At 42.7% G+C, this 57671-nt stretch carries 61 protein-coding genes (1 of these 61 running past the window's edge); 36 read left to right on the forward strand and 25 right to left on the reverse strand.

Features of this window, described 5'->3' with window-relative positions; all coding sequences use genetic code 11:
* Window positions 1-774 carry the 5' portion of a 3-deoxy-7-phosphoheptulonate synthase gene (locus tag PGW99_RS04995; protein WP_273779091.1) on the reverse strand. 318 nt of this gene lie to the left of the window's left edge, so 774 of the gene's 1092 nt are visible here — the first part of the coding sequence; its start codon is at window positions 772-774; its stop codon lies beyond the left edge, outside the window.
* 126 nt (window positions 775-900) lie between these two features.
* On the reverse strand, window positions 901-1782 hold the full coding sequence (locus PGW99_RS05000) for a sulfite exporter TauE/SafE family protein (protein ID WP_273779092.1): 882 nt from the start codon (window positions 1780-1782) through the stop codon (window positions 901-903).
* 239 nt (window positions 1783-2021) lie between these two features.
* On the opposite strand from PGW99_RS05000, the gene lpxB reads away from it, so the two are divergent.
* Window positions 2022-3194: a lipid-A-disaccharide synthase gene (lpxB, locus tag PGW99_RS05005; RefSeq protein WP_273779093.1), complete on the forward strand. Its 1173-nt coding sequence runs from the start codon at window positions 2022-2024 to the stop codon at window positions 3192-3194.
* A gap of 68 nt (window positions 3195-3262) precedes the next feature.
* On the opposite strand, the gene PGW99_RS05010 is transcribed toward lpxB, so the two are convergent.
* Complete coding sequence (locus tag PGW99_RS05010; protein WP_273779094.1) at window positions 3263-4132, reverse strand: DUF2797 domain-containing protein; 870 nt, start codon at window positions 4130-4132, stop codon at window positions 3263-3265.
* 36 nt (window positions 4133-4168) lie between these two features.
* Here PGW99_RS05010 and PGW99_RS05015 point away from each other — a divergent pair, with 36 nt between their 5' ends.
* On the forward strand, window positions 4169-4639 hold the full coding sequence (locus PGW99_RS05015) for a DUF6231 family protein (RefSeq protein ID WP_273779095.1): 471 nt from the start codon (window positions 4169-4171) through the stop codon (window positions 4637-4639).
* 224 nt (window positions 4640-4863) lie between these two features.
* Here PGW99_RS05015 and PGW99_RS05020 read toward each other — a convergent pair whose 3' ends face one another.
* The 4 genes from PGW99_RS05020 to PGW99_RS05035 all read right to left on the reverse strand — a co-directional run bounded on the left by PGW99_RS05020 (window position 4864) and on the right by PGW99_RS05035 (window position 7901).
* The gene (locus tag PGW99_RS05020) at window positions 4864-5982 is read right to left on the reverse strand and encodes a porin (protein WP_273779097.1); all 1119 of its coding nucleotides are present in this window, start codon (window positions 5980-5982) and stop codon (window positions 4864-4866) included.
* Between the two features lie 258 nt (window positions 5983-6240).
* Window positions 6241-6654, reverse strand: coding sequence for an HIT family protein (locus PGW99_RS05025; RefSeq protein ID WP_273779099.1), 414 nt, complete (start codon window positions 6652-6654; stop codon window positions 6241-6243).
* Window positions 6655-6676: 22 nt separating this feature from the next.
* A complete protein-coding gene (locus tag PGW99_RS05030) occupies window positions 6677-6946 on the reverse strand; it encodes a YARHG domain-containing protein (protein WP_273779100.1) in 270 nt (89 codons plus the stop codon).
* A gap of 82 nt (window positions 6947-7028) precedes the next feature.
* Window positions 7029-7901 carry an NAD(P)-dependent oxidoreductase gene (locus PGW99_RS05035; protein ID WP_273779102.1) on the reverse strand — a complete coding sequence of 291 codons (873 nt, stop codon included), beginning with the start codon at window positions 7899-7901 and terminating at the stop codon, window positions 7029-7031.
* A 411-nt stretch (window positions 7902-8312) separates the two neighbouring features.
* On the opposite strand from PGW99_RS05035, the gene PGW99_RS05040 reads away from it, so the two are divergent.
* The 9 genes from PGW99_RS05040 (at window position 8313) to trpB (ending at window position 16084) form a co-directional block, all read left to right on the forward strand.
* On the forward strand, window positions 8313-9500 hold the full coding sequence (locus PGW99_RS05040) for an O-succinylhomoserine sulfhydrylase (RefSeq protein WP_273779103.1): 1188 nt from the start codon (window positions 8313-8315) through the stop codon (window positions 9498-9500).
* Window positions 9501-9526: 26 nt separating this feature from the next.
* Window positions 9527-9856, forward strand: a complete 330-nt coding sequence (locus PGW99_RS05045; protein WP_273779104.1) for a YbaB/EbfC family nucleoid-associated protein — start codon at window positions 9527-9529, stop codon at window positions 9854-9856.
* Between the two features lie 12 nt (window positions 9857-9868).
* Entirely contained in the window at window positions 9869-10465 is a 597-nt protein-coding gene (recR, locus tag PGW99_RS05050; RefSeq protein ID WP_273779105.1) for a recombination mediator RecR, read from the forward strand.
* Between the two features lie 373 nt (window positions 10466-10838).
* Window positions 10839-11981 (forward strand): ribonuclease D, encoded by a 1143-nt coding sequence (locus tag PGW99_RS05055; RefSeq protein WP_273779106.1) that lies wholly within the window; start codon window positions 10839-10841, stop codon window positions 11979-11981.
* A gap of 114 nt (window positions 11982-12095) precedes the next feature.
* Window positions 12096-12407, forward strand: a complete 312-nt coding sequence (locus PGW99_RS05060; RefSeq protein WP_273779107.1) for a YcgL domain-containing protein — start codon at window positions 12096-12098, stop codon at window positions 12405-12407.
* A complete protein-coding gene (locus PGW99_RS05065; protein ID WP_273779108.1) occupies window positions 12397-12798 on the forward strand; it encodes a hypothetical protein in 402 nt (133 codons plus the stop codon). The genes PGW99_RS05060 and PGW99_RS05065 overlap by 11 nt, the downstream gene beginning before the upstream one ends.
* A gap of 14 nt (window positions 12799-12812) precedes the next feature.
* Window positions 12813-13664, forward strand: a complete 852-nt coding sequence (locus PGW99_RS05070; RefSeq protein WP_273779110.1) for an AAA family ATPase — start codon at window positions 12813-12815, stop codon at window positions 13662-13664.
* Between the two features lie 10 nt (window positions 13665-13674).
* On the forward strand, window positions 13675-14862 hold the full coding sequence (locus tag PGW99_RS05075; RefSeq protein ID WP_273779112.1) for a vWA domain-containing protein: 1188 nt from the start codon (window positions 13675-13677) through the stop codon (window positions 14860-14862).
* Between the two features lie 16 nt (window positions 14863-14878).
* Complete coding sequence (gene trpB / locus PGW99_RS05080) at window positions 14879-16084, forward strand: tryptophan synthase subunit beta (RefSeq protein ID WP_273779114.1); 1206 nt, start codon at window positions 14879-14881, stop codon at window positions 16082-16084.
* A gap of 55 nt (window positions 16085-16139) precedes the next feature.
* Here trpB and PGW99_RS05085 read toward each other — a convergent pair whose 3' ends face one another.
* From PGW99_RS05085 to PGW99_RS05095, 3 genes are all read right to left on the reverse strand, one after another.
* Entirely contained in the window at window positions 16140-16571 is a 432-nt protein-coding gene (locus tag PGW99_RS05085) for a CBS domain-containing protein (protein WP_273779116.1), read from the reverse strand.
* Window positions 16572-16712: 141 nt separating this feature from the next.
* The gene (locus tag PGW99_RS05090; protein ID WP_273779118.1) at window positions 16713-17087 is read right to left on the reverse strand and encodes a DUF2750 domain-containing protein; all 375 of its coding nucleotides are present in this window, start codon (window positions 17085-17087) and stop codon (window positions 16713-16715) included.
* A 130-nt stretch (window positions 17088-17217) separates the two neighbouring features.
* Window positions 17218-17451: a hypothetical protein gene (locus PGW99_RS05095; RefSeq protein ID WP_273779119.1), complete on the reverse strand. Its 234-nt coding sequence runs from the start codon at window positions 17449-17451 to the stop codon at window positions 17218-17220.
* 218 nt (window positions 17452-17669) lie between these two features.
* Between PGW99_RS05095 and PGW99_RS05100 the strand changes: the two genes are divergently transcribed.
* From PGW99_RS05100 to PGW99_RS05120, 5 genes are all read left to right on the forward strand, one after another.
* Window positions 17670-18026 carry a hypothetical protein gene (locus PGW99_RS05100; protein WP_273779121.1) on the forward strand — a complete coding sequence of 119 codons (357 nt, stop codon included), beginning with the start codon at window positions 17670-17672 and terminating at the stop codon, window positions 18024-18026.
* A gap of 192 nt (window positions 18027-18218) precedes the next feature.
* A complete protein-coding gene (locus PGW99_RS05105; RefSeq protein ID WP_273779122.1) occupies window positions 18219-18464 on the forward strand; it encodes a hypothetical protein in 246 nt (81 codons plus the stop codon).
* Between the two features lie 109 nt (window positions 18465-18573).
* Window positions 18574-19671: a signal recognition particle-docking protein FtsY gene (gene ftsY, locus PGW99_RS05110; protein ID WP_273779123.1), complete on the forward strand. Its 1098-nt coding sequence runs from the start codon at window positions 18574-18576 to the stop codon at window positions 19669-19671.
* 168 nt (window positions 19672-19839) lie between these two features.
* A complete protein-coding gene (locus PGW99_RS05115) occupies window positions 19840-20523 on the forward strand; it encodes a nitroreductase family protein (protein WP_273779125.1) in 684 nt (227 codons plus the stop codon).
* A gap of 193 nt (window positions 20524-20716) precedes the next feature.
* A complete protein-coding gene (locus tag PGW99_RS05120) occupies window positions 20717-21364 on the forward strand; it encodes a DUF2057 family protein (RefSeq protein ID WP_273779126.1) in 648 nt (215 codons plus the stop codon).
* A 61-nt stretch (window positions 21365-21425) separates the two neighbouring features.
* Here the strand turns inward: PGW99_RS05120 and PGW99_RS05125 are convergent, their stop codons facing one another.
* From PGW99_RS05125 to PGW99_RS05160, 8 genes are all read right to left on the reverse strand, one after another.
* On the reverse strand, window positions 21426-21725 hold the full coding sequence (locus tag PGW99_RS05125; protein WP_273779127.1) for a cyd operon YbgE family protein: 300 nt from the start codon (window positions 21723-21725) through the stop codon (window positions 21426-21428).
* A gap of 4 nt (window positions 21726-21729) precedes the next feature.
* The gene (cydX, locus tag PGW99_RS05130) at window positions 21730-21831 is read right to left on the reverse strand and encodes a cytochrome bd-I oxidase subunit CydX (RefSeq protein ID WP_000270276.1); all 102 of its coding nucleotides are present in this window, start codon (window positions 21829-21831) and stop codon (window positions 21730-21732) included.
* A 24-nt stretch (window positions 21832-21855) separates the two neighbouring features.
* Window positions 21856-23001, reverse strand: coding sequence for a cytochrome d ubiquinol oxidase subunit II (cydB, locus tag PGW99_RS05135; RefSeq protein WP_273779129.1), 1146 nt, complete (start codon window positions 22999-23001; stop codon window positions 21856-21858).
* Window positions 22998-24584: a cytochrome ubiquinol oxidase subunit I gene (locus PGW99_RS05140; protein WP_273779434.1), complete on the reverse strand. Its 1587-nt coding sequence runs from the start codon at window positions 24582-24584 to the stop codon at window positions 22998-23000. Before PGW99_RS05140 ends, cydB begins: the two co-directional genes overlap by 4 nt.
* On the reverse strand, window positions 24584-24775 hold the full coding sequence (gene cydP / locus PGW99_RS05145; RefSeq protein WP_273779130.1) for a cytochrome oxidase putative small subunit CydP: 192 nt from the start codon (window positions 24773-24775) through the stop codon (window positions 24584-24586). The genes PGW99_RS05140 and cydP overlap by 1 nt, the downstream gene beginning before the upstream one ends.
* A gap of 310 nt (window positions 24776-25085) precedes the next feature.
* Window positions 25086-25694, reverse strand: coding sequence for an OB-fold-containig protein (locus PGW99_RS05150; RefSeq protein WP_273779131.1), 609 nt, complete (start codon window positions 25692-25694; stop codon window positions 25086-25088).
* 16 nt (window positions 25695-25710) lie between these two features.
* Window positions 25711-26019 (reverse strand): Rieske (2Fe-2S) protein, encoded by a 309-nt coding sequence (locus PGW99_RS05155; protein ID WP_273779436.1) that lies wholly within the window; start codon window positions 26017-26019, stop codon window positions 25711-25713.
* Between the two features lie 16 nt (window positions 26020-26035).
* Complete coding sequence (locus PGW99_RS05160; RefSeq protein ID WP_273779132.1) at window positions 26036-27040, reverse strand: adenosine kinase; 1005 nt, start codon at window positions 27038-27040, stop codon at window positions 26036-26038.
* 230 nt (window positions 27041-27270) lie between these two features.
* On the opposite strand from PGW99_RS05160, the gene PGW99_RS05165 reads away from it, so the two are divergent.
* The gene (locus PGW99_RS05165; RefSeq protein WP_273779134.1) at window positions 27271-30210 is read left to right on the forward strand and encodes an insulinase family protein; all 2940 of its coding nucleotides are present in this window, start codon (window positions 27271-27273) and stop codon (window positions 30208-30210) included.
* Between the two features lie 315 nt (window positions 30211-30525).
* Here the strand turns inward: PGW99_RS05165 and ilvA are convergent, their stop codons facing one another.
* On the reverse strand, window positions 30526-32064 hold the full coding sequence (gene ilvA, locus PGW99_RS05170) for a threonine ammonia-lyase, biosynthetic (protein ID WP_273779135.1): 1539 nt from the start codon (window positions 32062-32064) through the stop codon (window positions 30526-30528).
* 105 nt (window positions 32065-32169) lie between these two features.
* Here ilvA and rpiA point away from each other — a divergent pair, with 105 nt between their 5' ends.
* From rpiA to PGW99_RS05205, 7 genes are all read left to right on the forward strand, one after another.
* The gene (gene rpiA, locus PGW99_RS05175) at window positions 32170-32841 is read left to right on the forward strand and encodes a ribose-5-phosphate isomerase RpiA (RefSeq protein WP_273779136.1); all 672 of its coding nucleotides are present in this window, start codon (window positions 32170-32172) and stop codon (window positions 32839-32841) included.
* Entirely contained in the window at window positions 32819-33532 is a 714-nt protein-coding gene (locus tag PGW99_RS05180) for a M48 family metallopeptidase (protein WP_273779438.1), read from the forward strand. The genes rpiA and PGW99_RS05180 overlap by 23 nt, the downstream gene beginning before the upstream one ends.
* Before the next feature lie 533 nt (window positions 33533-34065).
* Window positions 34066-35115 (forward strand): N-acetyl-gamma-glutamyl-phosphate reductase, encoded by a 1050-nt coding sequence (argC, locus tag PGW99_RS05185; RefSeq protein WP_273779138.1) that lies wholly within the window; start codon window positions 34066-34068, stop codon window positions 35113-35115.
* Window positions 35116-35187: 72 nt separating this feature from the next.
* Complete coding sequence (locus PGW99_RS05190; protein WP_443098210.1) at window positions 35188-35946, forward strand: DUF6776 family protein; 759 nt, start codon at window positions 35188-35190, stop codon at window positions 35944-35946.
* Between the two features lie 18 nt (window positions 35947-35964).
* Window positions 35965-36378 (forward strand): ATP-dependent Clp protease adapter ClpS, encoded by a 414-nt coding sequence (clpS, locus tag PGW99_RS05195; RefSeq protein WP_273779141.1) that lies wholly within the window; start codon window positions 35965-35967, stop codon window positions 36376-36378.
* A 12-nt stretch (window positions 36379-36390) separates the two neighbouring features.
* On the forward strand, window positions 36391-38667 hold the full coding sequence (gene clpA / locus PGW99_RS05200; RefSeq protein WP_273779142.1) for an ATP-dependent Clp protease ATP-binding subunit ClpA: 2277 nt from the start codon (window positions 36391-36393) through the stop codon (window positions 38665-38667).
* Between the two features lie 65 nt (window positions 38668-38732).
* The gene (locus PGW99_RS05205; protein ID WP_443098211.1) at window positions 38733-39086 is read left to right on the forward strand and encodes a YnfA family protein; all 354 of its coding nucleotides are present in this window, start codon (window positions 38733-38735) and stop codon (window positions 39084-39086) included.
* Window positions 39087-39116: 30 nt separating this feature from the next.
* Here the strand turns inward: PGW99_RS05205 and PGW99_RS05210 are convergent, their stop codons facing one another.
* The 6 genes from PGW99_RS05210 to glnL all read right to left on the reverse strand — a co-directional run bounded on the left by PGW99_RS05210 (window position 39117) and on the right by glnL (window position 45062).
* Window positions 39117-39587 carry a hypothetical protein gene (locus PGW99_RS05210; protein ID WP_273779143.1) on the reverse strand — a complete coding sequence of 157 codons (471 nt, stop codon included), beginning with the start codon at window positions 39585-39587 and terminating at the stop codon, window positions 39117-39119.
* A gap of 93 nt (window positions 39588-39680) precedes the next feature.
* Window positions 39681-40601, reverse strand: a complete 921-nt coding sequence (gene argF / locus PGW99_RS05215) for an ornithine carbamoyltransferase (RefSeq protein WP_273779144.1) — start codon at window positions 40599-40601, stop codon at window positions 39681-39683.
* A gap of 106 nt (window positions 40602-40707) precedes the next feature.
* Window positions 40708-41361: a TetR/AcrR family transcriptional regulator gene (locus tag PGW99_RS05220; protein ID WP_273779145.1), complete on the reverse strand. Its 654-nt coding sequence runs from the start codon at window positions 41359-41361 to the stop codon at window positions 40708-40710.
* A 416-nt stretch (window positions 41362-41777) separates the two neighbouring features.
* Complete coding sequence (locus tag PGW99_RS05225) at window positions 41778-42413, reverse strand: aminotransferase (protein ID WP_273779146.1); 636 nt, start codon at window positions 42411-42413, stop codon at window positions 41778-41780.
* Window positions 42414-42481: 68 nt separating this feature from the next.
* Window positions 42482-43966, reverse strand: a complete 1485-nt coding sequence (glnG, locus tag PGW99_RS05230) for a nitrogen regulation protein NR(I) (protein ID WP_273779147.1) — start codon at window positions 43964-43966, stop codon at window positions 42482-42484.
* Window positions 43953-45062, reverse strand: a complete 1110-nt coding sequence (gene glnL, locus PGW99_RS05235) for a nitrogen regulation protein NR(II) (protein ID WP_273779148.1) — start codon at window positions 45060-45062, stop codon at window positions 43953-43955. Before glnL ends, glnG begins: the two co-directional genes overlap by 14 nt.
* A gap of 363 nt (window positions 45063-45425) precedes the next feature.
* Here glnL and rimO point away from each other — a divergent pair, with 363 nt between their 5' ends.
* From rimO to lpxA, 12 genes are all read left to right on the forward strand, one after another.
* Window positions 45426-46769, forward strand: a complete 1344-nt coding sequence (gene rimO / locus PGW99_RS05240) for a 30S ribosomal protein S12 methylthiotransferase RimO (RefSeq protein ID WP_273779149.1) — start codon at window positions 45426-45428, stop codon at window positions 46767-46769.
* 57 nt (window positions 46770-46826) lie between these two features.
* Complete coding sequence (pyrH, locus tag PGW99_RS05245; protein ID WP_273779150.1) at window positions 46827-47555, forward strand: UMP kinase; 729 nt, start codon at window positions 46827-46829, stop codon at window positions 47553-47555.
* Between the two features lie 83 nt (window positions 47556-47638).
* Window positions 47639-48193, forward strand: coding sequence for a ribosome recycling factor (frr, locus tag PGW99_RS05250; RefSeq protein WP_273779151.1), 555 nt, complete (start codon window positions 47639-47641; stop codon window positions 48191-48193).
* Between the two features lie 4 nt (window positions 48194-48197).
* Window positions 48198-48941 (forward strand): polyprenyl diphosphate synthase, encoded by a 744-nt coding sequence (gene uppS / locus PGW99_RS05255; protein ID WP_273779153.1) that lies wholly within the window; start codon window positions 48198-48200, stop codon window positions 48939-48941.
* 10 nt (window positions 48942-48951) lie between these two features.
* Entirely contained in the window at window positions 48952-49776 is an 825-nt protein-coding gene (locus tag PGW99_RS05260) for a phosphatidate cytidylyltransferase (protein ID WP_273779155.1), read from the forward strand.
* Window positions 49777-50973, forward strand: coding sequence for a 1-deoxy-D-xylulose-5-phosphate reductoisomerase (gene ispC, locus PGW99_RS05265; RefSeq protein WP_273779157.1), 1197 nt, complete (start codon window positions 49777-49779; stop codon window positions 50971-50973).
* Window positions 50974-50975: 2 nt separating this feature from the next.
* Window positions 50976-52331, forward strand: coding sequence for an RIP metalloprotease RseP (gene rseP, locus PGW99_RS05270; protein WP_273779158.1), 1356 nt, complete (start codon window positions 50976-50978; stop codon window positions 52329-52331).
* Between the two features lie 44 nt (window positions 52332-52375).
* Entirely contained in the window at window positions 52376-54760 is a 2385-nt protein-coding gene (gene bamA, locus PGW99_RS05275) for an outer membrane protein assembly factor BamA (RefSeq protein ID WP_273779159.1), read from the forward strand.
* 49 nt (window positions 54761-54809) lie between these two features.
* Window positions 54810-55298, forward strand: coding sequence for an OmpH family outer membrane protein (locus tag PGW99_RS05280; RefSeq protein ID WP_273779160.1), 489 nt, complete (start codon window positions 54810-54812; stop codon window positions 55296-55298).
* Window positions 55299-55301: 3 nt separating this feature from the next.
* Window positions 55302-56372: a UDP-3-O-(3-hydroxymyristoyl)glucosamine N-acyltransferase gene (lpxD, locus tag PGW99_RS05285; protein ID WP_273779161.1), complete on the forward strand. Its 1071-nt coding sequence runs from the start codon at window positions 55302-55304 to the stop codon at window positions 56370-56372.
* 7 nt (window positions 56373-56379) lie between these two features.
* Window positions 56380-56856 carry a 3-hydroxyacyl-ACP dehydratase FabZ gene (gene fabZ / locus PGW99_RS05290; RefSeq protein ID WP_273779439.1) on the forward strand — a complete coding sequence of 159 codons (477 nt, stop codon included), beginning with the start codon at window positions 56380-56382 and terminating at the stop codon, window positions 56854-56856.
* A 7-nt stretch (window positions 56857-56863) separates the two neighbouring features.
* On the forward strand, window positions 56864-57652 hold the full coding sequence (lpxA, locus tag PGW99_RS05295) for an acyl-ACP--UDP-N-acetylglucosamine O-acyltransferase (RefSeq protein ID WP_273779162.1): 789 nt from the start codon (window positions 56864-56866) through the stop codon (window positions 57650-57652).
* Window positions 57653-57671 lie beyond the last annotated feature (19 nt).

The raw sequence follows: 57671 nt of genomic DNA on the forward strand, positions 1-57671 counted from the left end.
TTCAGCAACAGAGCCTGCATCATAGTTTGGTTTACCGTTACCGCCACGTAATACAACGTGTGCGTATGGGTTGCCTTTGGTACGAATCACAGAAACTTGACCATCTTCATTCAGACCTAAGAAGCTATGACCATGTTTCACAGATTGCATTGCATTGGTTGCAACAGTCAGACCACCATCTGTACCATTTTTGAAACCTACCGGAGAAGAAAGGCCAGAGGACATTTCACGGTGTGTTTGGCTCTCTGTGGTACGTGCACCAATGGCTGACCAAGATATGAGGTCTTGATAATACTGAGGTGAGTTTGGATCAAGGGCTTCCGTTGCACATGGTAGACCTTTTTCATTGAGTTCGAGCAATAGCTTACGGCCAATACGTAGACCTTTTTCGATATTGAATGAGTCATTCATATCCGGGTCATTGATCAGACCTTTCCAGCCCACTGTTGTACGTGGTTTTTCAAAATAAACACGCATCACGATATAAAGAGAATCTTTGACTTTTTCACTGAGTACTTTAAGACGATCTGCATATTCATGTGCGGCAGTTGTATCGTGAATCGAACATGGACCAATCACCACAAACAAACGTTTATCCTTGCCATCAAGAATATTGCGAATGGTTTCACGGCCTTTCAATACGGTTTGATAAGCGGTTTCAGTCAAAGGTAGTTCAGCTTTCAGTTGTGCTGGTGTTACAAGGGGCTGAATGCTTTGTACATTCACATCATCGATATCAGATTGTGTAATTGGCTTTGACTGTAGTGTATTCATTGCTGTCACTGGATTGATCATACAAAAGTTGTTCTATTCATCTGAATATACCACGAATTAATCATCGAGTTACTATACAAAAGCGTAATAAAGCGTTGAAAAGAACCAATGAATCCGTGGCATAGATTAAACAATGGATGATTTTTCTACAGTTACAACCATAGCCGTTTGTGGTTTCTGGACGGGTTTCGCTTTTACCGGATTGAGCATGAAATTGACACCTAGAGCGAACAGGGTAATACCTAGAATTTTACGAATCATTCGTTCAGGTAAATGTGAGCTGATCAGTGTGCCGATCACAATGGCAGGAATCGAGCCAGCCAACAACCAGCCGAGCAGATGGAAATCGACATTCCCCGAGCTCATGTGTCCCAAACCTGCAACCAGTGTTAGCAAGACAGCATGAACCACGTCAGAACCAATGATGCGGATCATCGGCAGATTCGGGAACATCAGGATCAGCGCCATGATACCAAAAGCACCGGCACCGACTGAAGACAGGGTGACGAATACGCCCAGAACCACACCCATGATCAGGATATAAAAGCGTTTGGCCTTGATGGCTTCAGGTTGCAGTTCTGTCGTGGTTGACACATCCAGTTTGCGAAAACGGTTAAAGAATCGTTCAATTTGGCTGCGGAAGATAATTGACACACCGGTAAGCGTCAGCATGAAACCCAGCACCATGGTTAACACCGCTTTATAGTGTGTGGACTGGCTGAGATAATTATCAAGTACCCAATGCGTAGCAAAAGAAGCGGGAATACTTCCCAGTGCTAGCCAGATGACAATCGGCCATACAATATTCAGTTTGCGGGCATGGACTACAGAGCCACAGAATTTAGAGATCGAGGCATACAATAAATCTGTACCAATCGCGATGTGTGGTTCGATCTTAAACAGGCTAATCAAGATGGGTGTCATGAGCGAACCACCACCAACCCCGGTAATCCCTACACAAAAACCAACCAATACGCCTGCTAAGATAAATTCGATAGGACCAAACATGAAACAATGCCAAATATCAGGAAACGAGCATATCTTATGACTTTTATAACTTAGTGGTTGTGATGATTATTGCATTGCTTATCTCAAAAACTGATTTAGACGCGTAAATTCACAGGTGAAAAGTGGAACTTAGTACATAAGTAGAAAGAATTGGATGGCTTTAGAATAAAAACCGTATGAGCGCAGATTTACAGAGTCATTGTGCTAAAATTGAAAAAATCACCAATGAGGAAAAAATTTTGCAAAATCGAAAACTTAAAATTGGCATAGTGGTCGGAGAAGTTTCTGGAGATACTTTGGGCGCACAACTGATTCGTCGTTTTCGTGAGCAGGGCATTGATGCTGAATTTGGGGGGATTGGTGGCCCACAAATGATCGCAGAAGGATTTGACAGTTATTATCCCATGGATGTTTTATCGGTCATGGGGATTGTTGAAGTGCTTAAAGATCTGAAAAAATTATTTGCAGTACGAGATGGCTTGGTACAGCGTTGGTCTGAACAGCCAGTGGATGTATTTATTGGGATTGACGCGCCCGATTTTAATTTACGTTTATCTAACAGCCTGAAGCAAAAACAGTTACCGATCAAAACCGTACAATATGTCAGTCCTTCGGTTTGGGCATGGCGGCAGGGTCGTGTGCATGGCATTAAACAAAGTGTAGACTTAGTGCTTTGCTTGTTACCCTTTGAAAAAGCATTTTATGAGCGCTATCAGGTCGCAGCCGCTTTTGTTGGTCATCCTTTGGCTAACCAGTTGCCTCTAGATAACCCGATGCAACAGGCACGGCAGCAATTAAATCTTGATCCGCAAAAACAGTATATTGCTTTACTGCCGGGAAGCCGTCGGGGAGAGGTAGAACGTTTGGCACCGCTAGTATTTTCTGCTGCACAGCAGTTACACACGAAATACCCACAGATTGAGTTCTTGGTTCCGGCGATTAATGAAGCCCGTAAGCAGCAGATCACACAAATTCTCATGAATTATCCAGCTGATTTTACCCATCAGGTCAAGGTCATGGATAATACAGGAACCGAATCAAAAATTGGACGTCTGGTTATGGGGGCAAGTAATATCATTGCTTTGGCTTCTGGAACGGCAACGCTGGAAGCCATGTTGTTACATCGCCCAATGGTGACTTTCTATAAACTGAATTGGCTAACTTATCGGATTGCACGTTTTTTGGTGAAAATCCCTTATTATTCTTTACCTAATATCATTGCTGGTAAGAAAGTTATTGAGGAATTAATTCAACAGGATGCGACTCCAGAACGTTTAGCTGCTGAGCTGGAAAGACTGATGGATATAGAAATTGCCCAAATTCAGGTGATGCAACATATAAGTATGCATAAACGCTTGCTTTCAGATAATACAGAAGATCCTGTTCAAGCGATTACGCAGCTTCTGGTATAACAACGATAGCCGGATTCCTGCAAAGGCAAGAATCTGGCTTTGATTGAGTTTCCAATGAGTTGAAAGGTTTAACTTCTTAAAATAATTTCATAACCTGAATATTTACGGATATTGATGACGCCCGTATCCAGAATTAAATACTGGCCTTTAATCCCTTGTAGGATCCCCCGGATTTTTGCGGTTTTATCCAGATTGTGAGATTTAATCTTGTCTGGGTATTGAACAACAGGATAAACAAATTCGTTCACCAGTTCCTGATCCAAAAATTCGAGTGTTTCATTAAACTCAAGCTGTTGATTGAATTTTTCTCGAATGGCCTGAATTTTTGGTGCGAATTCTTCGAGTAATTCATCCCGTGTTTTGACCAGATCAAGTGGTTCAGCTTCACCTTTAAGTAGTTTTCGCCAATCCGTTTTGTCAGCTACCTGAGTACCGAATAAGGTTTCAAGATGGCCAGACAGACGGCGGGAACCGACTTTTAAAATCGGTAAGGCCTGGGTAGCACCCTGATCCAACCAGCGCGTTGGCATATGGCTGAGGCGGGTAATGCCCACTTTTAAGGCGCTCGAATTTGCGAGATACACAATATGCGGCTGAAAACACACTTCATGGGCGAAATCATTTTCCCGGCAGGTGCCTAAATGATAATGGCAGGTTTCCGGCTTCATAATACAAAGATCACAGGATGCTTTGGTTTTAAAACATTTAAAACAGTGTCCTTGTGAAAAAGACTTACTGGTTTTTGCACCGCAGGAAACACAAAAAATTTTACCGGTCCATTCAATTTCCAATTCTTCACCCAAGGTAAAAGGAAGGTTAATTTCTGAACGGTCCAGAATAAATTTGTATTCAACATTTGCCTTACGAGTCTGTTGATCAGTTACACTAAGGTCTTTAAGACCTGCATGCATTTTATGGCAAATGCCCTGTAGTTCCATACGTGAATACTCTCTTCATATCAAAAGGATGCAGTTATGGCTGAATTGAATGTCATTACTTCAATGTTAGACGATTTATCAAAAGAACAGCCGATTCAAACTGCATTATGTATAGGCCAGAATTTAGCTCAGGATGACCTAAACTCGACGATACAATGGAATTATTTTAACGTAACTGATTTTTTAAATCTGCCTTTTACACAACGTTATGATCTGGCATTTGTGCTCTTTGATACAACAGATACGCGTGATTTGATGGATATACATAAATCACAACTATTAGTGAAGTTGCGTGACTTAATGGCGAAACGTATTGTTGTGGTAAGCAGCTTGCAGGATGAAAAACTTCTGCGTGCGCTGGGTTTTACCCAGCTGATTGATAAAACTGCCCATGACAGCGATTTTGCTTTGTGGCAATTTAATATTCTGACTTATAAGCATGTACCCGACTGGTTTAACTCAAAATTCTGGGCAAATCCAGAAAATTGGGATAAGTATCGCTGGTAAATTTTCTTCAACGCTGATGGGTAAAATACGGGTATTGATTACCTGTATGCAGGAAAATGTTATCCAAAATTTAGCAGCCTGAACAGTTCATGAATGAAGTGTAGGGTAGGGTGAAAGGATTTTTAGTACGATATAGCAAAGTTGAAAATTTCTAATTTTTTAAATGACAAAAAATAAAAGGGCATAAAGCCCTTTTATTTTTGAATCAACGTTTAATCATGAAATTAGAAGCTGTATTCCATACCGATACCGAATACAGTTTTTTTATCGTCTTCTGTTAGTGGGTCGATTGCAACACCATCAAGTTTTTGTTGAGCAACAACACCGTAGAAACGAGTTTGTTTGTTTAGGTTGTAATCAACACCAAGACCATATTGATCGATTGTTACATCGTCAGCTAAAGAGTCAGCAGAAGTTTCAGCTGATTGGTATTGAGCTTTAAGAGCCCATGCAGTGTTAGGAACTTTATATGTTGCAGCTACTAACCATGATTGTTCTTTAAGACCTTCTGCACCAGTTACCTCATCAGTAGGTTCAGCTTGTTGGAATAAGGCACCAAGAACTAAACCGTTTGCACCGATCTTACCAAAATCATAAGAACCAGTTACACGAACAGCGTCAGAATAATATTTTTCGCTAAAACCAGCAATTTTAGCACCCGCATACTTACCTTCTACACCGAAGTTGCCAGCCAAACCTAGAGCAAGGCCAAGGTCTTTATTGTCATAAGTTAAAGAAGTAGAGATAGAATCGCCGAAACCATCACGTTTGCCTTCTTGGCCTTTAGAAGCATAATCGGTGGTAGAATCTTCGCCTTGTTGAGCCATGATGTTGAATTGAACACCGCCAAGCAATTTCTTGTCAGTTTCAAAACCGATTGCATTTTTAAGACGATCTTCACCATACATCATGTTAGTGATATCTAGGTGGTTGTGATCGTTAAAAATATCTTGTGCATTACCTGCAGCAGTTTTGAAGTAAGAATCATAATAACCAGCTTTTAAAGTACCGATACCAGCCCATTTAAGACCTAGGAAGCGGTTACGTGCTTTCCAGTCTGTGCCTTTAGAATCTTTGTTATCACCAACAGAAGTACCAGTATCTGTAGACACTTCCCATTCTGCTTGGTAAACAGCAGCAAGTTTCTCAGTGAGTTTCTCTTCACCTTTAACACCAAGACGTGAAGCATTTGAGTTTACTTCAGTAGTATCAGCATCTTTTAAAAAACCGTTATTTTCAACTTGGTCTAAAGAAACGTTTAGTTTACCGTACACAGTTGGTGCCGCTTGTGCTGCACTCATACCCACTGTTGCAACTGCAGCTGCTAGAAGCAATTTTTTCATTGAGATTTCTCCAAAACACTTTTTAAAATGGCATTTGCCTTGCTCATGCTTTTTATAGTGTGCTTTTGTACAAAACGTTACATAAGCTCACCAACTTGCTATGCAGTATCTGTAAACTTTGTGACAGAGACGTGAAAAAAGTATGACAGTTTGATGACACGTAATAAATTGTAATAAGAATGAGTGGAGCGTCTTAAGTTTTTGAATTTATTGTTAATAAAAAAAAGGGAGCCCAAGCTCCCTTTTTAGAATTGATTATTATAGAGCAGCCTTAATTTTTTCAGCAAGTTGCTTGATACGATCTTGATCACCCATTTGGGCAGCATGCTTACCAAGTTCATGTACCGAGCTTGGAATTAAATGGAAATGTACATGCGGTACAGTTTGACCGGCGCTTGAGCCAGAGAGTTGCATCAACACAATGCCTTGCGCATCTAAGGCTGTTTCAATGGCTTGTGCAATTCGCTGTACGATTTGAATGGTATAAGCTGCTGCCTCTGCGGGTAGGTCAAGCAAAGTCATGGCTGGCGTTTTAGGGATGATCAGGGTATGCCCATCTGCTTGTGGCATAATATCCATGAATGCAAGAACCTGCTCATCTTCATATACTTTGATGGCAGGGAGTTCACCGCGAATAATTCTTGCAAAAATATTTTGATCATCGTATGCCATTATTAATTCCTAGAAAGTTGGATTACTTACAGTTCAATTCTTTCTGACGTGCTTTGATTTCGTCAAGACGTCGTTGCTCTTTCTCGGTAAATTTTGGCTTACTGGTATAACAGTTTTCATTGCCAAACTTTGCTTTCGCTTCAGGATCTTTAAAACAGAAACCTTTAGAGGCGTAGATGATATTGTAATCATCTTTGAGCTTTTGACATTCTTGCTCCGGCGTTGCGGCTTGGCTAAGAAATGCCGTCATGCTGGCTAAAACAGCAATCATCGCAACAGCAAATTTATTCATGAGGCTATCCTCTAAATATTTCAGTGCACATCTGCACACTTTAAGTATTAGGTTGAATGATTCAATTTTCAATGGCGAATCATTACTCCAATGTAATTTTACTCCAAGATTCATACATTTTGATGGCAGTAGAAAAATCACCCGGTTCTTCGGCGAGTGAATTGGCAGCCTGAATAAGACTGTGTGTTAATCCGATCACAGGGGTCGATAGCCTTGCTTCGCGAACCAGATCTTGTGCAATTCCTGTATCTTTTGCCAATAAAGAAAGCGCAAATGTAAGAGGAAATTGTCGGTTCAGTACGCGCTGCGGAAAGACACTTTCGGTCACGGCACTTTTACCACTCGAGGCATTAATACACTCTAATGCGGCGTTTAAACTGACACCATGGGCTTTTAAGGTGGAGAAGCCTTCTGCAACAGCGCACAAATTTACCGCCATTAGCATATTGTTCACAGCCTTGACAGCAAATCCAGCGCCAGATTCACCCACATGCTGAATGAGCTTACCCATTGCCTGCATTGCGGGTAAAGCACGTTCGAAGGCTGTAACATTACCACCCACCATAAAGGTCAATGTGGCATTTTCTGCACCAATCGTTTGTCCGCTGACAGGCGCATCAAGGAAATCCACTTGTTGGGTTTTGAGAAGTGAGGCGAGTTTTCTGGCTGATTCAGGAACACCACTGGTGCAATCTACCCAGATTGAGCCAGCTTTTAAGGTTAAAGGCGTGATTAATGCTTCAACATCCTGACTCGTAGGCAAGCAGGAAAAAATCACATCGGCTTGAACGGCCTGTTCGAGTGGTACAGCCTGGGTAGGGTATTCAGCTGCATGTTGTTCAGCTTTGGCAAAGTTACGGTTCCAGACATAGACCTGTTTAAAATGTTTAGGTAAATGTGCCGCCATACGATAGCCCATGGCACCTAAACCAATAAATGCGACAGATTGGATCATGTCTGGTCCCTCACAGTAATAAAAAGTTAAGTAATTCTTCGGAATGATGGAATAAATTTAAATCCCAGCATTTTAAATAAAACTGGTGCTATTAGATTAAATAAAACATTTAACTTTTTGATCAATAGAAATCAACCAAATAATATCCACCTATATCGAATCTTTTCTATTTTATATAAATGCATTCATTACATTCATCCCTAGTGGGCGCTGGTAACTGGTTTGAGTAACTCTTGTTCTGATAGCGTGTCGATTGAGCAGATTCGATAATTTAAATTTCTGTAAGCAATTATGTTGTTCACAGTCTAGACGATATTTTTATATTTTACCTTGACCTGCAATACATCCGGCGCTCAAAATGTTGGCAGTTTTTATATCAGCAGTCCTACAGACTGAATCAGAGTAGTAGACATGAGCCAACAAGACGATTTTGATTATCAACTCGATACCTTAGCTATCCGTACCGGCCATACCCGCAGTTTTGAAGGTGAGCATGGAGAACCTATCTTCCTGACATCTTCCTTTGTGTATGCCAATGCGGCGGAAGCTGCAGCCAAGTTTTCTGGTCAGGTTCCTGGCAACATCTACTCGCGTTTTACTAATCCAACTGTAGCCATGTTCGAAAAACGTCTTGCTGCACTTGAAGGTGCAGAGCGAGCCGTTGCAACCAGTTCCGGGATGGCTGCGATTCTTGCAGTGGCTATGGCTTATTTAAAAGCTGGTGACCATGTCATTTGCTCACGTGCGGTATTTGGTTCGACAGTTTCTTTATTTGAAAAATATATTGCCAAATTTGGCGTCGCAGTTGATTTTGTTGATTTAACCGATGTTGAGGCATGGAAACAAGCGGTTCGTCCAGAGACCAAATTACTCTTTGTTGAGTCTCCATCGAATCCGCTAGCGGAAATTGCGGATATTCAGGCCTTAGCTGATGTCGCTCATGCCAACGGTGCTTTGCTGGCAATTGACAACAGTTTCTGTACACCTATTTTGCAGCAACCTCTAAAATTTGGTGCGGATTTAGTGATTTACTCGGCAACTAAATATTTAGATGGCCAAGGTCGGGCTTTGGGTGGTGCCGTTGTCGGCAAACATCAGTTACTTGAAGAAGTCTTTGGTATGGTGCGTACTTTGGGACCTTCAATGAGTCCATTCAATGCCTGGGTATTCTTAAAAGGTCTGGAAACCTTGAAGCTTCGCATGAAAGCCCACTCTGAAAGCGCACAAAAATTAGCAGAATGGTTAAGTCAGCATGATAAGGTGGAAAAAGTTTATTATGCTGGTTTGCCAACTCATATTGGTCATGAACTAGCGGCAAAACAACAAAATGGCTTTGGTGGGATCGTTTCTTTTGAGGTGAAAGGTGGTCGTGAAGGGGCTTGGACCGTGATTGATCATACTCAATTTATTTCGATTACTGGTAACTTGGGTGATGTGAAATCAACCATTACTCATCCGGCGACCACAACCCATGGCAAACTTTCCGCTGAGGCAAAAGAAGCAGCCGGTATTCGTGAAGGTCTCATCCGTGTTTCGGTTGGCCTTGAAGATATTGATGATATTATCCGCGATTTATCTCGTGGTTTAGCATTAATCTGATTGGATCATTTTGTTCGGAGAAAATTATGAACATTAATATGTTGATGCAACAAGCTCAGCGCATGCAAAAAGAAATGGAAAGCAACGTTAAAAAAGCCAAAGAAGAGCTTGCGCAAACGGAAGTTCAGGCTGAAGCCGGTGGTGGTCTGGTTAAAGTGACCATGACCTGCCGTTATGTGGTGAAGCGTATTGAAATCAATCCTGAACTTTTACAGGATGAACCAGACATGATTGAGGATCTGATTGCTGCAGCGATCAATGATGCTTCGCGTCAGGTTGAGCTTATTGCAGATGAAAAAATGAAAGCGGCCAATAGCGGTATGGGCTTGCCACCTGGTTTAGCTGGCTTATTCTAAGGATAACGTAACGTGTTTAGTGATCGTTTTGATCAACTTGTACAAGCACTGCGTATTTTGCCAAGCGTTGGGCCTAAATCAGCACAACGCATGGCATTGCATTTACTGATGAAAAACCGTGAAGGTGCAGTAGGGCTAGCACAGGCTTTAAATGAAGCGACATCGTATATTCATGAGTGTTCGATTTGCCATTCTTTGACCGAACATGAGATTTGCGACATTTGTGCATCACCAGAACGTGATGATCAGCTGTTATGTGTGGTTGAATCACCCTCAGATGTAATGGCGATTGAGCAGAGTGGCAGCTTTAAAGGTAAATATCACGTTCTTGGTGGACATCTTTCACCACTTGATGGAATTGGACCAGAAGAAATTGGTATTCCTTATCTGATTCAGCGATTGGCGCAAGGCAATATCCGAGAGGTAATCTTGGCAACCAATGCTACGGTTGAGGGGCAAGCAACAGCACATTATCTGGTGGAAGCAACCAAGCATTTGGCAGTCCACATGACTCGAATTGCACAGGGTGTTCCGCAAGGGGGAGAACTGGAATATGTCGATAGTCATACGCTCAGCCAGGCTGTACACAACCGAATGCGCATGAAATAAGCATTCGGTTAGCCTTTATTCTAAAATGGAAAAATTGAACATATATTCAAAAAATAGTTTGGTTAGTCTATGAATTTATTAGAAAAATAAACCAATGAGATCTTTTATTTGCACAAGAATGGTGCTTTTATGAGATTGGAAGTCATTTTTATTTAAATTGAAGTCTTTCGAATTAATCCTGCTTTCTGAATAAAATAAACAATAAATCAATCACTTAAAAGGTGATTTAATTTTGGTTAAATGAGATTTTTCATCTTCTTAATAATCTCCTGGATCGATGGTTCTGATGGATAAACTAGAAATAAATTAGAGTTAAATGTTATAACTATCTCATCCAAGAGGGCGTTTTTCCTCGTTTTTGATTTGCACCGTTATGTTTAGATTTGTCCAACACCAGAGTGACCTTGCTGAAGTATTGTCTTTGATGGATCAATACCCGATTTATGGTCTTGATACCGAATTTATTAAGGTAGACACCTTATGGCCAAAACTCGGGGTTTTTCAAATTAATATTGCGGAACAGATTTTCTTACTTGATGGAACCACACTCGATTTAACTGAACTCTGGGATAAAATTTTTCAGGCCAAATTGAATATTTTCCATGCTTGTGGTGAGGATATTGATCTCATCTATCATTATGCACAAAAAAAGCAACTCGATAATGTGTTTGATACCCAAGTGGGGATGTCTTTTTTAGGGCATGGCCTGCAGATCAGTTATCAAAATGCGCTGAAACTGTTTTTAGATATTGAAATTGATAAAGATCAGACCCGTTCAGATTGGCTGGCACGACCTTTAACCGCACAACAGCTCAGTTATGCTGCGAATGATGTGTTTTATCTGATGAAACTCGCGGATAAGATCAAACAGGATTTAATCTCCAAGCAGCTGTATGACTTTGTATTGGAAGATTGCACGAATTTGACTCGTGAAATTGCCAGTGAAACTCCATTAAAAGATTTATATTTAGATGTTGGGAATTATCGACATTCTCGTCGTCAATTGATGCAATTGCAACAGTTGAGTGTCTGGCGCGAGCAGATGGTTAAAGCCTTGAATCAGCCGCGCAGCTTTATTCTGAAAAACTCGACCATGATTGATTTGGTGGAAAAAAATCCGCGTAATCAGTTTCAATTATCGCAAGTCAAAGATATTCGTCCGAATATTATCCGTGAACATGGCAAAACTATTCTGGATCTGTTGAAATTTTTACCTGACGCTGAATATTGGCCATTGCGTATGGCACGGCCGATCCGTCATTCTTCTCAGGATGTGGGCAGTAAAGTCAATTTGCTATTACAACAGGTCAGCGATGATATTACGGTGCCCAAAGAAGTTCTATTGCGCAAAAAGTGGTTAAATGCCATCTATCAGCATGTGGTATTCCACGGAGATGAGCAAGACCTGCCGGATTATCTTCTCGGCTGGCGCTATGATTTGTTGACCAAACCACTTGTTGAAATTTTACATGCCGATGAAAATTATTTATCGACACAGATGCAAGTGGCAGAATAGGATTTCTTTAAAAAGCCCAATAAAAACGTGACAGTTGTGTTCACAAAGGCTAATGTCTCGGGCTTTTTTTTCATGTATGCTGTGACAAGTGTTTTATGAGTTGGTATAGCCAAAATGCATTGTGATATTTATCGATCAAGCAAAAAAGATGAAATGTACATTTACATTGCACGTCCGAACCACCCGAATGAGGACGTAGATCATGACAACCCATTTGGTGATGTTGTACCAGAAGCCATCCGCACTGCCTTCGGTCGTGCCAGTTTTGTGATGCATTTACAGTTGAGTGAGAGCCGCAAGCTGGCGCGTGCCAATGTACTGCATGTGATGGATTCTTTGCAGACTAAAGGATTCTTTATCCAGTTGCCACCTGAAGGCTTGATTAATCCAAACGCCGTAGCGCCAGAGGGTCTGCGTGGTGCTTGATTCATTTGCTGGCATCTGGGCAAGTGTGACCGGCATCTTAGATACTATCCCAGAGGATAGTATCGCGGTCACGGTCTATCTGATGGGATCAGTGATCCTGTTATGGTGCTGGTATGCGATTGTTAAGCGTTTACCTCAACCCTTGGGTAGCATCAGTTGGATCGTGTTATTCGCCATTTTGCTGACACCAACAGTCTCTGATGGCAATAATGCAGCGATCGCACCTGCGATCTTTGGTTTATTATTTGGTGTAGTCACCAAGCAAACGTTACTGATCTGGTTGAACTTATCTGTTATTTTGTTTGTAATCGGTTTGGGTTTGTTGCTTGGCTATTACTGGTCTAAATATACTGCGACACGCAAGGCTATAAAGAAAATTCCACCACTCTAAAAATAGGTGAGTATATGTCTGTAGATGTACAACAATTTTCAGGAACTGACCAATACATCGCAACAGACAGCCTTCAACTGGCCGTGAAAGCCGCACGAACATTGCAAAAACCTTTACTGATTAAAGGTGAGCCGGGGACCGGAAAAACCTTACTAGCGGAACAAGTCGCAAAAAGTCTTGGACTGAAATTGATAACTTGGCATATCAAGTCCACTACAAAAGCCCAGCAGGGGCTGTATGAGTATGATGCAGTATCCCGATTGCGCGATAGTCAGCTCGGTCATGCACAAGTTCATGAAATTAAAAATTATATTAAACCTGGCAAGCTATGGGAGGCATTTACCAGTCCGCAACGCTGTGTATTGCTGATTGATGAAATTGATAAGGCGGACATCGAATTTCCTAATGATTTGCTGCACGAACTCGACCGTATGTCATTTTATGTGTATGAGACCAGCGAAACTATTCAGGCGATTCACCGACCCATTGTGATTATTACTTCTAACAATGAGAAACAGCTCCCTGACGCCTTTTTGCGTCGCTGTTTTTTTCATTACATTGAATTTCCTGACGAAGCCACGATGCGTCAGATTGTTGAGCTACATTTCCCTCATATCTCGGTAACTTTGCTCCAACAGGCTTTGCAAATCTTCTTTCAGTTACGCCAAATTCCAGGGTTGAAGAAACGGCCCTCTACTTCAGAACTGATTGACTGGTTGACCCTCATTATGGCAGATGAATTGCCTGAACAGGTGTTGCATCAACATGATCAGAGCAAAGTCATTCCACCACTCTACGGTGCCTTGATTAAGAATGAACAGGACCTACAGCTGCTGGAACGTTTAGCTTTTTTAGCTCGACGTTAGAGCTTATCACATGTTTGTACGGTTATTTTATACCTTGCGCAAATATGGCGTACCGGTGACTACACGTGAGCTTATCGATTTAAATCAAGCGACTCACCTCGGCGTTGTCTTTGCCAATCAGAATGAATTTTATCAATTGGCGCGTACGATTCTGGTCAAGGATGAACGGTATTTCGATAAATTTGACCGAGCTATGCAGGATTATTTTCATGGCTTGGCATCACTGGATACTGAGCAATTCTTGCAACAGTTACAGCAGCTGCCAGCAGAATGGTTTGATCTCGAGTTGGCGGAAAAGCAGCTCAGTGCGGATCAGCGTCAAGTTCTTGCCAAAGCAGATACATTACAAGGTCTTCTAGAGCTGTTGGAACAGCGCCTGCGTGAACAGCAACATAAACATCTGGGTGGTAACCGGATGATAGGCACAGCGGGCACATCGCCTTTTGGTGCTTATGGTGATCATCCTGAAGGTGTACGCATCGCTGGCCCTGGACGCAAGCGTTCGGCAGTCAAGGTATGGGAGCAGCGACGTTACCGGGATCTGGATGATGAACAGATTCTGAGCTCACGTCAGATTCAGTTAGTCTTGCGTCATTTGCGAAAATTTGCCCGGCAAGGTGCAGCAGATGAATTTGATTTGGAGAATACCATTCGGGAAACTGCAAAACAGGGATTGCTCCAAGTGCAAATGCAGCCTCAACGACGTAACCGGATCAAAGTATTGATGCTGTTTGACGTCGGTGGTTCTATGGATGCGCACATTGCTGAATGTGAACAACTATTCAGTGCAGCTAAAGCAGAGTTTGCTCATCTGGAATATTTTTATTTACATAACTGTCTCTATGATTATGTCTGGAAAGACAATACACGTCGCTCCAGCACGCGTATGAATACATGGGATTTACTGCATACTTATGGGCAAGACTATCGGGTGATTGTCGTAGGGGATGCCAGTATGGCACCTTATGAGCTCTTGGTCGCAGGTGGCTCGGTCGAGTATATGAATACTGAATCTGGTGAAATGTGGTTACATCGCTTGCGGCAACATTTTGTCAAAACTGCATGGCTAAATCCGGAACCAAAAAATTACTGGTCTCATACGTGCACGATTGGCCTGATTCAGCAGATTTTTGAAGATCATATGTATCCCATGACCTTGAGTGGAATTGAGGATATGACACGTTATTTAGCACGTTAATTTCTCAGGGGGGAATATGCAACATCAAATCAATGGTATCGCTTTGCCGAACGAAGAAGGTTTTTTTGGTGAGTACGGTGGTCAGTTTATTCCACCTCACTTAAAAGAGGCCATGGATGACATCAATCAAGCCTATGAAGAAATCCGTCATATGCCGGAATTTCAGCAGGAACTTGCTGACCTGTTTGCCCATTACGTCGGTCGACCAAGTCCATTGTTTCATGCAAAACGCTTATCAGATCAACTCGGTGGCGCTCAGATTTATCTGAAACGTGAAGATCTTAACCATACAGGTGCACATAAAATCAATCACTGTCTAGGTGAAGCCCTATTGGCGAAATATATGGGTAAAAGTAAGGTGATTGCCGAGACTGGTGCCGGACAGCATGGTGTGGCCTTAGCAACCGCGTGTGCATTGGTAGGTATCCCTTGTGAAATTCATATGGGGCAAGTGGATATCGAAAAAGAACACCCGAATGTGGTGAAAATGAAGATTCTGGGTGCCAATCTGATTTCAGTAACCCGTGGTACTGCAACACTGAAAGATGCGGTAGATAGTGCATTTGAAGAATACCTGAAAGACCCGAAGAACTATATTTATGCAATTGGCTCAGTGGTGGGGCCGCATCCATTTCCGAAAATGGTTCGTGACTTCCAATCCATTATTGGAGATGAAATTAAGGTCCAAGCCAACGAACGTTTTGGCCAGAATCCGGATTATGTCGTGGCCTGTGTCGGTGGTGGATCAAATGCCATGGGGGCATTTACGGCATTCTTAAATGAGCCTGATGTGAAATTAGTGGGAGTTGAGCCGGCAGGACATGGTTTGGATACCGATATGCACTCTGCTTCACTCACTTTGGGTAAACCAGGTCAATTACATGGTATGGCGTGTTATGTATTAGAAGATGAACATGGTGAACCCTTACCGGTACATTCGATTGCTTCAGGACTCGATTATCCGGGTGTAGGTCCTCAGCATAGTTTCCTGAAAGATATCGGACGCGTGGAATACACTACAGCAACGGATGAAGAGTGCCTGAATGCCTTTATGACCTTGTCTCGTGTTGAAGGAATTGTTCCTGCTTTAGAGAGTTCTCACGCCGTTGCGTGGGCTTTACGTGAAGCGCCAAAAATGGCGAAAGACATTAAAATTGTGGTGAATCTATCGGGTCGTGGTGATAAAGATGCGGATTATGTTGCGCAAAAATTAGGTCTGTAAGGTCTCAAAAAATCTAAGGCATTTTGATAGTGCCTTAGATTTAATAGATTTGTGATTAACCGGAAATATATTGTCGTAATTGCTGAATCATTTTTTTTTGGTCTTCCATCGTAGCTTTCACTAAATCGCCAATCGATACAAGTCCCACTAATTTATCTTGATCAACTACAGGTAAATGACGTAAATGACGATCCGTAATCAGCTGTAAACAATCTTCCACCGTGTGTGACAAGGTCACGGTGAGTACGCTGCTGGTCATAATTTCATTGACAGTCGTGCTATAGGAAGAACGCTCCATGAGCGCGATCTTACGTGTGTAATCTCGTTCGGAGAGAATACCGACGATGCGATCTCCATCGGTGACCACTAAAGCCCCAATGCCTTTATCTGCCATGACCGAAATGGCTTCTAGCACGGTAGAGTCTGGAGAAATGGTAAAAACCTGTTGATCAGCTTTGTGTTGAATTACTTGTGCTACATTGGTCATGTCTTGTTATCCTTGCTCTTGTTATAGGGTTTTATTTTAAAGTAGCGGGATTCATAAATATTGCAAATACTTTTCAGTCACTTATCACGTATTTTTGAATAAAAAACCATCGGTTGTACAAAAGGGGACTTTAGGTTTGAATTAAGCAGCCTGCCACAGCGAGTCCTGAAAAAAGAAATGACGCATCTGCTGGGTTGAAAGTTTCAGCTTGAGACCTTTTGCGCTAAAAATGGCAGGTGTCACTTTTAGTCGAGACAAGGTGGGAAGCAAAGATTGCTGAAAATCATGCGGAGTAATTTTGCGCGGAGTGTAGCTCGGCCAGTGAATTTGAGCGTAACGGTGAGCTTGTACGCCATTTAGCCAAAAAGGAAAAGTAAAACCCTCTTGGTCTGATTTAATGGCCCAGCCCTGATGATAAAGTCCCCAAAGGACCCCACAGTACATCATGCTTTTTAAGATGGAAATCTTGAGAATCAATTCTTGCGAAACAGGGGATAGGTGCTTGAACTTAGGCATAAGTCATTAGTGCGATTTGAACTTGGCCTTATTGTAGAAAAATTAGATGAAATTACCGTGTAAGCTTTGCTGAAAATCGTAAGTAAATATTAATTTTCCCATAAAAAAACGCCACCTAAGTGACGTTTTTTTATGCTTTCATTGTGGCCATCTTTTGCCAGTATTGTGCTTTCATCGAGTCACGTTCAACGCGAAAACCTTGATAGTACAGTTCAGCTAAGAATAGTGCAGCTTTACCATGACCCGCACGTGCTGCTTCTTCCAACTGTTTTACAGCATCTTGGAAATTCATTTGCGATTGAATCGTACTAACTGCAGTTGCGTAAGTATGTTCTAAGTCATGGTGAGAGATGTGTTGAATCATATTAACTCCTTATTCTAATTATGATTACGACGCTTAGACCCTTTTGGTCTTCATATTAATTTACTCGTTCTATGTGAAACTAATATTACAGATACCCATCTGTGTCAATCTCTATATAGGTGTATTTTTAATAATTTCAAGATTACATGATTAAACAATAATCAAAAAGTTTTTTTATTAAAATTAATAGGAAAGAAAGTGCTAACAAGGAGAATAACATGAAAACACTCGACGGTTTTAATTTTGATGTTCCCCCTACGGACTCACAAATTGTTTCATTGGCGCAGTATCATCGACAACAACTCGATGAGGCGGTTTTTCATCATGAAATTCATTTAGGGAATTTCTGTCTTGGTCAACGCAAAAAAGTGAAAGATTTGGTACATGAATTACCACCTGAACAGCGCCGACATTTCTATCTGGTTTACGATGGCGAGTTACGCCGTATCGCCGATGATGAAGATCTACATCCTGCAGATGCTGAATCTGGTGTAAGTGTATTTGCTATTTTTCTTGTACTGGTGATTATTGCCACTATTCTATATTTGGCCGTAATTCCACCGATTGTAGGTTAAACGTTTTTGCTACCTACTTGTTTAGCGCAAGAGTAAACTCCAGATTTGCTCTTGCGTTTTGATCTTGTGCTTCAGCTTGTTGCTTCCTAAACTATCTCGAACTCGAGGTAATGTATGCAACATCTTTTTAGTAGGTTCTCTCTCTATATATCCAGATTAAAAATAGAATATATCTATTACATGATTCTCATCATGATGATAGGTTGTATTCTGATTTTCGCGACGATTGCACTCTTTCGGCCGGTTACGCCACAGCAGCAACAACAGGTAAGTGTATTAGCACAGCAAGCGAATTATCCTAAAACACAAGCGATGGCGATCACATTACTTGAACAGTCTTCGATACGGAAACGTGCCTATTTAAAATTGCTTCATGGCTATCAATTTGAACAGGCTGAGATTAGGCATTTTCCAGCACTCAAGAGTGAAGAACTGTAACATGAGTCACTGTGAACTGAGTTGAGCAGAGCTGCCATTGCTGCGGGAAAGCGGTTGAATATATGCTAAACTTCGATTTTTTTAACGCAATGCTTTTCAAGGAATCGGCATGCAACAGCAATCTAATATGCAAAATAAATTCTTGATTGATGCTGATATCGGCGATGATGATGTCACCTTACCTAGTTTACCTGCTGTTGATATTCCCATTGTTGAATCTGTCCAAGTAGAAACACCCACTGAAACGGTCACGCAGACCGAATCAGAAAAATCGAAAGGTGGTTTCTTCAGCCGGATGAAAGAGGGTTTGACTAAGACTCGCAAGAGTTTTGCAGATGGTATGGTCAATATCCTGATTGGTGGTAAGGAAATTGATGATGAATTGCTGGAAGAAGTTGAAGAGCAACTTTTAGTTGCAGATATTGGTGTTGAAGCCACAAAAACTATTATCGCCAATCTGACTGAACGTACAGCACGTGGTGATTTGATTTATTCACACTCTTTGTATAAAGCGTTACAGGAAGAATTGGTGGCTTTACTTGCACCACGTGTTAAGCCTCTTCATATTGATCCGAATAAAGCACCTTATGTGATTTTAATGGTCGGTGTGAATGGTGTCGGTAAGACCACCACGATTGGTAAGCTTGCTAAGCGTTTGCAGGGTGAAGGTAAGAAAGTCATGCTTGCCGCAGGGGATACGTTCCGTGCAGCTGCGACTGAACAGCTACAAATTTGGGGTGAGCGCAACAATATCGCTGTGGTTGCACAAGGTCATGGTGCAGATAGTGCATCCGTGATTTTTGACGCCTTTGAAAGTGCGCGTGCACGTGGTGTAGATGTATTAATCGCTGATACAGCCGGCCGTTTACACAATAAGAGCAATTTGATGGAAGAGCTCAAGAAAGTGAAACGGGTTATGCAGAAAATTGATGCAACGGCACCGCATGAAATTATGTTAGTGGTTGATGCTGGTACAGGGCAAAATGCCATTAATCAGGTCGAGATGTTCGATGAAGCTGTAGGTTTGACTGGTATTACTATTACCAAGCTAGATGGGACAGCCAAAGGTGGCGTCCTATTTAATATTGCCAGCCGAACTCATGTGCCAATTCGCTTTATTGGCGTGGGTGAAAAGATTGATGACTTGCGTCCATTCTCAGCCAAGTCCTTCGTTGCGGCTTTGTTTGAAACCGATCAAAAACAATAAATGTTGCTTGATTCACAGAAACTCCGCTAAGTGCGGAGTTTTTCGTTTTGATGATAACTCTTTGTTTTAAAAAGCATCATGTGGATGTATTGTTTTGATTTCTATTGAGATAACCCAGGTAAAATAAAACCATATAAATTTTAAGGTATTTGAGGTTGGGGATTTTTAATGACGCTACTCAATAAAATTGGACAGGTGTTGACGACTGATCTTACTAAAGATTTGAAGTTTAAGAAAACAGATATAACTCAGGATAAACAAAGCTTCGCTCAGCAATTACAGCGACGCCGTAGCATTTATTCCCTCGGTAAAAAGGTTGCTATTCAACTAGATGAAATTGAATCTTTGATTCAAGAGGCTGTCCGTTCATGTCCTGCACCTTTGAATACCCATAGTTTCCGTATTGTGATTCTGTTTAATAAATCACATCAGCAATTTTGGTATATCGTTAAAGAAAAACAACGGCAATTAGTACCCTCACAAGTATTTGCGGGTATTGCAATGAAAATTGAACAATGTGCAGCTGCTTTTGGCACAGTACTCTTTTATGAAGATTCAAGTGTAATTCAACGTTTACAGAAACAGATCCCATTACATGCCGAATATTTTCCCATTTGGGCAGAGCAAAGCTCTGGAATGGCACAATATGCAGTCTGGACTGCTTTAGCAAATTCGGGATTGGGCGCACATCTGCAACACTACAACCCTGTTGTAGATCAAATAGTCACTCAACACTTTGAGTTACCAGCTTCATGGCAATTAAAGGCTCAGTTGGTCTTTGGATCAATTGAAGAAGAGCCAAAGGAGAAAACCGATCTGAATATTCATACTTGTTTTAAAGTATTTAATTGAAATTATTTTTCAAATGAAATATGAATCAGAATTTTGTAGATTTGAGTAATGGTTTATGAGTGATTTTGAAATCTATATCATAAAAAATATCAATGAGTTATCGTTCTGATTCATATTTTTGTCATAAAATTGACACAACTGCATAGCATAGTGCAGTTAAATTTTCACGACGATATCAATAGAGAAGGCTAACATGACTTTAAGATTAGCAATTGCCAGCTTGGGTTTGGCTATCAGTGGTTCTGTTTTTTCTGCAGTCACCATTAACGCGCCTGAAGAAATCGCCATCCTGGCAGTGAATGATCAGGAAGTAAATGCAGGCTTATTTCGTGCCAAAAATAATCAATACAAAGTGGATGCAGGTGAGACCAGTTTAAGTGTGCGCTATGTGCAGTTTTTCCAGCATCTGAATGGTGAGCATGACGTGGTGAAATCTGGTGTTGTGACCTTGAAAACTCCAGTTCTGACAGAGGGTGAAAATTACAAACTGGCTTTGGTGAATGCACCTCAAGATTTTGACGCAGCAAAAAAATACGCTGAGCAGCCAACAATTGGTTTATTTAATAAAAATAACCAATTACTAGTACAGCAGACAGGTGCTAATACAGAAGCAAAACCGTGGCTAACTGGTGGTCTATTTAGTCGTGCCTACGACTTGACACAGAAAAAAACCACACCTGTTAATCAGCCAGCAGCAGTTTATACTGCAGTTGCACAGCCTGCAAATGCAGCAATTTCAACAGGAAATGCAACAGACCAGCAACTCATTGAATTATGGAAAAAAGCATCAAAAGTTGAACGTCAAAAATTCATGACTTGGCTTGCAGAACAAGCCCAATAATTTTAAAGATGAATATAAAAAAGACCTCATCAAGAGGTCTTTTTTTATTGGTTTTAGACAATCAGGTTAGGAACCAAGTGTAGTAACCTAAAAACATTAAAGGCCAAGCAACAAATGGACTAAATAACCATTTCCATAACCAGAAGCGTGGAGCAAAACCAACGCCATGAATAAATCCGCCAGAAATACCGATCATGATGAGCATCATCACATTGTGACTATACTCACCACGGTGATCCAGCATCAAGCTAGGGTGAATTAACAACACAACTGCTAAAGGCAATGCCAACAAAAATGAAAGGATCATTGCAATAGTGTGCAGTTTACTTTGCTTGGTTGTTGTCATTGCTTGTTCAGTCATGGTGTTATTCCTCATCTAAGTTCTGATGATGCTCAATATACAAAGCACTCAGTACACCGGCGAAACATGCCATTAAAATACCGAGAATCCACGCAAAATACCACATAATTTCTTCTCCTTGGACACAGCCTTAGTACAGGCTGTGTGAGTTCTCTTGAATGTGCTTGTTAGTAATCACGCCCCACATCTTGTAATAGCACCAAGTTGTGTAACTCAAAATGATTGGTACAAAGATACAAGCTGCAACAGTCATGACGGTCAAGGTGGTTTTACTAGATACAGCATCCCACATGGTCAAGCTGGAAACAGGGTTGAGGCTTGAAGGCATCAAGAATGGGAAGAGTGCAAAGCCAGCAGTCAGGATCGCGCCGATAATCGCAAGGCTGGTACCGGTAAAGCTTAAGCCTGCTTTGTTTTTACCTGCCGCCAAAACAACCAGCAAGCCACCTAAAATACCCATGATCGGTGCAATCATGGTAATTGGGTAGGTGGTATAGTTATTCATCCAGCCTGGGTTTGCATTTGTTAGAACTTGCTTAGCTAATGGATTCGCTGCAGCATTGGTATCGTAAGGGGTTACAAGGGTATAACCTTGAATTCCACCGAAATACAACCACGCACCAACTGCCAAGAAGGTCACGAGATAGAGTAGACCCATAAGTTGAGTGGCTTTAGCGGAACGTTCACGTAATGCACCATCGGTACGTAGCATTAACCATGCACCACCATGCGCACATAGCATCGATAAGCTGACTAGACCACAAAGCAGTGCAAACGGATTAAGCAAGGCAAAGAAGCTACCTGAGTAAGTTGAACGTACAGTTTCATCTAAAACAAATGGTACGCCCAAGAACATGTTCCCGAAAGCGACACCGAAGACGAGTGCTGGAACTGCGCCACCAACTGCCAAACCCCAGTCCCAAGAATTACGCCATTTGGTGTTTTCAAGTTTGGAGCGGTAGTCGAAGCCTACAGGTCTCAAGAATAAGGCAAACAAGACGAGAAGCAGAGCCCAATACATACCTGAGAATGCTGTTGCATAGACCATTGGCCAAGCAGCGAACAGCGCGCCGCCTGCAGTGATAAACCAGACCTGGTTGCCGTCCCAGTGAGGAGCAATCGTATTGATTGCTGCACGACGTTCTTCATCATTTTTGCCGACAAAAGGCATAATCGCCATTGAGCCCATGTCGAAGCCGTCAGTGAGTGCAAAGCCAATCAGTAGAACACCAACCAGAACCCACCAAATGATTTTGAGTAATTCATATTCGATCATGCTTGAGCCTCCTCAGATGGCTTTTGTGCAGCTTCTAGTTTTTCAAAGTGGTATTTACCAGTATGAAGCGAGCTTGGGCCGAGACGAGAGAATTTGATCATCAAGTACATTTCAATGATCAGTAGTACAGTATAGAACGCTGCTAGGGCAATGATAGAACCCCAAACGTCACCCGTACTTAATGTTGATGCAGATAAGTGTGTAGGTAGAACCTCACCAATCGTCCATGGCTGACGACCACCTTCAGCAACATACCAACCAGTTTGTGCTGCGATCCATGGCAATGGAAGTGCAAACAATGCAAATTTAAGCAACCAAGGTTTATTTTCTGCATTACGTTTTGCAACAGACCATGATGCCAAGATAAAGAGTAACAGCATCAAGAAACCAGAAGCGACCATTGCACGGAATGACCAAAATAGGCTAGCAACGTTTGGAATACTGTCTTTCACAGCTGCCTGGATGTGTTGTTCAGAGGCATCCACCACGTTTGGTGTATATTTTTTAAGAAGTAGGCCGTAACCCAAATCTTTTTGTGTTTTTTCAAAAGCCGCTTTAAGTTCAGCTGATGTGTTGCCTGCACGTAGTTGTTCAAGTTGACCATATGCAATCATACCGTTACGGATACGGGCTTCATGCTGTTTCATTAGATCCTTAATACCTGTGACTTCAGTATTAAGAGAACGTGTTGCAATGATCCCCATTACATATGGAATTTTAATGGCATAGTCGGTACGCATTTCTTCTTGGTTTGGGAAACCAAAAAGTGTAAAGCCCGCTGGTGCTGGTTCTGTTTCCCATTCCGCTTCAATAGCAGCGAGTTTGGTTTTTTGAACGTCACCGAGTTCATAGCCTGATTCATCACCGAGTAGGATAACGGAGAGAGATGACGCCAAGCCAAAGATTGCGGCAATTGCGAATGAACGGCGCGCAAATGGAAGATCACGTTTTTTCAGCATGTAATAGCTGGAGATCGCCAGCACAAAAATTGCACCAGTCACATAACCGGCTGAAACGGTATGGACGAATTTAACCTGAGCGACTGGGTTGAGAATGAGTGCACCAAAGTCCACCAATTCCATACGCATAGTTTCATAATTGAAGGCTGAACCTACAGGATTTTGCATCCAGCCATTTGCGACCAGAATCCATAAGGCTGACATATTAGAGCCAAGTGCAACCAGCCAAGTCACAGCCAAATGTTGAACTTTAGATAGGCGATCCCATCCGAAGAAGAATAGACCAATAAACGTCGATTCAAGGAAGAATGCCATCAAACCTTCAATGGCTAATGGTGCACCAAAGATATCACCCACATAGTGCGAGTAATAAGCCCAGTTGGTACCAAACTGGAACTCCATGGTCAGACCGGTCGTAACACCTAAAGCGAAGTTAATACCGAAAAGTTTTCCCCAGAACTTGGTCATGTCTCTATAGATTTCTTTACCAGAAACGACATAGGTCGTTTCCATAATGGCAAGAAGAAACGCCATACCGAGTGTGAGAGGAACAAAAATAAAGTGATACATCGCGGTCATAGCGAACTGGAACCGCGAAAGATCGACCACGCTTTCAGAAATCATCAACGTGTCTCCTTGATTTGGGAAGGACTGCTGGCAATATGCTCAGCAACTTGATTGTCAAAGTTTTTGGGAATAGTGGGAGCGTCGAACCAGATATGCTTAATCGTGAGTAAAAGTACGACTTTGATTATTAAAATAATCGTAATTTCTCGAACGAGTCGACGATTGAGATTTTTGCTAACTAAGCTCATAGAAATAAGCCTGTTTTTTTAACTTACAACCATTATTAAACAAAAATATACGAAAAAGAAATACCTTGGATAGTTAAAATAAAAATATATTGATTTATTTATATAAAACAATATTTTAGGTATGTGACTAGTGAGTATTTAAAATGAAATAAAATGAAATAAAAACCTATTAAAACAGTTGTGTTTATATTGTTTAATTCTGATTAAAACAGTTGTAATTAATGTTTTGATAATAAAATATTAGAGGTTAAATATTTTAATCTTTTATATTTATTTAATAAATGGTGGTATAAAGTTAATCGTAACAAAATTAGTCGGGATTAAATAAGTGATTAGATTGAGAAATTTTTTTCGCAATATAATGGGATTTCTTCAAGCGAATTAAGATGACCTGAGCTTGCAATTCAAGCTCACCAAATTCAGGTTCTACCTGAACATAATGGAGTTGCCCAAATTCATCCCGGACTCGAGCCTGAGCTGAAAACCCTGGACGTGCATTGCCACTAGAAATTGTGGCGAGTCGCCCGAGTAGCGGCGTGCTATGTGTGTCACGTTTAGGTTTGATGACTTGATCCAGGCAGTGAATCATAAATACCGTAAAAAAAATCGCGATGATGAGCGCAGGAATAATCAAATAGAATGCGGAGATGAAATGCCCCTGATTGGCATAACAGACAAGTTGCAGGAAGTAGCCTGCCACGCTGAAATTTAGCAGTAAGAAGACAATAATCAGGATCTTGGAAAACTTAACCTGAAAGAGAGGGGAGCGTTTTAGCCATTGGGGTGATCTACGGGCTAAAAAACGGCTGGGCCGTAAGCCGATGTAATAGCCGATGGTTTCAGCCATGCTGAGTAACACCAGAATGAAAACACTTAAATGGAAAAGCATCAAATCATAGTGGGTTAGAAACTCAGCCATGGCTCACCTGTATTCGTTATTCTTCTAAATAGATTCCACCGTCAGAATGCACGGTGATTGAGACCTTTTCAAGGGATTGGCCTACACAAGGTCCGGAAATGCAGTGCCCCGTTTCAACCTGGAACAATGCACCGTGTGTTGAGCATTCGATGTATTCTTGATCCCGATCCAGAAACTGATTTTCGAGAAATTCAAGTTCTACCTGTAGATGTGGACACAAGTTTTGATAGGCATAAAAACAGCCATCCCGTTGGGTAATAAAAATAGTCTCCCCATTTATGGTTTCAAAAGCACGTGCTTCGCGTTCAGGAATATCTTCCATCATACAAATTTTATTCATATCAGGCACATTCCTTCTGAAAGTTATGTAGAAGGCGGCTGTAGTCTGATAGTGCGAGGCGTGGACCGAAGTGAGCCACCACTTCACTGGAAATCAGGATAGCAAGCTCAGCAGAAGCTTGATCCGAAAAGCCTGCGGTTAAACCATACAACAAAGCACCGGCAAATGCATCGCCTGCACCATTGGCATCTACCGCCTTAACTGATCGGCCGGCTACGCCAAATTTCCCTTCAGGGGTTGCGATCACTGCACCTTTTTCACTGCGGGTGATGACGGTGATCTGACTAATGGTCTGTAGCTTGGCTAAAGCATCTTCCACATTATCCGTTTGGCTATACATCATGGCTTCATGTTCGTTACAAAACAGCAGATCAACCCCATCATCCAGCAATTCATCCAGACCAGCGCGAGCATATTGCACCATTGCCGGGTCGGACAAGGTCAAGGCAATTTTCACATCGTGCGCACGTGCGATCTGTCGGGCCTCACGAACCGCCTGACGCGCAGTTTCACTGGTAGACAGGTAGCCTTCGATATACAACCATTTTGCGGTCTTGAGCGGTTCAAAGTCGATTTGTGTTGCAGAGAGCTCAGCGGTAATACCCAAAAAGGTTTGCATGGTACGTTCTGAATCTTCACTAATTAGCACCATACACGTACCAGTCACGCCATCGCTGATTGACTTAGCTGTGGTCTGGATCCCTGCTTCTTTCAAACCCTCGAGATAAATTTCACCGAGATCATCATTACCTACACGGCAACCATAAAAAGCTTTGCCACCTAACGCACTAAAAGCGACGGTGGTGTTGGCTGCAGAACCACCACTTGCTTGACCTTTATAGTGTTGAGTGGCTTTTAAATGTTGATATAAGGCGCTTTGAGTTTCACCATCACAGAGCTGCATGGTGCCTTTTTGCAAATTTTCTTGAACGAGAAAGTCATCGGATACTCTAAATTCCTGGTCAATTAATGCATTACCAATTGCAAAAAGCTCAACAGTCGCCATGTTAGAAATCACATCTGAAATAAAAAGCCAAGTTTACACGAATGCTCAGGATTGCTGTAGTTTGATGAAAAAAATTCAACTCTATCCGAGCTAGACGAGGCATTTCGTATTGCAGCTGTGGGGTCATCCTGACCGACTCAATAATCGCAAGTGAAATACGTGAATTGTGATTAGAACTATAGGTATAATGCCTGAAACTTTTATTCTTGATTTTTTTACTAGGAGATCACATGACTGTCGATGTCACTGAAACCATTGCTCATACTGTCCATCCCGCGTTTCAGTTGGTTCGTCAACACCATGTTGAAGCCTTAGATATTTGTGTATCTGAATACAAACATAAAGTGACAGGTGCGGTGCACTATCATTTGGCTACGCAACACGATGAAAATGTTTTCTTGGTCGCGTTCCGTACCCAGCCGATGGATTCAAAAGGAACAGCGCATATTTTAGAACATACAGCATTATGTGGTTCTGAAAAATTTCCGGTACGTGATCCGTTCTTTTTGATGGTGCGCCGTTCACTGAATACTTTTATGAATGCTTTTACGGCAGCGGATTGGACGGCTTATCCTTTTGCCACACAGAATAAAAAAGATTTCCAAAACCTGCTTAGCGTGTATCTGGATGCTGCATTTGCAGCCAACCTGAATCCTTTAGATTTTGCTCAGGAAGGGATTCGGATCGAACTTGAGAATGACCAGCCGGTATTTAAAGGGGTGGTTTTCAATGAAATGAAAGGAGCAATGAGTGCACCTGCGGATCAGTTGTACCATCAATTGGCGCATCATTTATTCCCTGAAACGACCTACCATTACAACTCGGGTGGTGATCCTAAAGATATTCCTGATCTGAGCTATCAACAACTGGTTGAGTTTTATCAATCGCATTATCATCCGAGCAATGCGGTGTTTATGACCTTTGGCAACCAGTCCGCGTATGAGTTGCAGGAACAATTTGAAACTCTGGCGTTACATAAGTTTCAGGCAGGTAAAACCTTGCATTCGCATCCTGAAAAACGCTTGCATGCGCCGATCGAAGTCACTGAGACCTATGCGGTTGATGCAGATGAGCTGAAAGACAAAACTTATCATGTGATGGCCTGGTTACTTCCACAAGCGAGCGACATAAAGTTGCGCCTGGGCATGCGCTTGGTTGAAGGTGTGTTACTGGAAAACTCGGCTTCACCATTGCGCCATTATTTGGAAACCTGTAGTTATGCGCAGTCTACCGGTCCAATGATGGGGGTGGATGACAGCAATTTTGAAATGACTTTCTACTGTGGGGTGCAGGGGTCTAATCCGGAACATGCGGAAGAGTTCAAGCAGGGTGTATTGAATATTCTGCAACAGGTCGCGTCTCAACCGGTCGATAAAACCTTAGTTGATGCGATTTTGCATCAAATTGAATTACATCAACGCGAAATCAATGGCGATGGTATGCCTTATGGTTTGAGCCTGATTCTGAATGGCTTGAGCAGTGTCATTCATCACAATGATCCTGTTCAGGTCTGGGATGTAGATTCAGCGATTGAACAAGTAAAAGAAGAACTGCAAGACCCAATGTGGTTGTCTAGTTTAATCAATACCCATCTGCTGGATAATCCACATCGTGTACAAATGACGTTGGTACCGGATGCGACTAAATCTGCACAAGAGCAGCAGGCTGAGCAAGCACGTTTAGCGGAAATTGCTGCTGGACTGACCGATGAGCAGCGTGCTGAAATTGTAGAGCAGACCGAGGCATTGAAAATCCGTCAAGATACTCCGGATGATCTGAACCTGTTACCGAAAGTCGGCCTTGAAGATGTACCGGCAGATTTGCAGATCGTTCAGGGGCAGCTACGCGAAATTATTTGTAATGGTTTGGATACGCCATTAAACCTTTATCATGCCGGCACCAATGGTATTTATTATCAACAGGTGCTGATCCAGATTCCGGATGATATTGTGAAATCGCCGTATTTCAGTCTGTTGTCAATCCTGATGGGTGAAGTCGGTGCCGGTGAATATGATTATCTAGAGCTACAGCAATTACAAACCGCAGTGAGTGGTGGATTGGGGATGGGGGCTTCTTTACGCAGTAAAGTCGATGATAAACAGCAGATCACTGCGTGGATGACTCTGACAACCAAATCCCTCACGGATAAACTAGATGCCATTCGTTTGTTAAAGATCGCGTTTGAACAGCTCCGTTTTGATGAAAAAGCACGGATTATCGAGCTGTTACAGCAACGTAAAACCCGTTGGCAATCGCGTATCTCTGGTTCAGGTCATAGTTACGCGATGCAGGTGGCTTCACGCCAGATGAGTGCCTTGGCACAGCGTGATTATCAGACGACGGGGCTAGGGGCACTGAACTGGTTATCTGAACTGGTCAGCAAAATTGAAACGGATGAAACCGCCTATCAGCAACTGATCGAAGAATTACAACGGATCCATCAAAAGCTGTTGCAATCACCGAAACAATTTTTACTGGTATGTGAAGAACAGCATACAGAGGTATTACTGGAAGAAATTCAACAGGTGTGGGACAAACTTGCCGTTGAAAGAAGTCCTGTCGATCTTGCCCCAGTTGTGTATCAAGATACAGATCAGGATCAGGCGTGGTTGATTCAAACCAATGTTCAGTTCTGTGCTTCAGCCTATGCTGCAGTAGAAGTCGCTCATCCGGATGCGGCACCTCTGATGGTATTGGCAGCCTACCTGCGTAATGGTTTCTTGCATAGTGCGATTCGTGAGAAGGGGGGTGCCTATGGTGGTGGTGCGAGCTATGATGGCAATGCCTGTGCCTTCCGTTTTTATAGTTACCGCGATCCACGTCTGGCAGAAACCTTTACTGATTTCGAAGCCAGCTTACAGTGGTTAATGCAGGCGGAGCAGCAACCGCATCAGTTGGAAGAAGCGATTCTGGGATTGATCGCCAGTATGGATAAACCAGGTTCACCAGCGGGTGAAGCCATTACGGCGTGTTATGCACTATTGCATGGCCGTACTCCTGCATTTCGTAAAACCTTGCGCGAACGTCTGTTGAACGTGACACTGGATGATTTAAAACGTGTTGCCCAGCAGTATTTAATCGAGCAGCAACCGATGAAATCAGTGGTGGCACCGTTTGCTAAGCGCGATGTGTTGCAGCAATTAGGATTTGAAATTAAACAGGTCAACTAAGCGCTTCAGTTGATCAGTAAGATGATTTTTTAATTTTTAAGTCTCAAAAATGGCATCTCCAATCTAAAGGTGCCATTTTTTATGCGTGCAAGAATGCTTATCGTGCCATAAGGTTCGAATTTTATGGATCGTTGAAAAGCGTGGAGTAACTGCATTAATCTATAAAAATTTTGGATCATGTCAGCAAGCAATTTTTGGAGGTTACTTTCATGATAAGAAGGAATGACTTAATATTGAAAAATAGCCGAAGCATAAAAAATACAGTGAAATAAAAAACCCGCCCATTGCAGACGAGTTTTACCATGCTCAACGATTTTATTTCAAGAAACGTCGATAACCTAGATTATCGCTGATCTCTTCATACGGATAGGTAATCTGTTCCAGCGTTTCAATTAAGCCATCCGGATTCTGTTTGGCATCTGTTGCTTGTAAGCCAACCAGAACACGACCTTCTGCTGCACCATGGTTACGATAATGGAACAGAGTAATGTTGTGGCTTGGACCGAGACGCTCAAGGAAGGTGAGTAAAGCACCCGGGCGTTCAGGGAATTCCACACGGAATAAGCGTTCATCTTCCAGATTGGCATGACCACCGATTAAATAACGGATATGCAATTTGGCAACTTCATCGTCAGACAGGTCATCGACATCATAGTTTTCTTGCAGTGCGGTAAAGATTTCCTTACGTTCAGTCTGACCTGCTTTCAAACTGATGCCGACAAACACTTGGGCTTGTTCACTTTCGCTGGCACGATAGTTAAATTCAGTAATGTTGCGACCTTGTAGTGCGCGGCAGAAGTTGAGGAAAGAACCTTTTTCTTCGGGGATCGTCACAGCAAAGATGGCTTCACGGTGTTCACCTAATTCTGTACGTTCAGCGATATAACGTAATCGGTCAAAGTTCATGTTGGCACCGCAGACAATCGAAACAATGTTTTTGTTTTCGATACCATGTTCCGCTACATACTTCTTGATGCCAGCCAATGCCATGGCACCTGACGGTTCAACGATGCTGCGGTTTTCATCAAAGGTATCCTTGATGGCTGCGCAGATTTCGTCGGTATTTACGGTTACGACATTCGGCTCAACAATTGGACCCGACTGGTCAGATTTTTGCAGTCGGATCACGTCAAACGGTTTTTCACCAATTTGTGCCACAGCAGTCCCGTCGGCGAATAAGCCTACTTGCGGTAAAATGACGCGTTCACCTGCCTTTAAAGCCGCTTTTAAGCAAGCAGACTCCTCATACTCCACTGGAATCACTTTGACGTGTGGCGCAACATCACCCAAATAAGCGGCAACACCCGCAATCAGACCACCACCGCCGACAGCGACAAAGACATATTCGACATCACGCCACTGACGTAATAGTTCGTTAGCAATGGTTCCTTGGCCCGCCATGACCAGTTCATCATCATAAGGTGGAATAAAGGTCAGACCTTCTTCTTGGGCACGCTGAATTGCATATTTATTGGCGATATCAAAAGAATCACCATGCAGAACCACTTCACCCCCCAAACGTTTTACCGCTTGTACCTTAATGTCCGGGGTGGTCTTAGGCATCACGATAATGGCACGAATCCCCAGTTTTTGTCCTGAAAGGGCAACGCCTTGGGCATGGTTGCCCGCTGAAGCTGTAATCACGCCACGTTCGAGCTGAGATTTCGGTAACTGGCTGATACGGTTGTAAGCACCGCGCAGTTTGAAGGAAAAGACAGGTTGTAAGTCTTCGCGTTTAAAGCGAATGTTATTGTTTAGTTTTTCACTAATTCGTGGCGCCGCTTCGAGTGGGGTTTCGATTGCAACGTCATAGACGGTGGCTTGCAAAATTTGTCGAACCAAACGAGACAGCATGTTAATCTTCCATCTAACAGTTTAAAATAAGCATTTATTGTAACAAACCCCTTTGCATTTGCGCCGTTTAATTGGGCAAATATCCAAAATTAGTTGAGTGAATCCATGAGTCTATATGCAACCCAAGATGAGAAGAAACAAGCTGCTGCCAAAGCTGCTTTAAAACACTTGCCTAAAGGTGGCATTTTAGGCGTCGGTACAGGCAGCACCGTCAATTTTTTGATCGATTTGTTGCCTGAGTTACAACTTGAAGCTGCTGTGGCCAGTTCTGAAGCAACCGCTGAGCGTTTAAAAAAACTCGGGATTGAAGTGGTTGATATGAATCAGGTGGGGAGTCTAGATGCCTATGTTGATGGTGCGGATGAGATTGATCGTCACCTGCATATGATTAAAGGTGGAGGTGCAGCTTTAACTCGCGAAAAAATTGTGGCTTCAATTGCGAGAAAATTTGTCTGTATCGTTGATGATTCAAAATGGGTTGAGCAGTTGGGTCGAGAGTTTCCCCTTCCGGTAGAAGTGATTCCCATGGCACGTTCTGCTGTGGCGCGTAAGCTGGTGACATTAGGGGGTGATCCAGTCTATCGTGAAGGCGTGGTGACGGATAACGGTAATGTGATTCTAGATGTCTACAACCTGAATATTCTGAACGCAATTGAGCTGGAAAAAACCATTAATAATATCCCGGGTGTGGTCACCAATGGTATTTTCGCCTTAAACAAGGCGACCCTTGCGATTGTTGCAACGGATCACGGTATTGAAGAGCGTAGCGCAATTTAATGCTGATCAGGCCGTTCAGTTTGCTGAGCTGCCTGAAATTAAGATTGTTCGGCATGCAAGGGCGGTGCGTCTGCGCTTGCGTGTCGAGCCTAATACCATTCGTTTGACTGTTCCACTACGTTGTTCGCAAAAACAGATTCAGCATTTTTTGGGTCAATCGGAACAATGGTTATTGGATACTTGGCAACAGCAACAAAAACAGAAAGTCAGTACACTTCCTGCAGAACTCTCACTATTTAATCTCGATCAATCCATTCAAGTGATTTATCAAAGCCTGGACCGTCCCTTTATTTTTCATATAGCCCAGCAGCAGTTGTGGGTCAGTGATCAGCAGCCAGAGCAGCATTTAAAAGCGTTTGTTTTGTCTTATGCCAAAGAACATTTACCTGACTATTTGCAACAGTTGAGTCGAGCATGTGACTTACCATTTGCAAAATGCACGATTCGCCAACCCAAAACCCGTTGGGGCAGTTGTTCAGCCAAGCATGACATCATGCTACACGCTGGATTGGTGCTTTTCCCACCAGAAATTGTGCGCTACGTTGCTGTACATGAGTTGGCACATACCCGACATTTTGATCATAGTGCGAAATTTTGGGCGAAGGTTTATCAACATGATGCAAATTTTCAGCAGCATCGTTATCAGTTAAAAAACAGAGCATTACCTTATTGGTGGCATGCTTTAAAATAGTTGCGATCCAAATATAAAAACAATCAGATAAAAGATGGTCTATAAAAGAACAGATACTTTAATTTGAATATTGTTTGCTTCATGACCCGCATTATTTTTTTATTCCATTTATCTCCTGACACATTTTAAGGTTTTAGTACGCCTTTCATTTAGCATCTCTTTGTATGGTTATGTGATTTTGACCAAGTGGGATGTTGGCATAGTTATTCTTGAGTTGGATGGGAATTCCCTGGGCTAGAAACCTACATTTATCGAAAGTGCTTCCCATCATGGGAGGTGTTTTTGGGGAGTATCGGATTAAGTCCTTTCATCCGGTGCTTTGATCCGATTATTTTGTTTGCCTTGCCGGCATTTATTTTTGCGCTTTATCTCTGTCGATGGCATTGACAACCCGCATACTGAAAATCCATTTTGCGTTGCAGGGTTAAGTGATTCATAAATAATAAAACTCAACTAAAACAGTTCAGAAAGTCCTAACTTCCTGTCATACTAGGATGTTATTTTATAGATACTTTTAAGTTGAGGTTCTAAGCGTGATTACTGTCGGAATTGTAGGTGGAACAGGTTATACAGGCGTTGAATTATTGCGTCTTTTATTACGTCATCCGCAGGTTCAAGTCAGTGTTTTAACCTCACGTACTGAAGCGGGTCGCCGAGTAGATGATATGTTCCCAAGTCTGCGTGGTCATACCGATTTACAATATTCCGATCTAGATGTTGAAGCACTCAAGGCCTGTGATGTGGTGTTTTTCGCAACGCCACATGGTGTTGCCATGCAGCATGCACGTGAGTTGGTCGCAGCCAATACCAAAGTTATCGATTTGGCAGCGGATTTCCGTTTGCAGGATTTGGCGCAATTTGAAAAATGGTATGGCATGCAGCACGCTTGTCCAGAAATTCTACAAGATTCTGTTTACGGTTTGTCTGAATTAAACCGTGAAAAAATTAAACAGGCTAACGTGATTGGTAATCCAGGCTGTTATCCAACGACTGTTCAATTAGGCCTGGCTCCTTTACTCAAAGCGACCACTGCTTTGATTCAACCTGAAAGTATTATCATTGATGCTAAATCAGGGGTATCCGGTGCAGGTCGTAAAGCGAGCCTTGGCATGATTTATAGCGAAAATGCCGATAACTTTAAAGCCTATGGTGTGGCAGGACATCGCCATCATCCAGAAATTGTGGAAGCGTTGGAAAATATTTCAGGCCAGAAAGATGTATTTGATCACATCCTGTTTGTACCCCATTTGGTACCAATGATCCGTGGCATGCTGAGCACGATTTATGTCAATTTAACCGAAGAAGGCGATCAAGCTGATTTACAGGCATTATATGAAACGTTCTATGCCAATGAGCAGTTTGTTGATGTCATGCCAGCGAATAGTTCGCCAGAAACCCGTTCAGTTCGTGGGGCAAACCAGTTGCGTATCGCATTGTATAAGCCACAACCGAATAAACTGGTGATTCTGGCTGCACAGGATAATTTGGTAAAAGGTGCTGCTGGTCAAGCTGTCCAGAATATGAACCTGATGTGCGGTTTTGCTGAAGATGCTGGTTTAAACGGCATTGGCCTATTACCATAAAAAACGCTTTAACACTTCACACACATTTAAATTTGGATTTAAATGTGTGTTTTGCAATGATCAAGAACCGAGATGACGATGCATAACAGTCCATCAGAAGAAAATACGTCACAACAACGATCACCTAAACAACCTTTTTTGCAGACTAATTTGCCTTTAATTATTGGTGCTGTGATTTTGGGAGCGGGCAGCTTGGGACTAGGTTATTCGGTGGGGCATCGTCAAGGGTTAACGGTTGTGGGCTATGACGCGGATGCTGAACAGTTGGTTGAAGTGGTGCAAAAGCAAAAAGAAACGCTGAATCAGCTCAATAAAAGCCTGAATATTGCGGTTCAGGAACGTGACATGGCGGTGAGCAATGCCAATAACTTAACTGAAGCACTGACCCAAGCCCGTAATGATAAAGCCCAAATGCAAGGCTTGAATGTATTATATCGGGAAACCTTGCGTCAGCGTGGTGGTTTGAGCCTTAGCGTACAGAATCTGGCCATTAAGCCTTTGCCAGAGGAAGCATATGAATATCAACTGGATTTGGCCCAGATCAGTCCAGCACGCCGTCGTGCTGCGGGAACTGTTGAGCTGCGTTTGATTCGTGAAACTGAAGTTTTGGTGGTTCCGATGCAGGATAACCAGTTTAACTTTGATGAGTTTGAACGTTTAACCGGGCGCTGGACCATGCCTAAAGGCTTTATTCCTCAATTTATTGAAGTGCGTTTAAATGGCGGAACGCAACCTGTAATTAAGCGTTACAGCTGGCAACGTGGTAAGCCTGTTGAAAATTCTTCCGCATTTGTCGCTGAGATTCCTCAAGCCGAAGCAAATGCTCAGTAAATAGTGAAAGTCCATTTTATGCGAACATACAAGCGTCCTATCAGTTTAGGTGAAATCAAAACGTCCTTTCAGCAATCGGGATATACCGATTGGCACTTACAACCTCGCTTAGCTGACGTACCGCATGAGCATGAAGAAGGTGATCTTGCGGTGCAGACTGCACCACCGCAATTAAAACGTCCACCACTGTATGTGGTGGTGTTGATGAATGACGATTACACCCCCATGGATTTTGTAATTGAAATTTTACAACAATATTTTGCAATGAATCTTGACCAGGCAACTCAAGTAATGTTAACAGTACATTATGAAGGAAAAGGGATTGCGGGTGTTTATCCACGGGACATTGCGGAGACGAAAGCAAACCAAGTCAATAATTATGCTCGAGCACAAGGACATCCGTTGTTATGCCAAATTGAGCCAAAAGAATAAAGGGGGTTGCGCATGCTTAGTCGTCAATTAGAAGTATCCTTACGTTTGGCTGTGAGTATGGCTCGACAAAAAAGGCATGAGTTTTTAACAGTCGAACATTTACTGTTGGCCTTACTTGATAATGATTCTGCCGTGAATGCCTTAAAGGCATGCGGCGCAGATGTTGTGGTTTTGCGTAAAGAATTAGAAGAATATGTAGAACAACATACACCGAAGTTGGGCGAAAATAATGATCAAGCCCCTCATCCAACAGAAAGTTTTGATCGTATTTTGCAGCGGGCCATTTTTCATGTGCAATCCAGTGGCAGTGACCGTACAGTAGAAGGTGCTGACATTCTGGTGGCCATGTATTCGGAGCGTGATTCTTTTGCGGTCTATCTATTAAAACGTCATCAAATCAACCGTTTGACACTGACGCAATATCTTTCCCATGGTACACGTAAAGATGAAGTCCAAGTGGAAGAGGAGTCTGAAGATATTGAAGGTGAAACCAGTAGTTCTAACAATGCAGGTCCACTTGAACTTTATACAGTCAATCTGAATGCTGAAGCACAAAAAGGCAAAACGGATCCATTGATTGGCCGTGATAAAGAAATCGAGCGTGCAGCGCAGATTCTCTGTCGCCGCCGGAAAAACAACCCGTTATTGGTGGGTGATCCTGGTGTGGGTAAAACCTCAATTGCGGAGGGTCTGGCGTGGCTGATTGTGAATGGTAAAGCACCTAAGCCGCTTAGCCATGCAGAAATCTACAGTCTGGATATTGGTGCACTGGTGGCGGGAACCAAGTACCGTGGTGATTTCGAAAAACGTTTGAAACAATTGCTGAATGCGTTGAAGAAAAAGCCTGATGCTGTACTGTTTATTGATGAGATTCATATGATTATTGGTGCTGGTTCCAGTATGGGCAGCACGATGGATGCATCAAATCTAATCAAGCCAGCATTGGCCAATGGAACATTGCGTTGTATCGGGTCAACGACCTTTCAGGAATATCGTCAGGTTTTTGAAAAAGATCACGCGCTTTCCCGTCGTTTTCAGAAAATTGATGTCAATGAGCCAAGTATTCAGGAAACCATTGATATTTTGCGTGGCTTAAAAAGCAAGTTCGAAGATTTCCATCATGTTGAATATGATGATAAAGCTTTGGTATCGGCTGCTGAATTGTCTGCAAAATATATTAATGACCGTTTCTTGCCAGACAAAGCCATTGATGTGATTGATGAGGCGGGCGCACAGCGCCGTCTGAAAGCCGAAAATGATGGTTCGCTTATTACTGTTGAGAATATTGAAGATATCGTGGCAAAAATTGCCCGGATTCCACCGAAGACGGTTTCTACAGATGACAAGAGTGTTCTGGAAAACTTGGAACGTGACCTGAAACGCGTGGTCTTCGGTCAGGATGAAGCGATTACTGCTCTGGCATCGGCAATTAAATTGGCACGTGCAGGCTTGAAGTCACCAGATAAACCTGTGGGTAGTTTTGTCTTCGCAGGTCCAACTGGTGTAGGTAAAACTGAAGTCACTAAACAGCTGGCGAAAATGTTAGGCGTGGAATTAGTACGTTTCGATATGTCTGAATATATGGAACGCCATGCGGTCTCACGTCTGATTGGTGCACCTCCAGGTTATGTGGGGTATGACCAAGGTGGCTTGCTAACTGATGCGATTCACAAAAATCCGCATTGTGTACTTTTATTGGATGAAATAGAGAAAGCACATCCTGATGTCTTTAACTTGTTACTACAAGTGATGGATCACGGTTCATTGACAGATAACAATGGTCGTAAATCAGATTTCCGTAATGTGATCATTGTGCTTACCACCAATATTGGTGCTGAAAGCATTTCTCGAACCAGTATTGGTTTTATGGAGCAGGACAATAGCAATGACAATCAGGAAGCGATGAAAAAAGCCTTCTCTCCAGAATTTCGTAACCGTCTGGATGGAGTCATTCAATTTAAAGCTTTGCCAACGACCGTAATCGAATCTGTTGTGGATAAGTTCTTGACTGAGTTGCAAGCACAATTGGATGATAAAAAAGTCATTCTGGAGGTTGATCAGAGCGCACGTGAATGGATGGCGGAAAATGGCTATGACCGTTTAATGGGTGCCCGTCCAATGCAACGTCTGATTCAGGAACACTTGAAGAAACCACTTGCTGAAATGATTCTGTTTGGTGAGTTGGCTGATCATGGTGGGAATGTTGCAGTTTCCGTGAAAAAAGAAAATGGTAAGGCAGTTGGTTTGAAACTCGAAGTTTTTGAAGATCAGACGGCTGAACCTGCCTAGTTTTTAGTCGTTTTATTGTGAATAACCCGTGTCATTGTGACACGGGTTATTTTTTGCAAGGTTGAATGGATTTTTCTTTGGGTAAAATAGTACCGGCATTTTTGCTGTTTGGTTGTAAAGCTGTCGCGGAAATTTTAGGTTGTTATTTTCCTTACTTGATTTTAAAGCAAGGGAAATCCGTGGGTTATATGGATGTCTGCGATCTTGAGTTTGACGATATTTGTCTGGCTATTAACGCTACATCCTGCCGCTTCTGGGCGGATTTATGCTGCTTATCAGGCATTTATATTTTTACGGCTTTGCTTTGGTTACATTTTGTTGATCAGGTGGCACTCACACGCTGGGATTTGTTGGGAAGATTAGTCGTGTGGGTTAGTGCGAGCCTGATGATCTTACAACCGCATGGTTTGATACGTTAGGCCTAACCAGTATTCCTTTATCACTTATAGTTAAAATTTACATTCACTATTTTTCATTTCAAATGTGTAGACTTCTTTCTCTGAGCTTAAAGTCATGTGTAGTTGATAAGGGTTAACCTTTTGAAATTCATGTTCGAAAAAATGATGACAATTATTGACCATCGCTTTTTGCAGCAGATGCTTGACTTGATGGTTCCCTATATCCGCCACAAACTGTTCAAAATCAGGGGTAATAATCAGGCCACGTACTTCAATATGATCAGTATAGAGCTGAACCTGTTCTAGAACGGTGTTCTGGTCGACCTGATAAGGGAATGTACGTGAATCCTCATCACTTAACACATCAAGTATTTCAGCTAGTGCTTGTGGATTCTGAATTTTGTATTGAGCATCCAAGATATGCTGTTCGACCAAATAATGGTCGAGTTCAGTCGGTTGTGCATTTGCAGTTAGGCTACAAAGTACTGTGGAGCAGACTAAAACAATTGTCTTTAAGTGCATTTTATTCAAGCCACATATTCACATTTTCGTATCATTATAGGATATGCTCGGCAAAAAAAAGCACCCGAAGGTGCTTTATATACAAAAAGCTACTTAGTCTTTTTTCAGGTTTTCATTGAGCAAGAATTCCATCAATGCTTTTTGTGCATGCAGACGGTTTTCTGCCTCATCCCAAACCACAGAGTTCTTGTGGTCGAGCATGTTTTCTGAAATTTCTTCACCGCGGTGTGCTGGAAGGCAGTGCATGAATAAACAGTCTGGGTGTGCCAATTCCATCAGTTTTTCATTGACCTGGTAATTGGCAAAGGCTTTTTCACGGATCTTTTGTTCTTCCTCTTGACCCATGCTGGCCCACACGTCAGTCACGATAAGGTCGGCATTGACTGCAGCGTCTTCAGCGGAGTCTACCAGTTCAACACAGTGGGCAAATTCGGTTAGGAATCTTTCTTCTGGCTCATAACCTTTTGGTGCTGCAATTTTGAGTTTAAAGCCCCACATATGTGCCGCTTCGATATAAGAATTACACATATTGTTGCCATCACCAATCCAGGCAACCGTCTTGCCTTGAATTGAACCACGATGTTCCTGGAAAGTCTGCATATCCGCAAGCAGCTGGCAGGGATGGTGATCATCAGTCAACGCATTAATCACTGGAACTGTTGAGTAAGATGCAAAACGTTCAACGATGTCATGACCAAAAGTCCTGATCATCACAATATCCAGCATGCTGGAAATAACGCGTGCAGAATCTTCAATCGGTTCACCGCGGCCTAATTGAGTGTCACGTGGCGAAAGGAAAATGGCGCTACCACCAAACTGGCACATCCCTGCTTCGAAGGAAATACGGGTACGTGTACTCGATTTCTCAAAAATCATTCCCAATACTTTACCGACAAAAGGTTGATAAACCGTATTGTCATGTTGCATGCGTTTAAGTTCGTGCGCACGTTCTAAAATGCGGTTGAGTTCTAAGCTAGATAAGTCACGTAAAGTAAGAAAATGCCGTAGAGCCATGGTTACTCCACAATAATTGCCGAGTGAAACAACAATTAGTTGCTGGTTAATTGGATAGAAAAGAGAATCGAGTAATATACTATAAGCGCGAGAAAATGCAAAAAAACTAGGCCTTCTGATGGCCTTTTAGGAAAAGATCAACGCAATAAGTGAGGTAATTGATCACTTCCTGATCATCGCACGGTACTTCAATCGCCATAATAATGCACCATTCATAATTACGCAGAATGCTGAAAAACATCATCGCGGAATATAACGGATTGGGGCAGTCTAATTGTCCTTGTTCGTGTGCTTTACTTAAGGCAGTGGCAATGGTGTGCTGAATATATTGAGGACCTTTTTGATGCAGGTAGAGTGCGAGGTTGGGGTTGCGTTGTGACTGTTCAATCACTAGACGCATAAAAGCCATATTCTGAGGTTGGCGAATATGCTGGTAGAAGCTGATTAAGGTGTTGATCAGGTATCTGCGCAGGTCGATATTTTTGCCATCAAACGGAATACAGATGTCCTGAAAGAACAGCTCACGTCGATAATCGCAAATGGCAGTAAATAGGCCATCTTTGTTGCCAAAATATTTATAGATCGAGGTCTTGGAGCCCCCTGCATGTTGCACGATATCGTCTAGGGAGACAGCATCATAACCATTTTGTAGAAAAAGCTCAGTGGCGCTCAGCAATAAAGCCAGCCGTCGTTCGATGCCGCGACGCGTCTGGGGTTGCTGGCAATCGTGAGGATCGGAAGGAGCAGCGGGTTCGTGCATAGACAGACGGCTAAATGAAGCAGAATAATTAAAAATATGGAGCCGATTATAACCAATTCAATGCTAAATAGCTGTAAGCCTGCGCTCGGAGCGGTTTATTGTTACGTTAAAAATTGATCCATGAAAATACAAAGATTGAGGTTTGTTTTGAAGCGTTGCTAAAACATATGGTGGATACGTCTTTACTTGATCTTTGTTTGAGGTGAAGAAATTATGCAACGTGATGAAAACTGTTTGATTGATCAGGCTTTTGCTGTTTCAGTATTTCGGTTTACGGCTGCATCGATGAAATTATTGATTCTGATTTGACGGCTAGAGAAAGACCTAAAATTCAACCTCTTTGTGAGGTGACAACTCATCGGTCTCAGCAGAAATAAAAAACAGAGGCTTTACTCTGTTTTTTATTTCTAGTCTGGTTAGCGTCTGGTTTTTACTTCTAGTAATACAGGGTCTTCGTTGAGATAGCCAGTTTCTTCAGGAAATGCTAAATATTGCGTGGTGAGCACTACTTTGTTTTGCTGGGGAATATAAAAAGCCTGTTTGACTTTTAATTCGGGTTTATAGCTAATCGCTTGCTGTAATTGACTGCCAAACCAGACTGAAGCGACCTGATATTGATAATGATATTGTTGAACTTTGATATTGGGGTCAACCCAGATTGCGGGTACTGTTCTTTGTTGCTGTTTATTAATAATAATTTTAAAAATTTTGGGAGTAATGCATTGGATCGGTTGTAAACGACGCTTAATCTTGTTCAGTTCAGGCTCAAGTACTTTGTACTGCTGATCATAATCAATCAGACCTGTACGTTTGTTGACATATAAAGAATTCACCTGTGTGAGTTTCGCATAGCGCAGATGTTTGGAGAACTGATAATAATACAGTTGTGGCAAGCGACCGCGACCATCTTCGAAATGACGGAGTAAATAGAGTTTTTGATCTTTGGCTTCGTAACCTAAAAATTCAATATGTTGTCCGCCACCAACCGTTGCCAGGCTGTTCATGGAGATGAAGATGCAAGCTGGGCCGATGAATAAGGATGTATAGCGCATCTTTAAAACCTCTTAAGGTTGCCATGCTTTATACATCGCACATTCACCGTGATAAAGAAAGCAGGTTTCTATTCAGAATAAGATAACTTTGTATCTTCTTCGTCATCTTCTGCTGTAATGCCCAACTCTTTGAGTTTGCGCGTGAGTGTGTTACGGCCCCAACCCAGCAATTCAGCGGCATGACGCTTACGACCACGGGTTTGCTGCAAAGCCGCATTAATCAGCGTGCGTTCAAACATTGGAGTCGCGATGTCCAGAATTTTCATCTCGCCATTTTTGAGTTTTTGAATTGCCCATTGGCCCAGTAATTCATCCCAGTGATGCAAGGAAACACGGTCAAAACTATTGCTAATAGTTGCTGGTTCACCTGATTTCTGAATAGGAATCTGTTTCAGTTCAGAAGGTAAATCTTCTGGGTAAACTTCGCGTCCAGTGATCATTACCGTGAGCCAGCGGCAGGTATTTTCCAGTTGGCGAACGTTACCTGGCCAAGGCAATTGTTGCATGTAGTCGACTGTTTCCGGACGTAGAATTTTTGGGCTCACGCCAAGTTCTTTACCGGCGCGTGCCAAGAAGTGCTGTGCCAGCATCGGGATGTCTTCACTGCGGTGTGCCAGCTTTGGAATATGAATCCGGATAACATTCAGACGATGGTACAAGTCTTCACGGAAACGACCTTCGTGAACCAGTTTTTCAAGATCCTGATGTGTCGCTGCCACAATACGCACATCGACTTTCACCGGAATATGCCCGCCGACCCGGTAGAATTCGCCATCCGCCAAAACGCGCAGTAAGCGGGTTTGGGTTTCAAATGGCATGTCACCAATTTCATCGAGGAATAGTGTGCCGCCGTTGGCCTGCTCAAAACGACCTTGACGCTGGCTGTTGGCACCGGTAAATGCGCCTTTTTCATGGCCGAACAACTCGGTTTCGATTAGGTCCTTAGGGATGGCTGCCATATTTAAAGCAATAAATGGCTTGCTACTACGTGGCGAGTGCTTGTGTAGCGCATGTGCTACCAATTCTTTACCTGTACCCGATTCACCATTGATCAGTACTGTGATATGCGATTGTGATAAACGACCAATGGCGCGGAATACTTCCTGCATGGCCGGAGATTCACCAATAATTTCTGCTGACTGAATCGGTGAAACGGTTTTGGCAGACTCTTGCTGTTGTAGTTTGTTGACATGCAGAATTGCCCGCTGTACCAGTGCCAATGCTTCATCAATATCAAAGGGTTTTGGCAAATATTCAAACGCACCGGTTTGATAGCTGGATACAGCCGACTCAAGATCCGAATGGGCTGTCATGATGATGACAGGTAAATCCGGGTAGCTGCTTTTTACCTTGCCGAGGAATGTCAAACCATCGACACCCGGCATACGGATATCGGTTAAGATGACATCTGGGGTATCTGCGGCTAACTGATCTAGCGCGCTTTGGGCTTCTTCGAAGCTTCTGACATCCAGGCCTTCTTCTTTAAAGGTTTTTTCCAAAACCCAGCGCATGGCGCGATCGTCATCGATTACCCATATTTTATTTCGCGACATGGTTTGACTCCCAAGGTAAATATAAGCTAAAGACTGTTTTTCCTGGAACAGATTGGCATTCAATCATTCCGTTATGTTGGTGCATGATGTTCTGGGCGATACTTAAGCCCAATCCGGTTCCTTTGGCACGTCCTGTAACCAAAGGGTAGAACACGGATTCCAGAATTCCTTCCGGAACACCTGGCCCATTATCTTCAATGTCGATCCGAACCGCGGAGCGATGCAATACACCATTAATGGTGACCAAACGCTGAATACGGGTTCTTAAAATCAATTCTGGTTGATGCTCGACAAAAAACTCTTTGTTTTCTGTTACGGCTTGTACGGCATTCACGCTGATATTGAGCATGACCTGGATCAGCTGATCACGGTCTGCCAGTACTTCCGGAAGTGATAGATCATAATCGCGGGAAATTTTAATTTTCTTTTTGGTCTGATTCACGATCAATGAACGGACACGTTCAAGAGGCTCATGCACATTGACCAATTCATAGCTGGGTAACTGACGTGAGCCCAGCATGGTATCTGCCAGATTACGCAGACGATCTACTTCATCAATGATAATGTCGGTGAATTCTGCATATTGTGGATTATTTAAACTGCGCGCTAAGAGTTGGGTCGCACCACGAATACCCGCTAAAGGATTCTTGATTTCATGTGCGACACCGCGAATGAGCTGACGAGCGACCTGATGCTGCTGAATGAAATTTTCTTCTTTGGAAATTTTTAGCATGCGATCAATCGCATTTAACTCGATCAGGAGTAAAGGATGGTACTTTTTGCCTGAGTTGAGTTGGGATGCAGTGTAATCGACATGAATAGGTTTGAAATTAACACTGATGACTGCTTCACGGCGGGTATAGGGTTGACCGGTTTTTAGTGTATTGAGCAGTGCTTCATGCGTGTTGAAAGGGTCATCAGGTGCATGTAATAGATTTAAAACAGGCTGGCCAGAGGCACGTAACAGGCTAATATCGAATAAGGCTTCGCACGCAGAGTTCAAATAAAAGACATTCAGGTTACTATCGACCAACATAATTGCAGTGGTCAGATTATCTACCAAGAGGCGGTAGTCAATAGTAGGGCTTTGATCCATTAGCGAATGATTCCTGTATTAAAATAGCGCAATGGCATCTTCATTTTTTTGATTGTCTCCCTGTAATGAGACATCTTGGTGAAAAAAACTCCCTCTAAATAAGCAAAATGCACGCCAACTTTTTAGGTCAAGTGAATTTGAAAGAGATGAAGATGAAAAGTGCGCTGAAATTGGTCTTTATCGTTGTGATGATTTGCACTCTGATCTTACCTGAAAAAAATACTTGAGCCAAAATGGTGCATTTGAATTATTTTGCAAAAAGATAGGTTGTATTTTGGTGCATTATACAAAGAGTCAGCTGGACAACTATTTTTATCAACGGAAAAGACATACAATACGCCCATTCTAGTGGAGCGCAGATTCATGAAGACCCCCAAAGTCGGTTTCGTTTCTTTAGGTTGTCCTAAGGCATTGGTAGATTCTGAACGAATTTTAACTCAGTTGAAAACTGAAGGTTATCAAGTAGCATCGGATTATGAAGGTGCTGATCTAGTTGTTGTTAATACCTGTGGTTTTATTGAATCTGCAGTACAAGAATCGTTAGATGCGATTGGCGAAGCCATGAATGAAAATGGTCGCGTGATTGTGACGGGGTGTCTAGGTAAAGATGAAGATAAAATTCGTCAAATGCACCCCAACGTCTTAAAAGTGACCGGTGCTGCAGCCTATCAGGATGTGATGGAAGCTGTACACGAATATGTTCCGGCACCGCCAAAGCATAATCCGTTTATTGATCTGGTTCCAGAACAGGGCGTACGTTTAACGCCAAAACATTATGCTTATCTGAAAATTTCTGAAGGCTGTAATCACCGTTGCACTTTCTGCATCATCCCAAGTATGCGTGGTGATCTGGTATCGCGTCCGGTCGGTTCTGTTTTAGAAGAAGCAGCAGCACTGAAGCGTGCGGGTGTGAAAGAAATCCTGGTGATTTCCCAGGATACCTCGGCCTATGGCGTAGATACAAAGTACAAGCTGGATTTCTGGAACGGTCAGCCTGTTAAAACCAAATTCTATGACATGTGTGAAGCTTTGGGCCAGTTGGGCATTTGGGTGCGGTTACATTATGTATACCCATATCCGCATGTGGATGCCGTAATTGGCTTGATGGCTCAAGGTAAAATCCTGCCGTATCTGGATATTCCTTTCCAACATGCCAGCCCGAAAATTCTCAAATTGATGAAACGCCCGGCACACAGTGAAAATACACTGGAGCGTCTCAAAGTTTGGCGTGAAAAATGCCCTGACTTGGTCATTCGTTCAACTTTTGTCGTTGGGTTCCCGGGTGAAACAGAAGAAGATTTCCAGATGCTCCTCGACTGGCTGAAAGAAGCCCAGCTGGATCGAGTGGGTTGCTTTACCTATTCACCGGTTGAAGGTGCTACAGCAAATGACTTGCCAGACCATGTGCCGGAAGAGATTAAGCAAGAGCGTTATGAACGTTTCATGCAGGTACAGCAAGAAATCTCTGCAGCCAAGCTCCAGCAGCGTATTGGTCAAACCATGACTGTATTGGTCGATAGTCTCGAAGAAGAGTTCCCGGTCGCTGTGGCGCGTTCTTATGCAGATGCACCTGAAATTGATGGTAATGTATTTGTCGAAGACATTGATAAATCCAAAATTAAGCCGGGCGATTTGTTAGAAGTCGAAATTACCGACGCGGATGAATACGATCTGTTTGCCAAGTTGATTCAGATTAAATCGGCCTAAGTACAGACCTAGACTTAAAAAGAATTTTCATTTTTAAACCTTATTTGGAGCAGCAACATGGCAGACTCAAAAACCCCACGTTACTCACGTATCTTGTTGAAACTTTCCGGTGAAGCTCTGTCCGGCAATAAAGATATGGGAATCGATGCTCAAGTTTTGGATCAGATGTCTTTATCGATTGCACACTTGGTGGGTCTAGGTGTGCAAGTGGGTATTGTGGTCGGTGGCGGTAACCTCTACCGTGGTAGCCAGTTACAAAAAGATGGTCTAGTTGGTCGTGTAACTGGCGATCAGATGGGAATGCTAGCCACTGTAATGAATGGTCTCGCAATGCGTGATGCTTTGGTGCGCCGTAACATTAAAACCCGTTTAATGTCAGCACTGCCGATTGGTACGGTGGTTGAACCCTATTCGAGCCGTGATGCAATTCGTCATTTATCACAGGGTGAGGTCTGCGTTTTTGTGGCCGGTACAGGCAACCCATTCTTCACGACAGACACTGCTGCGTGTTTACGTGGGATCGAGATTGAAGCTAACCTCATTTTGAAAGCTACAAAAGTGGATGGTGTTTACAATAAAGATCCAAGTAAATATGAAGATGCTGTGAAATATGACAGTTTGACTTTTGACCAAGTACTTGATGAGAAATTGGGTGTCATGGATTTAACGGCGATTTGCTTATGCCGTGATCATAATGTGCCATTACAAGTATTTGATATGAATAAATCAGGTGCATTGCTTTCTGTGGTTATGGGCGAAAAAGAAGGTACCCGCGTCACGAACTAATGTACGCTTGGCCTAAAGCTCTTTATACTAGCGCTATTTTGTTATAACGAAACACCTTTGAATAAATCAGTAAGGAAGATCTTATGATTAACGATCTTAAAAAAGACAGCGAACAACGCATGCAAAAAACCCTTGAGTCTTTAGATCAGGGTTTTGCCAAAGTTCGTACCGGCCGTGCGCATCCATCCATTCTGAATGGTGTGATGGTTCCTTACTACGGCTCTGACGTGCCTTTAAACCAAGTGGCGAACGTCGGTGTTGAGGATTCCCGTACATTGATCGTGCAGCCATTTGAACGTACGATGGTTTCTGCAATTGATAAAGCAATTCGTGAGTCTGACCTAGGGTTGAACCCGATTACTGCGGATTCTATTCGTGTTCCGCTACCTGCGTTAACTGAAGAAACACGTCGCGATATGCAGAAAGTGGCGCGTTCTGAAGCTGAAAATGCTAAAGTCGCGATCCGTAATATCCGTCGTGATGTTTTAGGTGACTTAAAAGCATTATTGAAAGAAAAAGAAATTTCTGAAGATGATGACCGCCGTGCTGCAGAAGACATCCAAAAAATTACTGATAAATACGTTGCAGAAGTCGATAAACGTCTTGCCGCTAAAGAAGCTGAATTGATGAAGGTCTAATTCAATGACCTCTTCTGAAGACAAGCATCTTCCTCAGCATGTTGCCATCATTATGGATGGCAACAATCGCTTTGCCAAAAAATATCACATGCAAAAAGGTGAAGGGCATCGAAAAGGAAAAGCCATTCTCGACCCCATTGTTGATCACTGCGTTCAACGGGGTATTTCTGCGCTGACGGTTTTTGCATTTTCCAGTGAAAACTGGAATCGTCCGCAGTTTGAGGTGGATCTTCTCATGGCATTGCTTGAAGAGACCATTCATGAGCAATTGCCGCGAATGGAGCAATTCAATATTGCCTTGCGTTTTATTGGGGATCGTTCACGTTTGTCCTCAAAATTACGTGAATTGATGACCTATGCAGAAGAGCGTACCGCTAGTTTTACTAGAATGACACTGACTATCGCGATTAGCTATGGTGGCATGTGGGATATTGCAGAAGCCGCACAGAAAATCGCGCAAGCTGCAGTCAATCATGAAATAGACATCAGCCAGATTGATGCGGAGTTGTTTGGTCGATATGTCAGCTTGGCTGATTTATCTCCTGTCGATTTATTAATCCGCACAGGTGGAGACTACCGTTTGTCAAATTTTCTGTTATGGCAAACGGCGTATGCTGAGTTGTACTTTACCCAAACCTTATGGCCTGAATTTACGGCTGAAGAATTTAATCATGCCTTGGAAGTCTTCGCTGGACGTGAGAGACGCTTTGGTAAAACATCAGAGCAAATCCAACAAGAGAACAATTGAGAACGTATAAATGTTAGAGCGGATTATTACCGCCTTGGTCTTGGTGGCAGTTGTACTGAGCTGCATGTTTGCTACGCAATCTTATTATCCAATGTTGATCTTGATGATGGTCGCGGCCGGGGTGGCAGGTTATGAGTGGTTTAAACTCATGCCGAGAAAAAGCAAATTTGTCATTAAACCTTTGGCTTGGGGTTTTGGTATTTTAACAACCTTATTATCAGGGCTGGCTTTATATTGTGATGATATGGTTATGCTGCTATGGTCAGCATCCATCTTAACCTGGTTGTTTGGGGCTTATTGGGTGAAGTCTTATCCCGAATATGAGGGATGGTATAATCCAAGCTTATATCTCTTGGGACTTGTTCTAGTTTCCGCTGCCGTTACTGCAATTTTTTCCGTCTGGCAAAGTTCACCATGGTGGTTGATGTATCTATTCCTACTGGTCTGGGGCGCAGACAGTGGGGCCTATTTTGTTGGGCGTAAGTTTGGCAAAAAGAAACTAGCACCAGACGTGAGTCCAAATAAATCGGTTGAAGGTTTGTATGGTGGGATTATTACTGTAGCCATCATTATCGTATTGGTTCAATCGAGCTATTTGGATTTAACTCTTTCTCAGCATATCCTGTTTATGGTGCTTTCTCTGGTTACGGTTTTTGCTTCGGTGTTGGGTGATCTGTTTGAATCGATGATCAAGCGTCGTGCCGGCATCAAAGATTCAGGACGTATTTTACCCGGCCATGGTGGAGTGCTGGATCGTATCGATTCATTACTGGCTGCAGCACCTGTTTTTGCTGCGGGTATGTATGTACTAAAACTTATGGGTGTGGATTTATAAATGTCACAAGCAGTTTGCGTATTAGGGGCTACAGGTTCTATCGGTCAAAGTACACTTAAGGTGTTAGAACAACATCCTGATAAGTATTCTGTTTTTGCAGTTACCGCACATAGCCGAATTGAAGCACTGGTCGAAATATGTAAACGCTACCATCCTAAAGTCGTTGTGGTTCCTGCTGAACATGTAGATCCATTACGCCAGATGTTAAAACAGGTCGAACTTGAGCATATTGAAATTCTCATTGACGAAGCGGGTTTAATTGCAGTGTCTGAGCATCCGGAAGTGGATGTCGTGATGGCTGCTATTGTCGGAGCTGCCGGTTTGCTACCGACCTTGGCCGCTGTAAAAGCAGGCAAGCGGGTTCTCCTGGCCAATAAAGAAGCTTTGGTAATGTCCGGTGACTTGATGATGCAGGCAGTTCATGAGCATCAGGCGTTGTTGTTGCCCGTAGATTCTGAGCACAATGCGATTTTCCAATGTTTGCCACCGGATTATTTGCATGCCCCACGTGATGGACAGCCGAAATTGGGTGTGTCTCGTGTCTTATTAACTGCTTCAGGTGGGCCATTTTTACAGCATAGTCTAGAGCAGCTCAAAACGGTGACACCGCAACAGGCATGCAAACACCCGAATTGGTCCATGGGACAAAAAATTTCTGTTGATTCAGCTACTTTGATGAATAAAGGTTTGGAGTTGATCGAGGCCTGTCATCTCTTCTCTATTTCAGAAGCCTATGTCACAGTTGTGGTGCATCCACAAAGTATCATCCATTCTATGGTGCAATATGTTGATGGTTCTACGTTGGCACAATTAGGAAATCCTGATATGTGTACACCGATCGCACATGCATTGGCATGGCCAGAACGTATTCATACCCATGTGCCAGCATTGGATCTGTTTGTTCATCAACAGCTGAATTTTCAGGAACCCGATACTGTTCGCTTTCCTGCACTGAAATTGGCGCGTCAAGCGATGCAGGCAGGCGGTTTGAGTCCGGCTATTCTGAATGCGGCAAATGAAATCGCAGTTGCTGCCTTTTTGAATCAGCAAATTGGTTTTACTGAAATTCCACAAGTCGTTGAACAAACCTTACAAACGGTTGAAAATGGAGCAGCGAATCAGCTAGAGCTGATTCTGCAGGCTGATGCACGTGCTCGTCATTGCGCCCATCAATATATAACGCAACTCAGGAGTTGATGATGAATGCCTTGTTTATCATAGTTGCTGCAATTTTTTTGCTTGGTCCATTGATTGCGATTCATGAATTTGGACATTATTGGGTAGCTCGTAAACTTGGCGTGAAAGTCCTGGTGTATTCCATCGGTTTTGGTCCGACGTTGTTGAAATGGACCTCAAAAAAATCGGGCATTCAATATCAGCTTTCGGCATTACCCTTGGGTGGTTATGTCAAGATGCTGGATGAGCGTGAAGGTGATGTTGCTGAGCAGGATTTACCTTATGCATTTAACCGCCAAGCACCATGGAAGCGTATTGCGATTGTTGCAGCGGGTCCGCTCATTAACCTGATCTTTGCAATTCTGTTGTTCTGGGTTTTATTTTTGCCAGCTCAGGAGCAGTTAAATACCCGTATTGGTAAAGTGCTTCCAGCAAGCCCTGCGGCAGCTGCGCAATTACAAGTCGGAGACAAAGTTACTGCAATTGATGGTACACCGACAGCCACTTGGGAAAAATTAAACTATGCCTTGGTGGATCGTGCAGGAGAAACCGGTACGGTTCAGGTGCAGGTTGAGCGTCAAGGCCAAGTACAAAATTTTAATTTACCGATTCAAAATTTTCTGAAAGATCAAAGTCAATCACCTTTAGAGATCTTGGGCTTTGTCCCTTATCGTCCTGTCATTCCGGCAGTTGTGCACAAGCTGAGTGAGGATGGGGCTGCAATCCGTCAAGGAATGAAAGAGGGAGATCGTATTGTTGCGATTGATGGCGTCAAGATGCACGACTGGTTTGATGTGGTCGATAAGGTGCAAAAATCACCGGAAAAACTGTTGAAAATTGACGTGCTACGCCAAGGGCAGCTCGTACAGCTTGAGGTCATGCCACAAGGTCAGCGTGACAATATGGGGAATGTGAGTGGTGTGCTGGGCGTACAAAATAATCCCGGTAAAGTCTCCATTCCTGCAGAATACAAACAGACTTTGCAATATAATCCGGCAGAAGCATTGATGATGGCAGTGGACAAAACTGGCCAACTTTCAGGCATGATTTTGAACTCAATCACCAAAATGATTCGTGGTCTGATTGGTTTGGAGAATCTGTCTGGCCCCATTACGATTGCTAAAGTGGCTGGGCAAAGTGCTGAAATGGGCTGGCAGACGTTTATTTCTTTTATGGCGCTCATGAGTGTGAGTTTGGGAATTTTAAACTTATTACCGATCCCAATGCTTGATGGTGGCCACTTAGTCTATTATTTTATTGAGGCCATTCGAGGCAAGCCGGTTTCTGAACAAATACAATTAATCGGTTTAAAAATTGGTATGGTACTGCTCGGAAGTATGATGCTTTTAGCATTATTTAATGATTTTATGCGTTTATAACAACGTAGAAGATGGAATAAATTAACTTTTACTGGAAATTTGGCATGCGGCACACACATTTATTTATGCCTTTGGCACTCGTCAGTGCGATGGTAACAATACAACAAGCATATGCGGCAGATGAGTTTATTGCGCGTGATATAAAAATTGAAGGCCTCGTTCGCTTAACGCCGACCAATGTGTACAGCATGTTGCCAATCACCAGTGGGGATCGTGTTGATGATGCCCGTTTGGCCAGTGCAATCCGTACCTTGTATGCCACTGGACTTTTTGATGATATCAAAGCGTTTAAACAGAATGATGTTTTAGTTTTTCAGGTTGTTGAACGTCCTGTCATTTCAAAAATCGAATTTAAAGGCAACAAGCTGATTCCAAAAGAAGCGTTGGAAGATGGCTTGAAAAAAATGGGAATGTCAGAAGGTGAGGTGCTGAAAAAATCGGCCTTACAAACCCTGGAAACTGAACTTGAGCAGCAATATGCTCAACAAGGCCGTTATGATGCTGATGTTCGGGTAGAAACGATTGCTCGTCCGAACAACCGTGTTGATGTTGTGATTAATTTCGTAGAAGGCACAGCAGCCAAAGTCTTCGATATCAATATCATCGGTAACACCATTTTTAAAGATGATGAAATCAAACAGGTCTTTGCGGTAAAAGAAACGGGTTGGACTTCTGTTATTTCGCGCAACGATCGTTATGCACGTGAAAAAATGGCGGCGAGTCTAGAAGCATTGCGTGCATTGTATCTCAATAAAGGTTATATCAATTTTACGATTAACAGTTCTAATCTCAACATCAGTGAAGATAAGAAGCATATCTTTATTGAAGTGTCGGTTGATGAGGGTGAGCGCTTCAAATTTGGTCAAACCAAATTTTTAGGTGATGCCCTTTATAAAACTGAAGAACTACAAGCCTTGCAGCTCTATAAAGCTGGCGAAATCTACTCGCAGGAAAAGGTAAATAATGTTAAACAGTTATTGCTACGTAAGTATGGTAATGCTGGTTATTACTTTGCCGAAGTGAATGTAGTTCCACAGATCAACAATGAAACAGGTGTTGTTGATCTCAACTATTATGTCAACCCAGGTCAGCAGGTGACTGTACGACGGATTAATTTCGCTGGGAATACCAAAACGGCAGATGAAGTTTTGCGTCGTGAAATGCGCCAAATGGAAGGTGCTTTAGCCAGTAATGAAAAAATTGATCTGTCGCGTGTACGTTTAGAGCGTACGGGCTTCTTTAAGACCGTGAATATCAAACCTGTCCGTATTCCAAATACGCCAGACCAAGTGGATTTAAATGTTGATGTAGAAGAGCAGCATTCAGGCACCAGTACGCTGGCTGTCGGCTATTCACAAAGTGGGGGTATTACCTTCCAGGCGGGATTAAGTCAGACCAACTTCCTAGGAACTGGTAACCGTGTATCCATTGATTTGTCGCGTTCACAGACTCAGGATTATTATAACTTGAGCGTCACTGATCCGTATTTCACCATTGATGGTGTAAGCCGTGGTTATAATATTTACTATCGTAAAACCAAGCTTGATAGTAGTTATAACGTGAACAACTACGTAACGGATAGTGTGGGTGCTAGTCTAAGTTTTGGTTATCCAATTGATGAAAATCAGAGCCTCAGTGCTTCAGTCAATGTCGATCAGACTGATGTCAAAACAGGTGAGTATGTCTCCACGTATATCGCTGACTACCTTGCAGCGAATGGTGGAACAGATAACCAGTTCTTGACCTATAACCTGAATTTGGGCTGGTCTTACAATACACTCAACCGTCCGATTTTCCCAACCTCAGGGATGTCGCATCGTGTCAACTTTGAAACAGCAGTACCGGGCAGTGATGTCGAATACCAAAAAGTCACTTATGATGCTCAAGCTTTCTTGCCGTTAGGTCACGATTTTGTACTACGTGGTTATGGTAAATTGGGCTATGGTAATGACTTGCCATTCTATAAAAACTTCTACGCAGGTGGTTATGGTTCGGTACGTGGCTATGATGTCAATACCTTAGGGCCTGAATATCCAAGTGTGTATTCTGTAAAAAATGGTACCCCGGATACGAATCCTGAACAGGTCGGTGGTAATGCCTTAGTACAATTTGGTACAGAATTAGCTTTACCATTACCATTTAAAGGTGATTGGACGCGTCAAGTAAGACCAGTCCTCTTTGCTGAAGGCGCACAAGTGTTTGATACTCAGTGTAATGTTCCAACTACACCGATTAATGGTGTGGATGCAAAGCAATACTGTGAAGATAACAATGCTTTTGACTTTGGTAATCTACGCTATAGTGTAGGGGTAGGCTTTACCTGGATTACCATGATTGGTCCACTTTCATTAAGTTATGCCTTCCCGCTGAACGACAAAGAAGGTGATCAAACTAAGTCCGTTCAGTTTGAAATCGGTCGTACTTTCTAAGTACGGCCTTTTCAGCAAAAATTTCAGTCCTCATAACAGGATGGTAATGATGAAGAAAATAAAAATGCTGTTATTAGCAATGGGGATGGGGTTGTCCGCATTGAGCCATGCTGCAGGATATGGGGTGGTAGATCTGGCAAAAGTGGTTGAGAATAGCACTTATCTGAAGCAGCAGAATACCAATCTTGGTCAGACAATTAAGCCATCGACGACCAAATTGGAACAGTTGAGCCGTGAAATCGAAGCACTCAAAAAGCAGGCGCAAACTGCTCCTGCTACTGAAGTCGCTCAATTGCAAACGCAATATCAGGCAAAAGTGGATGAATTCAATCAGATTCAGCAACAGTTGCAAAAAACCGTGCAGGGAATTCTGCAAACCATGAATAAAACCATGGAGAGTCGGGTTAAACAGGCCGCGGAGCAATTGCGTCAAGAAAACAAATTAGATTTTGTTTTGAATAAAAACTCTGCGCTTGCTTATGACGCTAAGTATGATTTAACTGATAAAATGATCCAAAAGGTTAACGCATACAAATAATCAATGAATCGTCATCAATACCGTTTAGAAGATTTGGCTCATCTGGTCCAAGGTGAGCCAGTCGGCCAAGTAGATCTTAAACTACAAGGGCTTGCAAGTTTAGACGCTGCTCGAAAACAGCATATTTCCTTCGTCAATGCAGATAAATATCTGGATCAGGCACGTCAGTCACAAGCAGGAGCCTTGATTGTAACCGCAGATCTTCGAGAAAAAATCCCCGAACATCAGAACTTTATTGTTGTCGCTAATCCTTATCTCGCTTTTGCTATTTTAACTCATGTCTTTGAGAAGAAAGTCGCGGAACGAGGCATTGAAAGTACAGCACAGATCCATGAGTCAGCCATTATCGCGGATAGTGCTTATATTGGGCACTATGCAGTCATTGGTGAAAATTGTGTGGTCGGCGATGACACAGTCATCCAATCACATGTAAAAATAGACCATGGGGTTGAAATTGGTAAACAATGCTTTATTGATTCACATGTGACCTTAACAGGTGAATGTAAAATAGGCGATCGTGTACGTATTCATGCCAATACTGTCGTCGGTAGTGAGGGTTTTGGCTTTGCCCCTTATCAGGGAAAATGGCATCGTATCGCCCAGTTGGGTTCAGTGCATATTGGAAATGATGTCCGAATCGGTTCAAATTGTAGTATCGATCGAGGCGCCCTCGATGACACGATTCTTAAAGATGGTGTGATTATTGATAATCTTGTGCAAATCGCACATAACGTACAAATTGGTTCAAACACCGCGATAGCTGCAACTTGTGCGATAGCTGGCAGCACTAAAATTGGCAAAAATTGTATCCTAGGTGGTGCATGTGGGGTCGCAGGGCATCTGACTATTGCGGATAATGTGACACTTACAGCAATGTCAATGGTCACAAAAAATATTTCTGAGTCAGGGACGTATTCTTCAGGCACCAGCTTTATGGAAAATAGTCAGTGGAAACGTTCTGTTGTACGTCTGAGACAATTAGCAGATGTGCCATTGACCCAACTGATGAAACGACTTGATCATATGCAGGCTCAAATTGAGTCTCTTGAATCAACTTTTAAATTGCGTAAGTAGACATATGATAACTGAGTCAAAATCTCCAGAATTTACTATTCCTGAATTGCCAATGCACAGCCAGACGTTGCGTGAATATCTACCGCACCGTTATCCGTTCCTGTTGGTAGACCGTGTAACTGAAGTACATGAAAATAGCATTGTGGGTTATAAGAACGTTTCAATTAATGAAGAATTCTTACAGGGGCATTTTCCTGAATATCCTATTATGCCGGGTGTGCTCATCGTTGAAGCACTTGCTCAAATTTCAGGTGTATTAAGTTTCATCATGAATGGTGAGAAGCCAACACCAGGATCTTTATTTCTCTTTGCAGGTGCTGAACGCGTACGTTTTAAAAAACAAGTGGTTCCAGGTGACCAACTCGTATTAAAATCTGAGTTGGTAATGCAAAAACGTGGCATTTACAAATATAATTGTACGGCTACTGTTGATGGCATTGTTGCAACCACAGCCGAAATCATGATTTCGCACCTTAGAAAATAGAGCAGGCATGAGCAATAACGATCTAATCCATTCCACCGCTATTATTGACTCATCCGCAGTCATTGCTCCCGATGTTCAGATTGGTCCTTACTGTATTATTGGTCCAAACGTGACGATTGGTGCAGGTACAAAACTTCATTCGCATGTGGTGATCGGCGGTTTTACCCGCATTGGTCAGCATAATGAAATCTTTCAGTTTGCGAGTGTGGGTGAGGTTTGCCAGGATCTGAAATACCGTGGTGAAGAAACCTGGTTAGAGATTGGTGATCATAACCGGATCCGCGAACATTGCAGTCTGCATCGTGGTACGGTTCAAGATAACAGTTTGACCAAAATCGGTAGTCATAATCTGCTCATGGTAAACACACATATTGCCCATGACTGTATCGTCGGTGACCATAACATTTTTGCCAATAACGTGGGTGTCGCAGGTCATGTTCATGTAGGTAGTCATGTAGTGGTTGGTGGTAACTCGGGAATCCATCAGTTCTGTAAGATTGATTCCTATAGTATGATCGGTGGCGCTTCTTTAATTGTTAAAGATGTGCCGGCTTATGTCATGGCTTCGGGTAACCCTGCACATGCCTTTGGTTTAAATATTGAAGGAATGCGTCGTAAGGGTTGGTCAAAAGATGTAATTCAAGGTTTACGTGAAGCATTCAAGTTGATTTATAAAGCCAATCTTACGACTGAACAAGCAGTTGCACAGATCCGCACAGAAATTCTTCCACAGGTGCCTGAAGCACAGTTGTTAGTGGATTCACTTGAGAATTCCGCTCGTGGTATTGTGCGTTAATTGTTAAGTTGCATAAAAA

The organism is Acinetobacter sp. GSS19 (genome assembly GCF_028621895.1).
In the GTDB taxonomy this organism is placed as follows: Bacteria; Pseudomonadota; Gammaproteobacteria; order Pseudomonadales; family Moraxellaceae; genus Acinetobacter.

Bases quoted from the DNA above. Each gene is read 5' to 3' on its own strand.
- PGW99_RS05000 (WP_273779092.1), bottom strand. From the start codon at position 1,782: ATGTTTGGTCCTATCGAATTTATCTTAGCAGGCGTATTGGTTGGTTTT.
- PGW99_RS05010 (WP_273779094.1), bottom strand. From the start codon at position 4,132: ATGGAACTACAGGGCATTTGCCATAAAATGCATGCAGGTCTTAAAGAC.
- PGW99_RS05015 (WP_273779095.1), top strand. From the start codon at position 4,169: ATGGCTGAATTGAATGTCATTACTTCAATGTTAGACGATTTATCAAAA.
- PGW99_RS05020 (WP_273779097.1), bottom strand. From the start codon at position 5,982: ATGAAAAAATTGCTTCTAGCAGCTGCAGTTGCAACAGTGGGTATGAGT.
- PGW99_RS05025 (WP_273779099.1), bottom strand. From the start codon at position 6,654: ATGGCATACGATGATCAAAATATTTTTGCAAGAATTATTCGCGGTGAA.
- PGW99_RS05030 (WP_273779100.1), bottom strand. From the start codon at position 6,946: ATGAATAAATTTGCTGTTGCGATGATTGCTGTTTTAGCCAGCATGACG.
- PGW99_RS05035 (WP_273779102.1), bottom strand. From the start codon at position 7,901: ATGATCCAATCTGTCGCATTTATTGGTTTAGGTGCCATGGGCTATCGT.
- PGW99_RS05040 (WP_273779103.1), top strand. From the start codon at position 8,313: ATGAGCCAACAAGACGATTTTGATTATCAACTCGATACCTTAGCTATC.
- PGW99_RS05045 (WP_273779104.1), top strand. From the start codon at position 9,527: ATGAACATTAATATGTTGATGCAACAAGCTCAGCGCATGCAAAAAGAA.
- PGW99_RS05055 (WP_273779106.1), top strand. From the start codon at position 10,839: ATGTTTAGATTTGTCCAACACCAGAGTGACCTTGCTGAAGTATTGTCT.
- PGW99_RS05060 (WP_273779107.1), top strand. From the start codon at position 12,096: ATGCATTGTGATATTTATCGATCAAGCAAAAAAGATGAAATGTACATT.
- PGW99_RS05070 (WP_273779110.1), top strand. From the start codon at position 12,813: ATGTCTGTAGATGTACAACAATTTTCAGGAACTGACCAATACATCGCA.
- PGW99_RS05075 (WP_273779112.1), top strand. From the start codon at position 13,675: ATGTTTGTACGGTTATTTTATACCTTGCGCAAATATGGCGTACCGGTG.
- trpB (WP_273779114.1), top strand. From the start codon at position 14,879: ATGCAACATCAAATCAATGGTATCGCTTTGCCGAACGAAGAAGGTTTT.
- PGW99_RS05085 (WP_273779116.1), bottom strand. From the start codon at position 16,571: ATGACCAATGTAGCACAAGTAATTCAACACAAAGCTGATCAACAGGTT.
- PGW99_RS05090 (WP_273779118.1), bottom strand. From the start codon at position 17,087: ATGCCTAAGTTCAAGCACCTATCCCCTGTTTCGCAAGAATTGATTCTC.
- PGW99_RS05095 (WP_273779119.1), bottom strand. From the start codon at position 17,451: ATGATTCAACACATCTCTCACCATGACTTAGAACATACTTACGCAACT.
- PGW99_RS05100 (WP_273779121.1), top strand. From the start codon at position 17,670: ATGAAAACACTCGACGGTTTTAATTTTGATGTTCCCCCTACGGACTCA.
- PGW99_RS05105 (WP_273779122.1), top strand. From the start codon at position 18,219: ATGATGATAGGTTGTATTCTGATTTTCGCGACGATTGCACTCTTTCGG.
- ftsY (WP_273779123.1), top strand. From the start codon at position 18,574: ATGCAACAGCAATCTAATATGCAAAATAAATTCTTGATTGATGCTGAT.
- PGW99_RS05115 (WP_273779125.1), top strand. From the start codon at position 19,840: ATGACGCTACTCAATAAAATTGGACAGGTGTTGACGACTGATCTTACT.
- PGW99_RS05120 (WP_273779126.1), top strand. From the start codon at position 20,717: ATGACTTTAAGATTAGCAATTGCCAGCTTGGGTTTGGCTATCAGTGGT.
- PGW99_RS05125 (WP_273779127.1), bottom strand. From the start codon at position 21,725: ATGACTGAACAAGCAATGACAACAACCAAGCAAAGTAAACTGCACACT.
- cydX (WP_000270276.1), bottom strand. From the start codon at position 21,831: ATGTGGTATTTTGCGTGGATTCTCGGTATTTTAATGGCATGTTTCGCC.
- cydB (WP_273779129.1), bottom strand. From the start codon at position 23,001: ATGATCGAATATGAATTACTCAAAATCATTTGGTGGGTTCTGGTTGGT.
- PGW99_RS05140 (WP_273779434.1), bottom strand. From the start codon at position 24,584: ATGATTTCTGAAAGCGTGGTCGATCTTTCGCGGTTCCAGTTCGCTATG.
- cydP (WP_273779130.1), bottom strand. From the start codon at position 24,775: ATGAGCTTAGTTAGCAAAAATCTCAATCGTCGACTCGTTCGAGAAATT.
- PGW99_RS05150 (WP_273779131.1), bottom strand. From the start codon at position 25,694: ATGGCTGAGTTTCTAACCCACTATGATTTGATGCTTTTCCATTTAAGT.
- PGW99_RS05155 (WP_273779436.1), bottom strand. From the start codon at position 26,019: ATGATGGAAGATATTCCTGAACGCGAAGCACGTGCTTTTGAAACCATA.
- PGW99_RS05160 (WP_273779132.1), bottom strand. From the start codon at position 27,040: ATGGCGACTGTTGAGCTTTTTGCAATTGGTAATGCATTAATTGACCAG.
- PGW99_RS05165 (WP_273779134.1), top strand. From the start codon at position 27,271: ATGACTGTCGATGTCACTGAAACCATTGCTCATACTGTCCATCCCGCG.
- ilvA (WP_273779135.1), bottom strand. From the start codon at position 32,064: ATGCTGTCTCGTTTGGTTCGACAAATTTTGCAAGCCACCGTCTATGAC.
- rpiA (WP_273779136.1), top strand. From the start codon at position 32,170: ATGAGTCTATATGCAACCCAAGATGAGAAGAAACAAGCTGCTGCCAAA.
- PGW99_RS05190 (WP_443098210.1), top strand. From the start codon at position 35,188: ATGACGATGCATAACAGTCCATCAGAAGAAAATACGTCACAACAACGA.
- clpS (WP_273779141.1), top strand. From the start codon at position 35,965: ATGCGAACATACAAGCGTCCTATCAGTTTAGGTGAAATCAAAACGTCC.
- clpA (WP_273779142.1), top strand. From the start codon at position 36,391: ATGCTTAGTCGTCAATTAGAAGTATCCTTACGTTTGGCTGTGAGTATG.
- PGW99_RS05205 (WP_443098211.1), top strand. From the start codon at position 38,733: ATGGATTTTTCTTTGGGTAAAATAGTACCGGCATTTTTGCTGTTTGGT.
- PGW99_RS05210 (WP_273779143.1), bottom strand. From the start codon at position 39,587: ATGCACTTAAAGACAATTGTTTTAGTCTGCTCCACAGTACTTTGTAGC.
- argF (WP_273779144.1), bottom strand. From the start codon at position 40,601: ATGGCTCTACGGCATTTTCTTACTTTACGTGACTTATCTAGCTTAGAA.
- PGW99_RS05220 (WP_273779145.1), bottom strand. From the start codon at position 41,361: ATGCACGAACCCGCTGCTCCTTCCGATCCTCACGATTGCCAGCAACCC.
- PGW99_RS05225 (WP_273779146.1), bottom strand. From the start codon at position 42,413: ATGCGCTATACATCCTTATTCATCGGCCCAGCTTGCATCTTCATCTCC.
- glnG (WP_273779147.1), bottom strand. From the start codon at position 43,966: ATGTCGCGAAATAAAATATGGGTAATCGATGACGATCGCGCCATGCGC.
- glnL (WP_273779148.1), bottom strand. From the start codon at position 45,062: ATGGATCAAAGCCCTACTATTGACTACCGCCTCTTGGTAGATAATCTG.
- rimO (WP_273779149.1), top strand. From the start codon at position 45,426: ATGAAGACCCCCAAAGTCGGTTTCGTTTCTTTAGGTTGTCCTAAGGCA.
- pyrH (WP_273779150.1), top strand. From the start codon at position 46,827: ATGGCAGACTCAAAAACCCCACGTTACTCACGTATCTTGTTGAAACTT.
- frr (WP_273779151.1), top strand. From the start codon at position 47,639: ATGATTAACGATCTTAAAAAAGACAGCGAACAACGCATGCAAAAAACC.
- uppS (WP_273779153.1), top strand. From the start codon at position 48,198: ATGACCTCTTCTGAAGACAAGCATCTTCCTCAGCATGTTGCCATCATT.
- PGW99_RS05260 (WP_273779155.1), top strand. From the start codon at position 48,952: ATGTTAGAGCGGATTATTACCGCCTTGGTCTTGGTGGCAGTTGTACTG.
- ispC (WP_273779157.1), top strand. From the start codon at position 49,777: ATGTCACAAGCAGTTTGCGTATTAGGGGCTACAGGTTCTATCGGTCAA.
- rseP (WP_273779158.1), top strand. From the start codon at position 50,976: ATGAATGCCTTGTTTATCATAGTTGCTGCAATTTTTTTGCTTGGTCCA.
- bamA (WP_273779159.1), top strand. From the start codon at position 52,376: ATGCGGCACACACATTTATTTATGCCTTTGGCACTCGTCAGTGCGATG.
- PGW99_RS05280 (WP_273779160.1), top strand. From the start codon at position 54,810: ATGAAGAAAATAAAAATGCTGTTATTAGCAATGGGGATGGGGTTGTCC.
- lpxD (WP_273779161.1), top strand. From the start codon at position 55,302: ATGAATCGTCATCAATACCGTTTAGAAGATTTGGCTCATCTGGTCCAA.
- lpxA (WP_273779162.1), top strand. From the start codon at position 56,864: ATGAGCAATAACGATCTAATCCATTCCACCGCTATTATTGACTCATCC.